General features: G+C 40.3%; 50 protein-coding genes and 2 pseudogenes (2 of these 52 cut by a window edge). 14 read left to right on the top strand and 38 right to left on the bottom strand.

Annotated features, from left to right (window positions below; genetic code table 11):
- From pglX (AC3AQ9_RS03520) to AC3AQ9_RS03450, 15 genes are all read right to left on the bottom strand, one after another.
- Window positions 1-3,176, bottom strand: partial view of a BREX-1 system adenine-specific DNA-methyltransferase PglX gene (gene pglX / locus AC3AQ9_RS03520; RefSeq protein ID WP_488306062.1) — the 5' portion only. 349 nt of this gene lie to the left of the window's left edge; 3,176 of the gene's 3,525 nt are visible here — the first part of the coding sequence; the start codon lies at window positions 3,174-3,176; the stop codon falls past the left edge of the window.
- A gap of 48 nt (window positions 3,177-3,224) precedes the next feature.
- Window positions 3,225-6,677: a BREX-1 system adenine-specific DNA-methyltransferase PglX gene (gene pglX, locus AC3AQ9_RS03515; protein WP_488306061.1), complete on the bottom strand. Its 3,453-nt coding sequence runs from the start codon at window positions 6,675-6,677 to the stop codon at window positions 3,225-3,227.
- A gap of 13 nt (window positions 6,678-6,690) precedes the next feature.
- Window positions 6,691-10,263: a BREX system P-loop protein BrxC gene (gene brxC / locus AC3AQ9_RS03510; RefSeq protein ID WP_488306060.1), complete on the bottom strand. Its 3,573-nt coding sequence runs from the start codon at window positions 10,261-10,263 to the stop codon at window positions 6,691-6,693.
- A gap of 19 nt (window positions 10,264-10,282) precedes the next feature.
- Window positions 10,283-10,849: a DUF1788 domain-containing protein gene (locus AC3AQ9_RS03505; protein ID WP_488306059.1), complete on the bottom strand. Its 567-nt coding sequence runs from the start codon at window positions 10,847-10,849 to the stop codon at window positions 10,283-10,285.
- A gap of 10 nt (window positions 10,850-10,859) precedes the next feature.
- Window positions 10,860-11,450, bottom strand: a complete 591-nt coding sequence (locus tag AC3AQ9_RS03500) for a DUF1819 family protein (protein WP_488306058.1) — start codon at window positions 11,448-11,450, stop codon at window positions 10,860-10,862.
- A gap of 32 nt (window positions 11,451-11,482) precedes the next feature.
- On the bottom strand, window positions 11,483-11,725 hold the full coding sequence (locus AC3AQ9_RS03495; RefSeq protein WP_488306057.1) for a TIGR04540 family protein: 243 nt from the start codon (window positions 11,723-11,725) through the stop codon (window positions 11,483-11,485).
- A gap of 198 nt (window positions 11,726-11,923) precedes the next feature.
- Window positions 11,924-13,189 (bottom strand): competence protein CoiA family protein, encoded by a 1,266-nt coding sequence (locus AC3AQ9_RS03490; protein ID WP_488306056.1) that lies wholly within the window; start codon window positions 13,187-13,189, stop codon window positions 11,924-11,926.
- Between the two features lie 218 nt (window positions 13,190-13,407).
- Window positions 13,408-17,751, bottom strand: coding sequence for a PDDEXK-like endonuclease domain-containing protein (locus tag AC3AQ9_RS03485; RefSeq protein ID WP_488306055.1), 4,344 nt, complete (start codon window positions 17,749-17,751; stop codon window positions 13,408-13,410).
- Window positions 17,752-18,378: 627 nt separating this feature from the next.
- The gene (locus AC3AQ9_RS03480) at window positions 18,379-19,551 is read right to left on the bottom strand and encodes an ABC transporter permease (protein WP_488306054.1); all 1,173 of its coding nucleotides are present in this window, start codon (window positions 19,549-19,551) and stop codon (window positions 18,379-18,381) included.
- Entirely contained in the window at window positions 19,545-20,234 is a 690-nt protein-coding gene (locus AC3AQ9_RS03475; RefSeq protein WP_488306053.1) for an ABC transporter ATP-binding protein, read from the bottom strand. Before AC3AQ9_RS03475 ends, AC3AQ9_RS03480 begins: the two co-directional genes overlap by 7 nt.
- 9 nt (window positions 20,235-20,243) lie before the next feature.
- A complete protein-coding gene (locus AC3AQ9_RS03470) occupies window positions 20,244-21,104 on the bottom strand; it encodes an efflux RND transporter periplasmic adaptor subunit (protein WP_488306052.1) in 861 nt (286 codons plus the stop codon).
- A 448-nt stretch (window positions 21,105-21,552) separates the two neighbouring features.
- Window positions 21,553-22,464: an ABC transporter substrate-binding protein gene (locus AC3AQ9_RS03465; RefSeq protein WP_488306051.1), complete on the bottom strand. Its 912-nt coding sequence runs from the start codon at window positions 22,462-22,464 to the stop codon at window positions 21,553-21,555.
- 31 nt (window positions 22,465-22,495) lie between these two features.
- Entirely contained in the window at window positions 22,496-23,227 is a 732-nt protein-coding gene (locus tag AC3AQ9_RS03460) for an ABC transporter permease (RefSeq protein WP_488306050.1), read from the bottom strand.
- Window positions 23,228-23,231: 4 nt separating this feature from the next.
- Window positions 23,232-24,224 (bottom strand): ABC transporter ATP-binding protein, encoded by a 993-nt coding sequence (locus AC3AQ9_RS03455; RefSeq protein ID WP_488306049.1) that lies wholly within the window; start codon window positions 24,222-24,224, stop codon window positions 23,232-23,234.
- 18 nt (window positions 24,225-24,242) lie between these two features.
- Window positions 24,243-24,896 carry an ABC transporter permease gene (locus AC3AQ9_RS03450; protein WP_437149292.1) on the bottom strand — a complete coding sequence of 218 codons (654 nt, stop codon included), beginning with the start codon at window positions 24,894-24,896 and terminating at the stop codon, window positions 24,243-24,245.
- A gap of 400 nt (window positions 24,897-25,296) precedes the next feature.
- On the opposite strand from AC3AQ9_RS03450, the pseudogene AC3AQ9_RS03445 reads away from it, so the two are divergent.
- Window positions 25,297-26,082 (top strand): annotated as a pseudogene (locus AC3AQ9_RS03445) (putative hydro-lyase).
- Between the two features lie 130 nt (window positions 26,083-26,212).
- On the opposite strand, the gene AC3AQ9_RS03440 reads toward AC3AQ9_RS03445, so the two are convergent.
- The 4 genes from AC3AQ9_RS03440 to AC3AQ9_RS03425 all read right to left on the bottom strand — a co-directional run bounded on the left by AC3AQ9_RS03440 (window position 26,213) and on the right by AC3AQ9_RS03425 (window position 29,753).
- Window positions 26,213-27,502: a TRAP transporter large permease gene (locus AC3AQ9_RS03440; protein ID WP_488306048.1), complete on the bottom strand. Its 1,290-nt coding sequence runs from the start codon at window positions 27,500-27,502 to the stop codon at window positions 26,213-26,215.
- Window positions 27,499-27,993, bottom strand: a complete 495-nt coding sequence (locus tag AC3AQ9_RS03435) for a TRAP transporter small permease (protein WP_488306047.1) — start codon at window positions 27,991-27,993, stop codon at window positions 27,499-27,501. Before AC3AQ9_RS03435 ends, AC3AQ9_RS03440 begins: the two co-directional genes overlap by 4 nt.
- A gap of 72 nt (window positions 27,994-28,065) precedes the next feature.
- Entirely contained in the window at window positions 28,066-29,091 is a 1,026-nt protein-coding gene (locus AC3AQ9_RS03430) for a TRAP transporter substrate-binding protein (protein WP_437149288.1), read from the bottom strand.
- Window positions 29,088-29,753, bottom strand: a complete 666-nt coding sequence (locus AC3AQ9_RS03425) for a GntR family transcriptional regulator (protein ID WP_488306046.1) — start codon at window positions 29,751-29,753, stop codon at window positions 29,088-29,090. Before AC3AQ9_RS03425 ends, AC3AQ9_RS03430 begins: the two co-directional genes overlap by 4 nt.
- 278 nt (window positions 29,754-30,031) lie before the next feature.
- Here AC3AQ9_RS03425 and AC3AQ9_RS03420 point away from each other — a divergent pair, with 278 nt between their 5' ends.
- Entirely contained in the window at window positions 30,032-30,817 is a 786-nt protein-coding gene (locus tag AC3AQ9_RS03420; RefSeq protein WP_488306045.1) for a DUF4240 domain-containing protein, read from the top strand.
- Window positions 30,818-30,943: 126 nt separating this feature from the next.
- On the opposite strand, the gene AC3AQ9_RS03415 is transcribed toward AC3AQ9_RS03420, so the two are convergent.
- The 8 genes from AC3AQ9_RS03415 to thrS form a co-directional block, all read right to left on the bottom strand.
- Window positions 30,944-31,912, bottom strand: a complete 969-nt coding sequence (locus AC3AQ9_RS03415; RefSeq protein WP_488306044.1) for an SMP-30/gluconolactonase/LRE family protein — start codon at window positions 31,910-31,912, stop codon at window positions 30,944-30,946.
- Window positions 31,913-32,311: 399 nt separating this feature from the next.
- Window positions 32,312-32,599, bottom strand: a complete 288-nt coding sequence (locus tag AC3AQ9_RS03410; RefSeq protein ID WP_488306043.1) for a DUF2798 domain-containing protein — start codon at window positions 32,597-32,599, stop codon at window positions 32,312-32,314.
- 297 nt (window positions 32,600-32,896) lie between these two features.
- Window positions 32,897-33,280, bottom strand: coding sequence for a methylglyoxalase (locus AC3AQ9_RS03405; RefSeq protein ID WP_488306042.1), 384 nt, complete (start codon window positions 33,278-33,280; stop codon window positions 32,897-32,899).
- 106 nt (window positions 33,281-33,386) lie between these two features.
- Window positions 33,387-33,662, bottom strand: coding sequence for an ArsR/SmtB family transcription factor (locus tag AC3AQ9_RS03400; RefSeq protein ID WP_488306815.1), 276 nt, complete (start codon window positions 33,660-33,662; stop codon window positions 33,387-33,389).
- Between the two features lie 165 nt (window positions 33,663-33,827).
- The gene (locus tag AC3AQ9_RS03395; RefSeq protein WP_488306041.1) at window positions 33,828-34,412 is read right to left on the bottom strand and encodes a class I SAM-dependent methyltransferase; all 585 of its coding nucleotides are present in this window, start codon (window positions 34,410-34,412) and stop codon (window positions 33,828-33,830) included.
- A gap of 30 nt (window positions 34,413-34,442) precedes the next feature.
- Window positions 34,443-35,345: an NAD(P)/FAD-dependent oxidoreductase gene (locus AC3AQ9_RS03390; RefSeq protein WP_488306814.1), complete on the bottom strand. Its 903-nt coding sequence runs from the start codon at window positions 35,343-35,345 to the stop codon at window positions 34,443-34,445.
- Between the two features lie 24 nt (window positions 35,346-35,369).
- Window positions 35,370-35,798, bottom strand: a complete 429-nt coding sequence (locus AC3AQ9_RS03385) for an RrF2 family transcriptional regulator (protein WP_488306040.1) — start codon at window positions 35,796-35,798, stop codon at window positions 35,370-35,372.
- A gap of 178 nt (window positions 35,799-35,976) precedes the next feature.
- Window positions 35,977-37,893 carry a threonine--tRNA ligase gene (gene thrS / locus AC3AQ9_RS03380; RefSeq protein ID WP_488306039.1) on the bottom strand — a complete coding sequence of 639 codons (1,917 nt, stop codon included), beginning with the start codon at window positions 37,891-37,893 and terminating at the stop codon, window positions 35,977-35,979.
- Window positions 37,894-38,683: 790 nt separating this feature from the next.
- Here thrS and AC3AQ9_RS03375 point away from each other — a divergent pair.
- Both AC3AQ9_RS03375 and AC3AQ9_RS03370 read left to right on the top strand, forming a co-directional pair.
- A complete protein-coding gene (locus tag AC3AQ9_RS03375) occupies window positions 38,684-39,526 on the top strand; it encodes a DUF4037 domain-containing protein (RefSeq protein WP_488306038.1) in 843 nt (280 codons plus the stop codon).
- Window positions 39,527-39,870: 344 nt separating this feature from the next.
- Window positions 39,871-40,026 (top strand): hypothetical protein, encoded by a 156-nt coding sequence (locus tag AC3AQ9_RS03370; RefSeq protein WP_488306037.1) that lies wholly within the window; start codon window positions 39,871-39,873, stop codon window positions 40,024-40,026.
- 109 nt (window positions 40,027-40,135) lie between these two features.
- Here AC3AQ9_RS03370 and AC3AQ9_RS03365 read toward each other — a convergent pair whose 3' ends face one another.
- Entirely contained in the window at window positions 40,136-41,104 is a 969-nt protein-coding gene (locus AC3AQ9_RS03365; protein WP_488306813.1) for an NAD(P)-dependent alcohol dehydrogenase, read from the bottom strand.
- A 175-nt stretch (window positions 41,105-41,279) separates the two neighbouring features.
- A complete protein-coding gene (locus AC3AQ9_RS03360) occupies window positions 41,280-41,897 on the bottom strand; it encodes a YczE/YyaS/YitT family protein (protein WP_488306036.1) in 618 nt (205 codons plus the stop codon).
- A 115-nt stretch (window positions 41,898-42,012) separates the two neighbouring features.
- Here AC3AQ9_RS03360 and AC3AQ9_RS03355 point away from each other — a divergent pair, with 115 nt between their 5' ends.
- From AC3AQ9_RS03355 to AC3AQ9_RS03345, 3 genes are read left to right on the top strand one after another with little or no spacing between them, the layout of a single operon-like run.
- The gene (locus tag AC3AQ9_RS03355; protein WP_488306035.1) at window positions 42,013-42,465 is read left to right on the top strand and encodes a MarR family winged helix-turn-helix transcriptional regulator; all 453 of its coding nucleotides are present in this window, start codon (window positions 42,013-42,015) and stop codon (window positions 42,463-42,465) included.
- 25 nt (window positions 42,466-42,490) lie between these two features.
- Window positions 42,491-43,009 (top strand): spermidine/spermine N(1)-acetyltransferase, encoded by a 519-nt coding sequence (paiA, locus tag AC3AQ9_RS03350; RefSeq protein WP_488306034.1) that lies wholly within the window; start codon window positions 42,491-42,493, stop codon window positions 43,007-43,009.
- A 24-nt stretch (window positions 43,010-43,033) separates the two neighbouring features.
- The gene (locus AC3AQ9_RS03345) at window positions 43,034-43,654 is read left to right on the top strand and encodes an FMN-binding negative transcriptional regulator (protein WP_488306033.1); all 621 of its coding nucleotides are present in this window, start codon (window positions 43,034-43,036) and stop codon (window positions 43,652-43,654) included.
- Between the two features lie 214 nt (window positions 43,655-43,868).
- Here the strand turns inward: AC3AQ9_RS03345 and AC3AQ9_RS03340 are convergent, their stop codons facing one another.
- Entirely contained in the window at window positions 43,869-44,438 is a 570-nt protein-coding gene (locus AC3AQ9_RS03340; protein ID WP_488306032.1) for a DNA-3-methyladenine glycosylase I, read from the bottom strand.
- A 226-nt stretch (window positions 44,439-44,664) separates the two neighbouring features.
- Between AC3AQ9_RS03340 and AC3AQ9_RS03335 the strand changes: the two genes are divergently transcribed.
- Window positions 44,665-45,147 carry a universal stress protein gene (locus AC3AQ9_RS03335; protein ID WP_488306031.1) on the top strand — a complete coding sequence of 161 codons (483 nt, stop codon included), beginning with the start codon at window positions 44,665-44,667 and terminating at the stop codon, window positions 45,145-45,147.
- Window positions 45,148-45,247: 100 nt separating this feature from the next.
- Window positions 45,248-45,724 (top strand): annotated as a pseudogene (locus AC3AQ9_RS03330) (DNA alkylation repair protein); the annotation flags it as partial.
- 178 nt (window positions 45,725-45,902) lie between these two features.
- Here AC3AQ9_RS03330 and AC3AQ9_RS03325 read toward each other — a convergent pair.
- The 6 genes from AC3AQ9_RS03325 to AC3AQ9_RS03300 all read right to left on the bottom strand — a co-directional run bounded on the left by AC3AQ9_RS03325 (window position 45,903) and on the right by AC3AQ9_RS03300 (window position 51,801).
- Entirely contained in the window at window positions 45,903-46,376 is a 474-nt protein-coding gene (locus AC3AQ9_RS03325) for a DinB family protein (RefSeq protein WP_488306030.1), read from the bottom strand.
- Window positions 46,377-46,657: 281 nt separating this feature from the next.
- A complete protein-coding gene (locus AC3AQ9_RS03320; RefSeq protein WP_488306029.1) occupies window positions 46,658-49,078 on the bottom strand; it encodes a heavy metal translocating P-type ATPase in 2,421 nt (806 codons plus the stop codon).
- Between the two features lie 72 nt (window positions 49,079-49,150).
- Window positions 49,151-49,354, bottom strand: a complete 204-nt coding sequence (gene copZ, locus AC3AQ9_RS03315) for a copper chaperone CopZ (protein WP_488306028.1) — start codon at window positions 49,352-49,354, stop codon at window positions 49,151-49,153.
- A 78-nt stretch (window positions 49,355-49,432) separates the two neighbouring features.
- Window positions 49,433-49,720, bottom strand: a complete 288-nt coding sequence (locus AC3AQ9_RS03310) for a metal-sensitive transcriptional regulator (RefSeq protein ID WP_488306027.1) — start codon at window positions 49,718-49,720, stop codon at window positions 49,433-49,435.
- Window positions 49,721-49,895: 175 nt separating this feature from the next.
- The gene (locus tag AC3AQ9_RS03305) at window positions 49,896-50,447 is read right to left on the bottom strand and encodes a YdhK family protein (RefSeq protein ID WP_488306026.1); all 552 of its coding nucleotides are present in this window, start codon (window positions 50,445-50,447) and stop codon (window positions 49,896-49,898) included.
- A gap of 607 nt (window positions 50,448-51,054) precedes the next feature.
- Window positions 51,055-51,801, bottom strand: coding sequence for a class I SAM-dependent methyltransferase (locus AC3AQ9_RS03300; RefSeq protein ID WP_488306025.1), 747 nt, complete (start codon window positions 51,799-51,801; stop codon window positions 51,055-51,057).
- A 571-nt stretch (window positions 51,802-52,372) separates the two neighbouring features.
- On the opposite strand from AC3AQ9_RS03300, the gene AC3AQ9_RS03295 reads away from it, so the two are divergent.
- The 5 genes from AC3AQ9_RS03295 to AC3AQ9_RS03275 all read left to right on the top strand — a co-directional run bounded on the left by AC3AQ9_RS03295 (window position 52,373) and on the right by AC3AQ9_RS03275 (window position 56,394).
- Window positions 52,373-52,849: a DUF948 domain-containing protein gene (locus AC3AQ9_RS03295; protein WP_488306024.1), complete on the top strand. Its 477-nt coding sequence runs from the start codon at window positions 52,373-52,375 to the stop codon at window positions 52,847-52,849.
- A gap of 517 nt (window positions 52,850-53,366) precedes the next feature.
- Window positions 53,367-53,732: a GNAT family N-acetyltransferase gene (locus AC3AQ9_RS03290; protein WP_488306023.1), complete on the top strand. Its 366-nt coding sequence runs from the start codon at window positions 53,367-53,369 to the stop codon at window positions 53,730-53,732.
- 462 nt (window positions 53,733-54,194) lie between these two features.
- Complete coding sequence (locus tag AC3AQ9_RS03285; protein ID WP_488306022.1) at window positions 54,195-54,893, top strand: Na-translocating system protein MpsC family protein; 699 nt, start codon at window positions 54,195-54,197, stop codon at window positions 54,891-54,893.
- 71 nt (window positions 54,894-54,964) lie between these two features.
- Entirely contained in the window at window positions 54,965-55,666 is a 702-nt protein-coding gene (locus tag AC3AQ9_RS03280; RefSeq protein WP_488306021.1) for a Na-translocating system protein MpsC family protein, read from the top strand.
- Between the two features lie 266 nt (window positions 55,667-55,932).
- The gene (locus AC3AQ9_RS03275) at window positions 55,933-56,394 is read left to right on the top strand and encodes a universal stress protein (protein WP_488306020.1); all 462 of its coding nucleotides are present in this window, start codon (window positions 55,933-55,935) and stop codon (window positions 56,392-56,394) included.
- A gap of 242 nt (window positions 56,395-56,636) precedes the next feature.
- Here the strand turns inward: AC3AQ9_RS03275 and AC3AQ9_RS03270 are convergent, their stop codons facing one another.
- Together AC3AQ9_RS03270 and AC3AQ9_RS03265 are read right to left on the bottom strand one after the other, a co-directional pair.
- Window positions 56,637-57,227, bottom strand: a complete 591-nt coding sequence (locus AC3AQ9_RS03270) for an NAD(P)H-dependent oxidoreductase (protein WP_488306019.1) — start codon at window positions 57,225-57,227, stop codon at window positions 56,637-56,639.
- 389 nt (window positions 57,228-57,616) lie between these two features.
- A protein-coding gene (locus AC3AQ9_RS03265; protein ID WP_488306018.1) for a putative glycolipid-binding domain-containing protein crosses the window boundary here: on the bottom strand, window positions 57,617-57,671 show its 3' portion. The gene runs 500 nt beyond the window's last position; only the last 55 of its 555 coding nucleotides appear in the window; its start codon lies beyond the right edge, outside the window — the gene reads right to left on this strand; the stop codon is at window positions 57,617-57,619.

The raw sequence follows: 57,671 nt of genomic DNA, 5'->3' as shown, positions 1-57,671 counted from the left end.
ATTGGACGTTTCTTATAAACTTGTACATGATCTTTATAGAAATCATTAAGAAAATAACGACGTATAGTTTCACTTACACTTTCGTTCTTTTTAGGTCTTAATGCATCTGCTACAAAACCAAGATTGACTTCAAGGTATTCATTACCGAACGTCAGCCGAATAAATTCGATAAATCGGCTTACAATATCGTCTTCAAAATATTTATCTTGTAAAATTGGAATGATGTTATCAGCATCAGCAGGAAACATTTTATAATTCGAAAGACTAAATTCTCCTCCTGCATAAACAATTCCTTCTTCATCCAATGAATATCTGCCAAACGAACAGCCAGTTGCATAAGAAATAAAACTCTTAATATCATATTCTAAATTTATATTTCGTAGCACTATATCTTTTTCACTTACTTTATCTGTGAGTTCATTTTGCAAATTATATATATTTATAAATAATTTATTCAGTTCTTCTTCATTATATTTGAGTTGATTAAATTGACTCTCCATAAAATCTTCCCATTTCTCATAAGAATTTTTTATAGTATCAGTCAAAAAGTTAAGTAAAGGATGTTTTTTAAAGTCCCATGACACTTCGTATGAATCCCAATCATTTTTAGATAATAAAATCGCTTCTTTAACATAGCCTTCAATAGAATTTTTATAATTTTTATTCTCAAAATAAGGAATTCTTCTGATTGCTTGGGGATTATAATCTAAGGTAGGAGCAAGAATTTTCATTATATTATTAATAACTACGGAATTAAGTAACCCTAGAAGATAATAAATCTCTTCAGGATCAATCGGAAAACATACCGATCCTTTAGTATCAAAAAGAAAACCTTCATCAAAATATCTAAATGAAATACTTCCAGAAGATAATGCTGACCAAGTAAGACCAGTTCTAAAGTAAAATTCTTCGTTTTTAATACGACCTCCTGGTTTTTCTTTATTCAATTTCTCCGTAAATTCTCTTATTTCAAAACCATTATTTTCCCAATTTACAACATAATCAAAATTTCCACTCCATTTTCTATATGGACCCCCTTTATGATATGGAAACCATTTCAACTTTGATTCTATCCCGTCTTGAGCATTCTTGGCTTGAAATTTAATATTATTTCGTCCTACTTCGAACCAAAATCTTAAAAATCTATTGTTATCGCAAGTTGCCATTCCTTGTTTAGGTAATGCTTTTTGGTCTAAAGAGATTCCTTCTTCAAATGCTTTATTAATTTCTTTGGAGACCCAATATGCTATTGGACTTCCCGGTACTTTTTTAAAGTTTTCTTGGTCAAATGAAAAGCGATATGAAACACCTGGGTTTTGAACTGCCTCCAAAGTTTTAATTGATTGATTCTCGATTCCTTTAAAATCCGATAACTTAATAAATTCTCCAGTTACATTTACTTGATAATTTCTAAGAGTAAATAAGCAAACTGGCACCATTGCGGATTCAAAGCCGTTATATTCTAATTGAACTAATGAACTAATATTTTTTTCTTCCACAATTTTTTTTCTAATATTTTCAAAAGACAAAATGAACATCCATACAAATGGAGTAATAAAGCCCATTTGACCATTAAGTTTAGTTTTATAGAAACTATATTCTATAAATGCTGAATATAGATCTGACTTCACATTTGGGTAATGTTTTGCAAGGTATGTCGAAACCTCAGTTGTTAAATACCGATTCCCTGCGTAGGGTGGGTTTGTGATGAAAATATCGTATTGACCATTCAAAATTTCAGCTTGTTTAATCAGACTGTTAAATAGTGGAGCCAAACGGTCTTTCATATCCATTTCAAACAAATTGCCCGACTGTTCTTCAATGACTTTCATTCGTTGATTTAGCCATGTTTCATTGAAAGAATTTAATTTTATCAGCGAACCAATTGCTTTGGCATGATGGAATTGTTCTACAAATTCTTCCATGTTTTCGTAGTTTTTTCCTGAGGATTCTCCTGCTAGAAATGCAATCTCTTCATCATTAATGGTGTTTGTCTCTTGCAGAGCTGCTAGGTTCATTTTTAAGCCTTCTCGCTCTATGCTTCGTAAGAAACGTTTGTTATGTTCCATTGCTTTCATAACAATCGAAAAGCTGGCCAATTGATAGGCACGGTCATCGATATCCAAACCATACAAATTATTTTCAATAATTAATCGTGGAATCTCTCTTTCTATATAACCAGCTTTACTATAAATTTCATATAAGACCTCGAACATATAAACAAGAATATGCCCACTTCCCATTGCTGGATCAAAGCACTTTATCTCTTCGACATTGAGTTCTTTGTTTATATAAGGAGCTAAATTTTCTTCAAAGGTAGAATCGACGTTCTGATTTTCTAAATAGAACTCCCATTTCTTCATCAGATCACGATCTTCAGGATGTGATTCTATCCAGTAACGCCCTAAAGAGTTTTGAACCATATACCGGACAATCCACTCCGGTGTAAACAATTGTGTAGCAAAGGGCAGCTCTTCTGCTTTATAACGCTTTTTAGCTTGTATCACTCGCTCATTTTCTTCGGAAATGTAATATTGATACAACCAACCAATAATTTCAACTTTTCCCCAGTCGTCTTCAGGTATAACTTCAGTTTGTGTTATCTGTCGGATAAAAGAATCCGTACTCAACAAACCTTCGGGAAATAGAATTTCTGTAAAGTCATCAATCGTCTCAAACATAAACGGCATATAACGATTCAAATCATTACAATGTTTAATAATTAAGTATTTGAAAAGTTCTTCATTGTTATTGGTCATTTTCAAATTATAAATGTATTCTTCATTCAAATCCAAATCTAGCGATAAAGCTTCTTTTATCATGTCAGGATCTGCACTTTCTGGATTAAGCGAGGACAATACTCTTACTTTAGTCGGAAGATAATCGTTAACTTCCATGAAACGTAGAGCAGTGAAACGATTAAACCACGCATAAGCAACTTCTTCCATCACCCGGTCGAATCCGATATCACGAATCCTGAAAATCAATTTATTGCGTTGCCCTCGCTCTTTTTCTGTTAGCTGCTTTCCATCTATAAAGACAGCATCCGAACTCTCAATTGATGCTTTTTGAACACCTTCAGAGGTAATCCCTATTTTTCTCGCTTGAAGTTCTACTCGTTCTAGCAGCTCTCTTCTGGATTCTGTGGCGAATCTCTTTAATGCTGGTTTATTCATTGTCTTCCCCCACTTATTCGATAATGCCTCTTTATCTCTTTAATTTAACTAAATCTTCGCAACTAGTTTGTCAAACTTCGCATAGTTGAAAGCTACACCATCATCCAAATCAATTTCAATTTGCTGATCTGCCATGTGATGTAACAACTCATCATATACTTTCAACTCATCGATTTTCTTGTCGAGAGATTTCAGTTCTTTCTTGGCATCGCCAATTTCTTTTGCTGTTGAATCTCCTTCAATTATATTAAGCAAATCTCTCTTCTCAGTATCCATGCGAATTTGGACCTCATGTAAATAGTCGGTTCTAATACGAGAGAGAGTTGTCTTGTCATAACGATGCATATATATGAGGCAATTAAAAGCTTTTTCTTTGCCAGAAGTAAATAACCAATAAATTGGTCGTTTCTTATAAAACTGTACATGATCTTTATAAAAATCATTTAAGAAATATCGACGTAAGGTTTCTCTTGCTGTTTCATTTCTATTTCGACCAATTGCATCCGCTACAAAATTAAGATTATCCTCGAGCGTTTCTTCACCATATGCCATTCGAACGAACTGGACGAACTTATTTATAATATCATCTTCTAAATGTGCTACTGAAAGTACTGGTAAAATATTATCATCATCAACAAAAAAATTCTTATAGCGAGAAAAATCAAAATTTCCTCCAGTATAAAGCAATCCATCCTCATCGAGTGAATATCTTCCAAATGAACAACCTATTGCATAGGAAATAAAACTTTTCACATCGCGTTTTACATCTGCCAACCTTAGTGTTACGTCATTTACTTCCGAAATTAAGTTTAATTCATTCTCTAAAGACGTCTGCTTAATAAATATTTCATTTAGTTTAATTTCGTTTTCTTCAACTTCTTTATAGATTTTATACAATTGTTCTTCCCATAATTCGAAAATCTTATTTATTTTTTTACATGAATATAATAAAAAGGGATGTCTTTTAAAATCCCAAGAATTTTCAAATGAATCCCATTCAAATTTTGACAGTTCAATATTTCTTTCTACTAATTTTTCTACTTCTTGAACTTTCTCTTCGATTAATATATATGGCATATCTGCAACATTACCTGCTTGAAGATGTAAAGTAGGATTCAATATTTGAGTTACTATGTCAGATATTTTAGTATTTAATAATCCCAACATATATAATCTGTTTTCCCGAGGAAAACATACACTTGCTGTGCTTTCAAAAAAATATCCTTTTTCCATAATTCGAAATGATGATTTTCCGGTCGTTATATTTGACCAAGTAATTCCTTCTTTAAATAAGTAACTCTCACTTCGAATAGTGGCTCTTCCACTCTTCTTGATTGACTCTCCATTTTCTTCCCAATTTATCACATAGTCATGGTTACCATACCACTTTCTAAAAGGGCCACCTTTTTGACAAATAAACCATTTATTTTTTTTCTTTAAATCTATCTCATGCCATAAACGTAAAAATTCTTGATTATTACCGAGTGTTGATCCATGTTTTGTTTCAGCAACATCTCCGATTTTATTATATGAAGGAAAAAGATTTATAAAATCATTACTAAGCCAATATGCGATTGGACTTCCAGGTATTAAACTGAAGTTTTTTTGGTCAAATAGATATTGATATGGAACCAGAGGGTTTTTAATAGCATCTAAGGTCTTTTCTTCTTTTTTTTGTGCTGTTCCGGCATTTATCAATCGAATAAATGTACTATTAAAATTAGGTATAGAAATATTTCTTAAAACAAAAGTTGTAGTTTGAACAACTTCTCCACCAATTTCTTCGAAAGCTCTCGGACCTAAATGCAACATACTATCAATATATTTTCTATCAATTACTTTTCTACGTAATTTTTCATAACTAGACAAAAACATCCATGAGTGTTGATTTATAAACGCAAAGAATCCACTTGGTTTCAAATAAAAGTCCACTTCCATAAATGCTGCAAACAAATCTGCTTTAGAATCCGAATAATTTTTTTTTAAATGATCAACAAGTTCATTATTCATACTTCCTAGCCCCATGTAAGGCGGGTTTGTCACTAAAATATCGAATTCTAATGACATAATTTTTGCTTGCTTGATTATTTTTGGCAACAAAGATAAAATTTTGTCGCGTTTTTCTAAATCGAAAAGATCAGTAATAGGGGCTGCATGTATAGATTCCACCCTTTCCTCTAAACGTTTTGTATCTCCGTCAATAACTTTAATGAGAGAACCTATAGTTTTAGCGTGGTGAAACTGTCCAATAAAAGTTTGAGTTTCTTCAAAAAAATCTACACTTCCCGCGAGAAATTCTATGTCCTCATTAGTGAAGGTATTCGTTTCTTGAATAGAAGCCAAATTAAGTATTAGTCCTTCTCTTTCGATACTTCTCAAGAAACGCTTATTGTATTCCATAGCTTTCATTACTACTGAAAAACTGGCGAGTTGATAAGCTCTGTCATCGATATCCAAGCCGTATAAATTGTTTTCAATAATAAGGCGTGGAATTTCTCTCTCCATATAACCACTCTTGCTATATATTTCGTAAAGCACATCAAACATATAAACAAGAATATGGCCGCTCCCCATAGCAGGATCAAAGCATTTAATGTCTTCCACTTTCATTTCTTTATTTATATACGGTGCTATCTTTTCTTCAAAACCTTCTTCAGTGTTTTGTAAGAAGAAGTTCCAATCATTCACTAAATCTTGATGTTCAGGATGGGCTTCGACCCAATAACGTCCCAATGAGTTTTGCACCATATATTGAACTATCCAGTCAGGTGTAAACAATTGTGTCGCAAATGGAATTTCTTCCGCTTTGTATTTCTTTTTGGCTTTAAATACCCGATCTTTTTCTTCTGCAATATAGTACTGATAAAGCCAACCGATTACTTCGATTTTTTGCCAATTACTTTCAGGTATCGCTTCAATATTTGTCATTTTGCGGATACATGAATCGGTGGCTAATAATCCTTCTGGGAATAGGATTTCCGTATAGTCGTCTATTGTTTCAAACATAAATGGCATATACCGGTTTAAATCATTGCAATGTTTGATAGTAAGGTACTTGAACAATTCTTCATCTTTATTATTCATTTTCAAATCGTATATATATTCTTTATTTAAATCTAAGTCAAGGGATATAGCCTCTTTCATCATATCCGGCTCTGTATTTTCTGCATTTATTGAAGATAATACACGTACTCTAGTAGGGAGGTAATCATTCACTTCCATGAAACGAAGGGCTGTAAAACGGTTAAACCATGTATAGGCCGTTTCTTCCATCACTCGATCAAATCCAATATCACGAATCCGGATGATTAGCTTATTGCGTTGCACTCTTTCTTTCTCCGAAAGCTGCTTGCCATCTATAAAGATGGCATCCGAGCTTTCAATATTAGCTTTTTGGATTCCTTCAGCTGTAATTCCGACTTTTCTTGCTTGAAGCTCAACTCTTTCTAATAATTCTCTTCTTGCTTCTGTAGCAAATCTCTTTAATGCTGGTTTATTCAATATTCTCCCCCACTTACTTTCTAAATTCTATGTGTTTATTATCTCTTATAATTTGCTTTAATTTTCGAGATAAATTTTCAATGTATTGATCTATTTCAGCCTCTGTAGTTAAAGGAGTTGGACTAAATAATTCAGCCGGTTGAACGAATCTTTTCTGAACAGGAGTAGGAGTTGAGTCTGCTCCATCTCTAACCGGTCTATCTTCTTGTTCTTTTCGTTTTCTACGAAGCCATTCTTCAATTTCTCCATTAATTTTATTCTCCGCTTTTTCTTTGAAGTTAGCACTTCTCGGAATAGTGGCTTCTACTTTAAAAATATCCGTATATGAAGCAAGATCTTCTATTAAGCTTTCATAGAATTTTTTGATTTGTTGTTTCGTTTCATCGCTAACACCGTATTGACTGGAGAAGGATAAGATACTTTCCTGATCATCAGTAAGTTTGTTTATGGCGTTCTTTTTCTTTTCAGACAACACCATATTTATGTGTTCTTCTATTTTATGAGCCAACTCAGGAATTTCTTTGATTCTTTTGTAAGGAATTGGATCGTCTAAAATTGCTGCTAAACTTTTTACGGCTTTTTCTATTTCTTCTCCACCTAAAAAGGCAATGTTTTCATCATATTTAGCATACTGAGCCAATCCTTGATTGAATATTTGTTTTTGATTACCACTGAAGAAGCTCTTTACGTACATGATGTCTTCTTCCCAATAAGCTAAGTCATCTTCTAATTCCTTTAGTTTTGTGAAGAACGTTGCGTTATCTAAGCCATTATGGAATTGGTTGAAGTATTCAAGGCCTTTATTCAGAAGGCTTTTCCCTGGATATTTTTGTCCTTCATATTGAGCTTTTAGTTCATTGATCTCGGCGATCTGCATTTCAATCAACAGCCGGAGATCTTTCACTAGTCCATCTTCATCGTCAGCCAGATCTGTTTTATTGAAAACTTCTTTTGCAACACGCTTGGCAGCACGAATCAACTTTTCATCTACTCTACCCCTTTTTAAAATAATCGCTTTGTCTGCATCAGCCGTCTTAGCGAAAATTGACACTAAGAGATTTGTATTCTGCTCAGGTTCCAAGTATTCAGCGTTATACCGAATGCGAATAAGTTGTTCTTTCAATAACTTCGCAATTAATGCCGCTATGTCCAATTGCTTCCAACCATACGGTTTATCCATAAATCGGTCATATAAAATCTTGACACGGGTTTGTTTTTGGATGTCGTCTTGTAAGCAAATAAAATCAAATATTTCTTTTTTAGCCAATTCGTTTGGATAGGTTTCCAAAGAATCATCGAATGAAATCTGTTGGTTATCCGAAGCTAGGATATGGATTAATCCTCTTTCATTTTCCAAATGCTCTTTTACATAGCCAAGCTTTGTATAAATATTATCCACTAAGATTTTGAATGCTGTGTTAAATTTTTCTTTTACGGATGAACCTTTTATATCGACTTTCTCGCCGTTGATAAAGAAAGCCCCGCTCTTAATGGCATCTTCCAGCAATTCGCGGCCACGGCGTTTGCGTTCCCGTACTTCCGCTTGTTTGTTATTCAAGATATTTTGGATATTTTCCGGAAGCTGCGTAATGTTTTTTTTCTTGCGGTATTCTTCTATACGCAGGGCTTCTTCGATTTCCTCTACATACAATTCACTGCCACCCAGTCTGATAATCATTTCTCCGCTGCCGCCAGTCATCATCATCAGTTCTTGCTCAGACTTTTGATAATGATCAGAAAGCGGGGAAATTATTTGGACACCGATACTCGATGATTGATTACCGTAATTTTTCTCGTCCATCTTTTGGTTGTATGAGAAAAGGTACTCAGAAGAATAACGGAACCGTTTTTCGTCGTAAAGGTCTTGGAAAATGTAAGTGGCTAACTCACGCTTCACAACTTCCTCATCTATATTCGAAGCTTTAATTTCACGGTTAATATCTTGCTCATCGTCTGTCAAGAAAAGATAGTAATCCCCATTTTTCTGGATTAAAGTTTGTGAAATAAGTTTTCTAAGTGAACTTTTGATTTTTTCTTTTAACTCTAATTTATCTTCATCAATGTTTGTAATCATTAACGTCGCAATATTATCAATATTCGCTGGCAGTTCTTTAATATACTTGACCATGAATAAGACTTTTAATACTTCCATATTAAAAGGATCATCTTTCAATGCCGGGTTTTCATATGCTCCGTCAATCACTCGAGAAACTGACGGATTCAAAAACTCTCTAATTGTTTCATAAAAAGCAGGGAACGGGATTAAGAAGCCTTCTTCTTCTAACTTGTATCTTAAAGCAGTTTCTTTGTATGCAGATAACATAGAACGCTCGCCTTCAGATAAGCTTTTACCAGAAGAACCGTGTTTTCTTATTTGTTCAAAGACGTTTTGAAGCAATTTAAATTGATAAGGGATGAATGGATATACTTCTGCAAATTCCTGCTCATTGTCATAGCCTCGCAGATCAGCCGTGCTTTCACGGAAGCTGATCAAGTTTTTTAAGATGGCACTTTTCTCGGGAAAAAGCAATTTCAATTTGTCATTCACGTAATCTTTTTTAAGAAGGATTCGTTTTTTCAGGACTTCATCTACTGAAATTGAAGATAGTGAAAGTCTTGTATCAAAACGGCCTTGAATTCGTGAGAAATCATCGCCTTTTACTTTGACGATGCTATCAATGCTTTCTTGTGAAGTCACCATGACCCAAGCTTTACCTTTCGCATGGGTACCCAGTTCTTCAGTAAGCGTTTGGAGGTTTAGCATCAAGCTTCTGCTGTCCCCTATGTATTGACCGATTTCATCCACCAAGAAAATCAGATGAAAGTTTTTGCCTTTTTCAACGATATATTCTTTCACGTCTTTTGCAAACTTTTCAATGCTGATTTCGTAATTATTAACCCCATTGTCAAACCAGTTTCCAGCTGATTCTTCTGTCATGTCTGTGGCTTTTGATAAAGCACCGACGATATAATCTCTGTCAAAATAAAAACTGTTGCGACGTTCTTCCCAAGGTTCACCGGAAAAGTTTTTAAACTCGTCTTTGAAAGTCTGATAGCTCCCTTGTTTGTCTAAGTACTTCTCCATCTCAGCAACGCCTGAAATGTCGCCGTAATAGCCTCTATGTTCATAAAAGACTTTCATAAATACGCGTAAAATCGCATCTTCTTTTGATTTATTATCCAGTTGCGCTTTTGCATCGATATTGAATAGAATAGTTTCTGTTTCGATATCGGCTGTTCGCTGCATGTTTGCTAATACTAACGGATCTTGAATTTTTTCATCAAAGAAGTCTATAGCATTTTTATCTTGCACGTTTTTGTTTTCTAACAAATAAGCAAGTATTTTAAGGAAATGCGATTTACCAGATCCAAAGAAACCTGAAATCCAAACGCCCATTTTATCAGTTGAGCCATTTACGCCTTTTTGATAGTTCTCGTAAAACTTCGATAAGTGCTTTTGTAATTCGCGCGTGACTACATACTCGTCCAATTCCTGATAAATGCTTTCATCATCAGTTTGCGCAACTTTAATTACACCACGAATATCACGTTCTATATCTTTCTGGAACATTTCTTTTAATAACATTTATAATCCCCCTATTTAATTAGTCAACTAAGCGGAATGCCCGATAATAATTATCGTCTTTGAACTTGCCGAATAAGTGTAAATCTTGTTCGCTGTATTCACCTGGATAAAACATGATTACCGGTGTTTTATCTATGACTTCTTGTAAATTGTTTAAAATATTATGGGATCTGACAAACGGATAAACCTTCCCTACCCCTGTTAAAATGACCACGTCATGTCCATTCATTTGTTCTTTAATTTTCTGTAGAAATATTTGTGGATTCGCAAATGTAGTAAGAGCTTTGAACAAGGCATCTTTCCCTTGTCTTTGTTCCATTTCAAAAATCCGATCGAAAATCCTTTTATCCTTAGTAATTTCCAATAGTAGCTTGTAAAGGTCGAATTCAATGATTTTTCTAGTCGAACCATCATAGTTAAATTCTTTTTTTATATGCTTTATATAATCACGGACAACCAATTCATCCTCAGGTTTGTAATCGAAAACATAAAAGCTAATTTCATTTCCAAGCCCTCGGCCATCAATGAATTTATCTTCTTTAATTTTCGGAATGATTCGGTCAAGTCTTGCATTTAAGTTTGCCATTCTCTCACCTCTATTCACCCATCGCTTGGACGTACTTGGCATCACCAATTTGTCTTAGATGTTCTTTAATTTGTTCATCGATGATTAAGCGATTTAATTCGTTGCTTTGGCGCTGTTTTAACATGCCGCTTTCGAAAAGCACTTGAAGATAAGCACTTTTTAATCTTTCGATATTAGAAGCACTCCAATTTCCAACCAGCTCGCTTTGTTCTGATTTTACAGTAAAAAAAATGTTAATGTCTTTTTTTTCAAATAGATAGTTATTCGTATGCATCTTTTCACTTATGACTTCATCCATAAATTCAAAGAATAAAAGATCAGTCTTCATTATTGCGTATAAGTTAATCACTTTTCCCGATTCCAGAGAACCTTCTAATATGATTTTTGCAAGAGTTTCATCAATAACATCCAATCTTCTCATTATTGAAGGCATTGAGCGTTTGATTCTCCCTTTGTTTCCAAACTGAAACAAATTTTCATCCACTATCTTTTTACGAATTTCAGCGTTTGAAAATCCTTGCACTTTCAATTTTGCAGCTTGTTTTAACTCAAATAATAAGTAAGAAGCACCGTTCAAACTTGATGAATACTCTAACTCCATTTTGCTCTCACTCCAAACTTTTTTAAACCTTTTTATGAATTCTTCATTTCTATGATACGTTCGATAATGACTAACCTTCTTTTTCCGCATTGTTGTTGAACGACTTTAGTAAATTCATTATTTTTGACCAACTTTTCCTGGTTATTTATATATATGCCTTTAACGCCTTCAATTAGCTTTTGTTCGATAATTTTATCTTCCCAATAGGCATCAACCAGTTGATTCAACGCTGCAGCTATATCCCGTTGTGTACGATAGAATATTTTGATTTCCATTTATTTCTCCTCATATTTAATTTATACTTAGTTCTTATTTTACTTTAGTTTATTATTATTGCAATAACAGTTCTTTTTTGCATAAAAAAACCTGTGTAAACCTTTAGACAGGTTATACACAGGTTAGAATACACTTGTTTAATCATTAAAGAAAATACTACTTCCATGGAGATATAAATGTTAAATAGCTTTCCTATTTCAAATGACTTCATATATCCTATCGTTTACATAGTCTTTCTTTATCAGCTTAATCTTTCCGGAAGTTTCTATTCTACTTAAGGCAATACAGACATCTCCATAAATTCGATATCTACCTGTAGCAAATGTATCTGATGGAGCACCGCATTCCTTAACTAAATAATTGCTTACTTCATATGCTGAAATCACTTTCACTTCTTCAATGTAATCATGTAAAATCACTGATAGTCCTACTTCATCATATCTTTTAGCATTAGTGAGTGGCTGACTAACTTGTAATTCATCAAAAATAATTGACCCTTCTGCAGCTGCTGGTATGTATTCTTTATCTCTTTTAAGTGCTTCTTGTAAAAAGTTCTCTCTTTGCTGATCTTCTATAAGAGGGTCACTTAATTGCATAGTGTCTTCTGTCAACAGAGCAGTAGCCATTTTTATTTCATAAGCTTCATTTAATGCGAACGCCCGGTAAGGATGACTTGTTTGATCCTTCAAAAAACGTTGTATAGTAAAAGTGATGTTTGTTTCTGTAGATTTCACGTAATAAAGGCTAAACACTTCATACTTCCTTGGAGCATTTTGATGATGGTAATTGAAGAGATCAAACAAATTATTTTCCGTTTTTAGATGGTCCAAAGCTGCTTCCCATTTATGGTCTTCTTCCATCTTAACTGCGATGTCTAATTCCGCTTCCCATAGATGAATAACGCGATGTTTCATATCAATAGATTGCTCAGTTTCTTCTACAAACCATATCGGTTTTAAATTCTTAGTTTTAAAATAATCATTTCTCTTTTTTATTTGTTGTACAAGTCTTGAATCTTTCGTTGCGGTTACGTCAGTCAAAATAGTAATAGCAAGTTCTGCTTTACTGTTTTCAACTATAATGTCCGGATAGTATTTCCATTTTTCATCCGCTTTTTCGATGTAACCATATTCTACATGTAGATTGTCATTAATTTTTTCTTGCGTCTTCAATTCATCGTAAATGATTTCCTTCATTACTGAATGTTTCTTTGATTCTCTTTTTATTTGTTTTTGGTAAGTTTCACTAGCTTCTGAAATAGAACAAGAATTACTTGGATGAAAGAAATGTTTTTCATATATGTCTCCAGCTTTCAGCTTTAAAATCCCATTACAATATGGGCAAGTAAATGCTCCTTTATCTGCTGCTTTCTTCAACCTACCTACTTCTAACTTAACCGAGTCTTGCATACTTAAATGGTTGTGCAGATTAAACCTTTCCCCTTCATAAATCGCTTCTAACATTTAGATTTCCCCTTTTACTTTCAGATATTTAAGTTAGCTGCTTAATAAATTAATAGTACCACTTAAGTTCCATAATTTTCAATTAAATTATTCTTTATAACTATAAACAGAACTCAAAGTAGTCCAAACAGTATTGCAATCAAGTATTAAATCCTCGTTCTAAAATGGAAAAGAAGCCTCTCATTTAGCTGAAAGGCTTCTTTTCAAACTCTAAATCATTATTTAATCAACTGTTTTTCCTTTATCGGCTCTATCCCAAGCGATTCCAACTGCCCCCAAAGACTCTCCAAAGCTTTCACCTTATCAAAGTAGAACTCTCTGCCCCGCACCCTCCAGAATTTCCAACCAGAGCGTTCCAAAGACTCTTGGCGCTTCATGTCTTCCTCGAACTTCTCAGGGCCGTGCCATCTTTCCCCGTCGCATTCAACGGCTAAGCGATCACGGATTCCTTCGACAACCATATCGATTCGGTATTGGCCGACTTTGACTTGCGGCGTCACTTTATAGCCTTTAGCCAAAATCATGCGGAGTACATCGACTTCAAACGGCGAATCGCATAGTTCTTCCAGGTTTTGAACTTCCATATTCAAACGAGTCGGGTTTTGGCAATAGCTTAATAAGCGGTAGCGCAAATCCACTGAACTTAACTCTTCTAAATCCACTGAGTGGTACAATCTCATTTGATTTTTCGCGCGGCTTGCCGCGACGTTGAATCGCTGCTTGTCAGCATTGCCCGTCAAGGCTCTGAAATTGCGGTTTGGTGCAGATACCATCGATAGGAAGATAATATCCCGCTCGTCTCCTTGCAGTGTATACGGATTGCCGCAAATAATTTTCCGCTCCACAAATTCGCGGTCGCCGATTTCCTGGCGTATCCGGGATTCCAATAATTTATGCTGGTCTTGGCCAAGCAGTGTAATAACGCCAAATGTCTGGCCTTTTAGTTTCGGATCGCGGACTATTTCTGCCATGTCTGCAACAATCGCATCGATTTCGCCTTCATTGACATCTTTACGGTCCTCGATATAGCCGTCTTTGACTTTGATTGCCAGTACCGGCGGATCAATCTTGTCTTCTTCTAGCGGCAAACGAAGCGGAATCATTTCACCGCCATAGCTCATGTCATTCGAGAACTGGATGATTTCCGGTACGCAGCGGAAATGTTCCCGCAGCATTAATTTTCCTTCTTTCGGGAAGGTCTGCTCCGCGATTTCATATAGGGACAAGTTGCCATCGAACAGATCCGCATTCGGTATGCCTTTCAAATGGCGGCGCACCAATTCCATTACATCGTCTTGCTTGGTACCGATCGATTGCGGACTGATTTGTTCGTCATCACCGACGACCACGATTTTCTTGCCACGCAGGAGCACATTGATGGCGAACAAATCGCATTGGCTGCTTTCGTCAAAAATGATGACATCGAATTTTTCATTGGTCACCGGGAAGTTCTCAAGCACTTGGCTGATCGGCATGATCCATACCGGAATGGCACTTTGTGCAGTTTTCATTTCTTCTCGGGCACCTTGTAGATTGCGCTGCGCCGATTTCCCGCTGCCTTTGCCGAATCGTTTGATATAGGTTTTCCAGGCAGACAATGCCCGTTTTTCTTCATCGGTTATCCGGTTTACTTGGTTTTTCCAAGTGGACGCACTGACAATCGCACGGATCAAACGCTTTTGTTCACTATGCTCTTCTTCAAGCTGTTTTTTCAAAAGCGTCGTATTCGTATCTTTCGTTTCATCAAGCCAAGTCTGCAATTTTTTCAGTTCAAATGATTGTGCATGGTCTTCAGGAAACTCACTATCTTCTCCCGCTGACATTTCAAGCAACTTTCCAGTCAGAGGCAATGTCTGATTGAACTGCTCAAGTAACGCATAAAAACGACCCACTTTCGCTTTGGTCAGCTGCAATTCTTCAAGTGTGCTCAAAAGATGGACCCATTTTGAAAGGTCTTTATCTTGATAAGCCACGGCAAAATCTCGGCTAACCGGATGCATTTGGTTTTGGGTACTTAAAGCCATTAACCCAGCCAGTTCTTCATTATATTGGGCTTCCCATTTCAAATACTCCATTCGCTTCAGCACCAATTCAAGGTCTAGGATCAATTGTTTAATTTCTGCAATAGAGTAAAGATTGATATCGCTCATGCCGTAAGAAGTAATCTTTTCTTTTATGGATTGGGCTGTATCAACGGTTTTGATGACCAATTCCAATTCTTTCAGCCGTTCTTCCAATAGGTGCGGGAACCGCTTTTCTTTTTCATCTATCACGGTATGGCGGATGTCTTCCATATTGCCATTCAGCAGGCGAGCCGCTTCTTTTTTAACCCATTCGTATTCCAAATGGGTCTCCAGAATTTCAATGTCTTGAACTGTTTTAACCGGTTCGCCGTTCAGCACGGAATCTTCGAATAAGTATTTAGCTTGTTTTCCTTTTACCATAAAGAATAAAAAGTTGGGTTTCTTACCATTTTGAAGAGGTTCTTTAGCGACAGTTAAATCGTTTGTTAAAGCTTCATTGCTTTTTTTCGGCAAGTTGATCGTGTGGATGACCAGGATATGATAGGAAGCAAATAAACGATCAACGGCTCCAGCTAATTTATCGGTCAATGTCCGCCAGCGTTCTTCACGGTGGCCGCCTGCTCTACAATCATCCATCATGGATTGGTAAACTGGATTCTCCAACACTGCCGACATTCCGAGAAGTTCATTAAGATCTTTTTGGAGCCTTTTGATTTCTTTTTCGTCCAATGGCAGCCCGTATTTCTGCAAGACGGCTTTGCCTTCTTCATTTGATATTTTCAAGTTATTTTCGATTTCTATGAACACGGCAAAAGATGAAGCATTCTTAAGTTCTGCTTCAACCAAAGGAAGCTGCTGATGCCGCAAGAGAAGCTGTTCTTTTGTTGTCTCGTTTTTAAGCTGCCATAATTCCTTGAAATCTACGAGGTTCAACGGAAACGCTGCATCTATTGCAACATTGTCTTGAATCCAGCTGTAATGGGTATCTGATTCTGATAGGCGTTTGGCGACGTCGTATTTGAACAGTTTTTCTCCTTTGTATTGGAGGACAGTGCCTTCTTTTTCGGCATATTCCTTAAGTAGGTTTTTCAAGCGCGCTTCTTCGCGCTTGCTGCGGTTCAGCGCTTCCTTATCGCGTTCGATTTCTCGTTCCAGCCTTGGCACATCCAGTTCGCCCAGTTTTTCCCCGATGACGCGGATCGACTGCTCAATTTCCTGCAGCGATTCACGACCGCCTCCAAGAACCGGCACACATAAATCACGGATTTCCTGGGGAATCTTATTTTTCAAGACTTTCAACGGACTTTCTTTTTGGCTGGTGATGAGAATCTTTTTCCCTTCTGATAAGAAGTGGGAAACCAAGTTGGCAATCGTATGCGTTTTCCCTGTACCAGGAGGTCCCTGCACCGTAACTCCTTGATGGCGGGATACCCGCTGAATAATCGCTTTTTGCTGTTCGTTCGATTCAAGCGGGAAATACAAATTATTGTCGTCAAATGCTCCGGCGTTATTTAAAGATTCATTTCCTTCGGCTGAATTGTCTTTTATGGGCTCTCCGATAATAGCAGCGACCGTATCGGATAATTCCAGTTCACCTGTGGAAATGCCGTCAATAATTTGAGCCAGATCATCTCTTAATACACGCGCATTTTTGATGCGGAGAGAAAGCATGTGATAGTTGTAGATCACTGGATCTTTGTCCGGAACTTTCGAAGCTGCATCCGAAATAAATTTTCCATTTGCATCAAATGTTTGGATAAATTGTGTAAAGAAGTCGGTAAAGTCTTCTGTAATTTCCCTCGTTTGAACTTCTTTCCATAACTGATTGATCGGATTGATATTCGGAATGGAAATCCCCGAGAAAATTTCACGCTCAACTGCTGTTTCCTGATCGACCAATTTCACGGAAATGATGCCTTTAAAAGCATCCAATTCAAGTTCCGCTTTGCTTGTCAAAAGCGGCGAACGAATGGTTCCAATCTTCGGATCCGGATGCTGCCAAACGAAAAGGCCGGTTCCGTAGACAAATTCCAGCGTTTCCCCTTCTTTTTCAAAACGCGAAAAGAGCTCGAAAAATTCTTCGTATTTCTCCAGCGTGCGTTTTTTGTTTTTCAGTTTTACGGACCACTCTTTCCACTCCGGCATCCATTGTTCATAAGCGGCCAGGCGGTTATCGTTGTCAATGAAAAATTCCTTTTGCTGTTCGCCAACTGCAAGCTCTGTTGTTTTCATCGTTATATAGGAAGGGATTGCGGTTTCTTTCTTCGGCTCAAAATTGAGCCAGTCTTTGAAAATCGGTTTGGGAGCGGGCGGCGTTTCGTCCGCTTTCGTGATAGCGGGTCTATGTATTTCCACGAGATTTTCACCATTGTGGCAATTCCCGAAAGTAAAACAGCCATCCAATTTATCTAAGTCTTCCAGCTGCCAGTTCTTCTCGAAATCCGTGTAGTTCCGTATAACTTTTCCGACTAAATTATTTAATGCCAGCATGTATTCAAAAAAGTTTTTGGCTTTCTCATTTGCTGTAACTGGTTCCATCGAATACACCTCTCTTATCTTTCCTTATTATGTAAGAAATTTTAACTAATAGTAATCTATCGATAATCATAATATGAACATTTTTCTTTTATTCCTAATACTACCAACAAGAAAGTCCCTAGACAAGATAACGGTTGAGATTGCGATAAGTTTCTTCTTTTTCCATATGCATTTAGTCATAATTGAATGGATATTGCCTTTTCCACTTATTAAAAAGAAAAGCAGCCTTCAGTCAAGTAACTAAAGGCTACACCTAATAAATATTCAGTTGTTCAACTTTAATCATATTGAATATTGTGGATGAAGATTTGAATAATGCGTCGAAGATAGTGAAGCGATGCAGTGACAAAAACAGGAGCCTAGCGGCAATAAAAAATATGCTACTCTAGCTGTTTTGTGAAGTATCTAAGTGAGCAATAATAAAAGAGCTTTATCAATGATTCTCCCTAGTGTAAAAAACTTATCCAGCGCCGGCGCGTCCAGAGCTAGACGGAGCTATAAGACGAGTGGTCTTCTCGGCTTATAGTGGAAGTCATGCCCAAAGCGGCCAAAGCGATATAAAAGGATTGTTTTTTAGTTCAGCTTATATAGTTTGTTCTATGTCATTCATTTTTTATTTATCTAAATCTATACACTCCTCAAAGCATCAATCGGATTCAATTTCGACGCTTTTCTGGCAGGGGCCATTCCGGAAACAAGGCCAATCGTCATTGAGAATCCGAGAGCCAAAAAGACGGTTAAAGGAGACAGCAAGAAGCTGGTGTCCATAAACGAACAAATAGCAAAGGCCGCCAGGATGCCGGCTGCCACGCCAATGATTCCACCAATCAGTGATAAAAAAACCGCTTCAAACAAAAATTGCTGCTGGATCCGCTTCGGTTCCGCTCCGAGTGCTTTCCGCAGCCCGATTTCCGCCGTCCTTTCTGTTACCGAAACGAGCATCATATTCATAATGCCGATTCCGCCCACTATCAAGGAAATAGAAGAAATACCAACAAGCAGCCAAGACATTGTCGTGATCATCTGGTTGATGGTCGACAGCATCTCCTGCGTATTCCTGACTGAAAATCCTTCTCCCTGATCTTTAAACGCTTCATTAAGCTCAGCTTCAATAGCGAGTGTGGTTTTTTCAGCTTCCTCGGAGTCTTCCATATAAACATCGGCCGCCATGATATAACTGGTGCCAAGCAACTGCATCGATGTCGTGTAAGGGACGATGACCGTCTCATTAATGGAACTTGGCGAGAAGGCATGCGATTGTTGGAGGGTACCTATGATGGTGAAGTTCATGCCGCCGATTATCACGCTTTTCCCGATGGGGTCTTCGCCATAAAACATTTCTTCGGCAATCGAAGACCCGATTAAACTTACTTTGTTTTCACTTTGGATGTCTAATGGGTTGATCCCTCTTCCTGTTTCGATCACATCTTCGTTTTTCGAAAAATAGACATCGTTTCTCCCCATCACGCTTACTTCTTTTTTAACGGCGCCAACCGCTGCAATTGAAGTGAAGCCCGTGACGGCCGGTGACACGCCGGCCACATTGTCAATTTCAGCAAGCCGCTCGATGTCCTGTTGGAGCAAGCCCATTTTCAGTGGGGTTTCTAAAGTCGTTACTATGATTTTATCCGCTTTAAATGTGGCGAAATCGCTGGTCATGTCGCTGGTAACCCCTTTGACGATGGTGATCAACGTTATGATGGAGGCTACTCCAATGACAATGCCAAGGATGGTTAACGCCGAACGCATCTTGTTGTGGACGACATTCATCCAGCTCATTTTCAAATTTTCTTTTAGCATCCGGCTCTCTCCTCCCGAAGCTGGCCATCCAGAATGCGGAAAACCCGTCCTGCGTTTTTCGCGATTTCGGCGTCATGCGTAATCATGATAATCGATTTTCCTTCTTTATTTATCTGATGGAAGAGTTCCATGATTTGCTGGCCCGTCTTTTGGTCGAGCGCACCCGTCGGTTCGTCGGCAAGCAGAATCGTCGGTTCGGTCACCATCGCTCTGGCAATGGCCACACGCTGTTGCTGGCCGCCGGAAAGCTGATTGGGCCGGTGCTCCATTTTTCCGTCAAGTCCGACTCTGGCCAGCATTTCCGTTGCCCGTAGTTCGCGTTCTTTTTCGTGGATGCCCGCATAAACAAGCGGCAGCTCCACATTACGTCTTGCACTTAAGCGGGGCAGCAAATGAAATTGTTGAAAAACAAAACCGATTTCCTTGTTGCGGATAGCGGCCAGTTCTTTTTCATCCAGTTCCTGCACATTTTGCCGTGACAAGCTATACTCACCGCCCGTTGGAGTATCCAGGCAACCGATCAAGTTCATCAATGTAGATTTTCCGGAACCCGATGGGCCAAGGATCGCCACAAAGTCCCCTTTGTTTACGGACAACTCAATATGGTTGAGAACCACTTGCTCTTCTCCACCCAAGAAATAGGATTTGCTGATGCCTGACATTTTCAAAATTTGCTCTGCCATGATTCCTCATCACCTCCAGAAAAGCTGTTCCAGCAGCCCTTCCTCGCCGGTCGTGTGCATGACGCTATCTCCAGCTGATACGCCGCTTTTCACTTCCACAATCATGCCGTCATTGATGCCGGTCGTGATGGCTTTTTTTACAGGCTCGCCTTCTTGGGATGGCAGCAGCACATATGGCTGGTTGTGGTTGTCAAAAAGAATCACTTCCATCGGCAGCGTAGTCACTGCTATCGCTTCTTCCTTAATGATTTTCGCTTCTGTGCTCATACCGATCCGTAATCCTTCATCTTTTTCAAGATCAATCGCCACAATGAAATACGAAACACCGTTTTCACTTATCGCTTCTTTAGAAATCTCGGAAATAGTCCCTGTTAGTTCTTTGCCGAGTGCATTGATGGTAACGTCTACTTTCTGATCGGTTTTCAAGAATTTAAAACTGAATTCATCCACCTTCACGTTTGTTTCAAAATTAACATAGTCCACCAGCTTCATCATTTCAGTGCCGGCCGTCACTTGCATATTTTTCTTGATTAGAACTTGCGAAACTTCGCCGTCTATCGGCGCCTTTATTTCTTCGCCTGTCATTGCTACCATTAGCACATCCCCGCTTTTGACTTGATCGCCTTGCTGCACCTTAATATCGCAGATTTGCATCGGTTTTTCGCTTATGACAGATTCTCTGTTTTTGGCGTCAATTGTCCCGGGGAAATTATAATATGTCCTGATGTCTCCTGTTTCCGCGACTTCAGCTTGAAAAGCTCCAGTTCCTTTCGGCATAAAAATACCAGCTGCAGTCATCGCTAAAACCAAAATGCCGATTAAGCTCCATAGCATCCACTTCCTTTTTTTCTGCTTTCTCTTAGCTGTCATGTTTTTACCTCCGTTCTTTGCACAAACGCTGACTCATCAAAAAGATGTAAATTTCGGGATTTCTCTTCATTTTATAAATTTCCTTATACCTGCTTCTGCTCTTGTATAGCGATTTCTCTATATGATAAATAAATGATATTTTTAATATTTTTAAGTTCTATTATAGTATCATAAATTAATTATTTATTCAGTATTTTTCGAATAGTTTATACTTGGAATGAAATATTTATACTTCCTCTGGATGGCCGATTTTTCTTTAAAATCCTGTAATACACGCGAAACATGATATGAAGTTGTGTATTGCCACACGAAGTTTTTAAATGGGGATCCGCATAAAAATGGAACAATAAAAGCCTTTCCCACTAAATAAGGGGAAAGGCTTTTATTGAACTGCTTTTCATTTTATAAACTCACAGTACATGAAGCTTTAATTTCGGCGAAAAGAAATCTACTTATCTGCCAGCAAATCATTTTCAACCAGCCAATCATGCGCTACAACTGAAACGCTTTGCCCTTCAACATCCACTTGATAATTCAATTCTCTCATTATGTCATCGTTCAGTTTACCAGCTAAACGGGCTGTGATTTCTTCGATTTCCGGATATTTCTCATGCACTTCCTGGTTGATCGATACAGCCGCATAATAAGGAGGAAAGAATTGCTTATCATCTTCTAACACAGTAAAATCATATCGTTTAATGGAAGCATCCGTTGCAGATGCCCCGGTAACGTCCACTAGTCCATCGTTTAATGAACGGTGTGTCAACCCCAAATCCATTTGTTTGATCTGCTCCGTACCAAATTCAAAGCCATACGTTTTTTCTACACCTGGCAAAGCGTCCGCACGGTTTGCGAACTCGACACCCGCCGCCATCGTTAACTCGCCAGGATGTTCATTGACATAGGCAGCAAGATCGCTGATGGTTTTAATCCCAAGCTCTTCGGCTCGTTCACTTTGCATCACCAATACAAAAGTATTGTTGACCGGTGACATATTCATCCAGTGGATGCCGTTCAAGCTGTCCAGCTCTTTGACTTTTTGGAATGCTTGCTGGGGATCAGGGACGGGTTCTTGTCCCATGTAAGTCATGAGCGCAGTTCCGGTATACTCCCACATCATATCGACTTGTCCGTTTTCCAATGCCGAACGGACAACACTGCTTCCCAAATTGTTCATCTGATTGACTTTAAAGCCTTCTTCCTGCAATAAAAATCCTGTCATTTCAGACAATAAGTATTGCTCGGTAAAGTCTTTTCCCCCGACAGTAACTTCTTTTCCTCCAAATCCAAAACCGGAACAGGCTGAAAGAAGAACTGCGCTGAAAATTAGCGGGAGAAGAAGTTTGAATGAATTAATCACTACACTTTTGCCTCCTGTCTTCTAATACCTTTTACTCAAGGCGTCTTGCTCCTTTTGGAACGATCACGTACTCCAGTTTCCGCAATAGATAATCAGTCAGGATGGCCAATAACGTCACTGGAATGGCACCAGAAATCAAAAAGCCATTATCAAATAAGCTGATCCCAGTGAAGATCCATACACCAAGACCTCCAGCTCCAATCACATAAGCCAGAGCCGCTGTGCCAATATTCAAGACGACAGCTGTCCGGATACCTGCAAGGATCGAGTATGCGGCATTTGGAAGTTCAATGCGAAATAAGATTTGAAGCGGCTTCATGCCCATCCCTTTTGCAGCATCAATCATGTTTTTATCAATAGAGTCAATTCCTGCCACGGTATTTCTAAAAATAGGCAGGATTGAATAGATGAACAATGCAAAAACAGCGGTTTGAAAACCGATGCCTAAAATGCTGATCATAAGAGCAAGCACTGCAAGACTTGGAATGGTCTGCCCTAAGTTAGCAAAATTGGAAACAAGCCATTCCGCTTTTCGGAATTTAGGACGCGTAATCAAAATCCCTGCCGGCACCGCAATCAAAATGGCAAGCAGTGAAGAAACGAGTACTAGTTGGATATGCTGTTTTAAGAGGATTAAAAATGTTTCTTTTTCACTGAATATATAATCGAAATAATGATTGGAGATCGCCCAGATGAAAAATACTGCGACCAAAGCATAAAGTGAAAACCTTACACTATTCCCTATTAACTTTTGTCTGTTCACCGGCTCACCCTTTCTGAGAAACGGACAACTTCCCTTTTATTTCAAAATGTAAATATTTTTGTATAAGATCAATGGTAATTGTGCCGATTTTTTCCCCTTGTCCATCTGTCACAATAACTTGTTCGGCTTCCTGGTTCATCAGCATAGACAAAGTATTCCGCAAATCCTGGCGGACATTAACTGTTTTGGTATCTTGAATGGAATTATTCACTAGTCCAAGTCCGATATTTTCTTGAACATCTTGAACCGTATGCAAACTTAAACTTTTGATTGCCCGATCTTGCCCGAAAAATTGAGAAACAAATTCATTTTCCGGATGAGCCAGCATTTCTGAAGGCGTAGCATATTGCATGATTTCCCCGTTGCGCAAAAGGATGATTTTATCAGCCATTTTGATTGCTTCATCAATATCGTGGCTAACAAAAAGAATCGTTTTTTTGACTTCCCGCTGAATTTGTAAAAATTCATCCTGAATTTTTTCCCGGATAATCGGATCAAGTGCACCGAATGGCTCATCCATCAGCATGACAGGTGGATCGGCTGCAAGTGCCCGGATTACGCCAATGCGCTGCTGCTGCCCCCCTGACAATTCATAAGGAAAGCGTTTACGGTATTCCTCTGCATCTAACCCGATCAGCTTCATTAAATAAGAAAAGCGTTCACGCTTATCTTTTTTGCTCCATCCGAGAAGATCCGGAACCAGCATAACGTTTTCTTCTATCGTCATATTTGGGAAAAGACCATTGCTTTGTATTACGTATCCAATATTCCGTCTTAGTTCAATAGCGTCTAACTCCATAGAATCCTGTCCATTGATGCTGATTTTGCCTGCTGAAATGGATTCCAACCGGTTGACCATTCTCAATAACGTTGTTTTCCCGCAGCCGGATGGCCCCAATAAGACCACGATTTCACCTTGTTCTACGCTGAAGTCTACGTCGTTGACCGCTATTTTTTCACCATTGTATGATTTTGTTACGTGATTGAACGTTATCATTTTTTCACCTCTCTGCAATTACTGGACTATACCTTTGTTGGTAAAACGTTTTTGGATCATCAGCAAAATGGCATCCGCAATGATTGCCAGGATTGCCACAGCAATCGAGCCGCTGATAATCAAATAGTTGTCGCCCCGGCTAATTCCCTGTGTAATGAGGACACCCAGTCCGCCAGCTCCAATATAGGCTGCGATAACAGCAATCCCGATGTTTAAGACCACTGCTGTCCGGATGCCCGCCATGATGATCGGCAACGCGTTTGGAATTTCAACCCGCCATAAGCGCTGATGTGTTTTCATTCCCATGCCAATCGCAGCGTCACGCATCTCCGGATTAACGTTTTTAATAGCTGTGTATGTATTTCGGATAATGGGAAGCTGTGCATACAGTACGAGCGCAACAAAAGCCGGAAGAAAACCGATTCCCTGGCCGATAAGAGAAAAAACAGGAATCATGACGCCAAACAGTGCAATACTCGGAATCGTTAAGGTGATTGAAGCAGCTTGAAGGACTATTCCTGCAAGGTATTCATTCGTTGTCAAGTAAATGCCAAGCGGCACGCCGATAGCTAAGGCCACAGCAATTGCTAACGTGACTAAAACAGCATGGTCTACGGTCAATTCCAAAATTCTTGGTGCGTTCACCTCGAGAAATTTTAACCATTTTTCCACTTTATCCCCCCTTTCATGTCATAAGGTAGAATACCAAATTCACCTTCTACTCTGTTTTTGAGCACTCAATAAAATAAGAGCTGCTCAGCTCTTCATTTTATTGAATGTTCTATTTTTTGCCGATTCAATTATACCATATGCTAAATATTTCCATAAGAAGAAGTAGAATGACAACTATATAATAATTCCCCACCTGGTATATAGGTAAACATGTTCTATGAAAATAGTATTCATAAGACGAATGACTGAATTATTTGATTTTACAATAAACTGCCTTAAAGGTATACTCGATGGTAATAGAACTAAAGTCAGTTTGGCTCCTCTGCTAGTGCTAAGCTCTTCTTTATCTTCCGGCACATGGTGAAATAGTATCCCCATAAGGGAGTGGATCTTAATGAATATGACTGAACTGCAATCTCCTGCCGATATCCGCCAGTTGATTAGAGAAGGCAGATGGCAGCAGCCGACTTCCGGCTTGGCAAACGGTTATCTGCAAGCCAATTTGGCGATTCTGCCAAAGGAAATGGCTTTTGAATTCCTGCTGTTTTGCCAGCGCAACCCGAAATTCTGCCCGCTGATCGATGTCACTGAACCTGGTTCGTTTGTGCCGGCCTTATCTGCGCCGTCGGCCGATCTGCGGACCGATCTCCCAAAATACCGCGTTTACCGGAACGGTGTACTGGCTGAAGAAAAGGACAATATCATGGATCTCTGGAATAAAGATATGGTCGGATTTTTAATCGGCTGCAGCTTCACGTTTGAAGAAGCATTAATCAGCAACGGTATTCCCATGCGGCATAACGAAGAAAACTGCAATGTGCCGATGTTCAGAACTGCCGTCCCAGCGGTGAAAGCTGGACGGTTTGAAGGACCGACAGTTGTCAGTATGCGGCCGGTAGCTGAAAAAGATGTAGTCCGAGCCGTTCAAGTAACAAGCCGTTTCCCTAGCGCCCATGGTGCCCCTGTCCATATCGGCAATCCGGCTGGCCTTGGCATTAACGATATAAACGCCCCAGACTTCGGAGACCGCGTCACCATCAAAGAAGGGGAAATACCTGTTTTTTGGGCATGTGGAGTGACGCCGTAAGCCATCGCGATGCATGTAAAACCTGAAATCATGATTACGCATGCACCTGGGCATATGTTCATCACCGATTTAAAATCAGCAGAAATCAGTGTCATTTGATGAAATGATGAGTTGATGCCATTTAAAAAACCTGTACAGCTATTTTTCGCTGTACAGGTTTTCTTTTATCTCAAAACAAAAACCGCAGCAAGAACCTTTTACGGTTTACTGCTGCGGCAGTCGATGGCAGTTATTCATATAGATTCGGCAGCCACATGGACAATGCCGGAATGAATGTGATGACCAGCAAACAAACGATCATCGTAAACAAAAACGGCAGAACGGCAACTGAAATCCGTTCAAAACGGACACCACCGACGCTTGATGCCACAAATAAATTGACGCCGAGCGGAGGCGTGATAAAGCCGATGGCCAAGTTGGCAACCAAAATGACGCCAAAATGAATCGGATCAACTCCTACTGCCACCACAATCGGCAAGAGAATCGGCGTCAAAACAACCAATGCTGAAATGGTATCGATAAACATCCCGACGACCAGCAACAATAAGTTGATGGCCATTAAGATGACGAGCGGATTCGTTGATAACTGAGTCAGGTAATCGGAAATTTCTCCTGGAATCTGTTCGATTGTCATGAAGTAAGCAAACGATACAGACAATCCGATGATGATCATCGTCGTGGCATTGATGACAACTGCCTCGCGGAAACTTTCATACAAGCCCTTCCACGACAATTCTTTGTAGACGAATTTACCGATAACGATGGCATAGACAACTGCCACTACTGCTGCTTCTGTGGGAGAGAATATCCCGCCGTAGATGCCTCCGAGAATGATGACCGGAATCAGCAATGCCCATTTCGCTTCCCAGAAAGTTTTTACGACATCTTTAAATTCAAAAGTCGACGCTTCTCCTGGTTCAGGCTTATACCCGCGTTTTCTCGAGATCAAATAGGCGGTGATTAACAATCCCACTCCGATCAATATCCCTGGAATAATACCGGCCAAGAACATGCTTCCGACCGAAACGCCACCAATGACGCCGTACAAAACAAAGGGAATACTTGGTGGAATGATAACACCGATTGATCCTGCTGACGCTGCAACCGCCGAAGCGAAGCCGCCGTCGTACTTGCGCACAATCATGGCCGGAATCATAAAACCTCCGATTGCGGCCACAGTAGCTGGACCCGAACCAGAAATGGCGGCGAAAAACATACAGGCCACAATCGTCACCATACTGAGCCCGCCTGTCATCCACCCGACCAAGGCGGAAGCTAAGGCCAATAGCCGTTTGGAGACTCCGCCTTTGCCCATTAGAATACCGGCCAGCATGAAGAACGGAATTGCCAGCAACGGAAACGAATCGAGCGATGTAAATGCTTTTTGTGTGATGATGCTTAGCGGCAAAGTGGTGCCGAAGTAAATCGCTGTCAACGCTGAGACGCCCAACGCGAATGCAATCGGAACTCCGATCAATAAACAAATAAATAAAGTGCCAAATAACAGGGCTATCGTCATGCCGGAAGGTCGCCTCCCTTATGCATTTCATAATCGCCTTGCCAAATTTTGATCAATTGCTGGATCAATCGGATACACATGCCGATTCCGCCTAACGGAATTGCTAAAAACGGTATCCACATCGGCAGCTGCATCGCTGGCGTAACTTGTCCGTTGGAAATACTGCTTAGTACCAGATCTGTTCCAAAATATGCAAGGAATAATGCCATTGCAAACCAGATCATTAAAGTGATGGTTTCCAATATTTTTCTAGGTAAGCCTGTGAAACGTGTGATAAAAGCCTCCACGCGGATGTGTTCACGCAATTTCACCGCATAACTCGCACCGATCCATACTTGGAAAATATGTATATAGCGGGCCATTTCCTCTGTCCAGCTTGGCGCATTGGAAAACACATACCGCCCGACCACTTGCCCGAATATCAGAGCCACCATAACTACAAGCGTCAACACAAGAATCGCTTCTTCCGCTTTCTCAAACTTTTTTATCATTTCCACACTTCCTTCCAAAAATGAAGAATCAAGGAATTGCTTCCTTGATTCTTCATTTGTTTAGCATCTTCCTTATTTATTCGCTGCAAGTGCCTGATCAATCAGATCCTTGCCGATCTGCTCTTCATATTTTGTATAAACCGGCTCTGCCGCTTCACGGAATGCGTTGCGCTGCTCATCCGTCAACTCGTTGATCTGCATGCCTTCCGTTTCCAATTTTTCAAGGAATTCAGTATCTTGCTGCTGTGCCAGTTCTCGCTGTTCGGTGCGGAACTCTTCAGACGCTTCCATAATCAAGCTTTGCAGATCTTCAGGCAGGCTGTTATAGAAATCATCGTTGACCAACAATGCAGTCGCTGCGTAAACATGGCCTGTCAGTGTCAAGTAATCCTGGACTTCGTAGAATTTGTTTGTGTAGTACAAGGAAATCGGGCAATCCATGGCATCATAAGTGCCTTGCTGAAGCGCCGTGTAAAGTTCACCAAAGGCAAACGGTGATGCATTCGCTCCAAATGCATTGAATGTATCCGTGTGCAGCGGGCTTTCCAATGTTCGCATTTTCAATCCTTCCATATCTTCCGGAGCTTCAACCGGACCTTCGTTGTTTGATACATGACGGAAGCCATTTTCGCCAAATACCAGACCTTTTATGCCGTTGTTTTCCAAATCGGCCATTAACTCTTGCCCTAATTCACCGTCGAGCGCTTTATAAGCGGCTTCGTTGTTATTGAATAAGAATGGCAGATCAAATACCTGAAATTTATCATTGAATGATGCCATTGCAGCCACGGCTGGAATCGTCATTTCAACATTCCCGAGCTGCACAGCTTCAATCGCTTCCCGGTCCGAGCCGTAAAGCTGGCCGTTCGGATAAAGCTCTATCTTTAAGCGGCCATCCGACTCGGCTTCCAATTTCTTTTTAAATGCTTCAGCCGCAATATGAGACGATTGCTCTTCCGGCACTAGATGTGCAATCCTGATTGTGAAAGTCTCACCGCTCGTTTCCCCGTTTTCTGAAGTTGTACCGCCGCTATCCGGGCGCCCACATGCTGATAAAATAAATAGTCCGATAAGTAATAATCCGAGTAATTTCTTCATAATTCCTCCTGTAAGATGTATTTCAGCAATCGGTTTTCAATATTGTCGAGATGAATCACCAATTGCTGTTTGGCTTCATCGATATTTCCTTTTTCAATCGCCTCAATAATCTCCTGGTGTTCGGCGTATGCTTTTTCCGCACTGTCAGCAATTGCGTCGGATAACAGCATAAACGCTCTGCTTCCACCGGTGTTGATTCCTTTTATGAGTTCTTTCAACCGCCTGTTTTTATGGCTCCGGCACAACAAGGAATGAAATTCCTGATCCAAATCCATAAAACTGACAAAGTCTTTTTTCTGGATCGTCTTCCATTGTTGTGCTGCATTTTCCTTCAACTCATCGACGACACGCTTTTGATCTGCTTTCGATAATTTTTCAAGCCCTTGAATTTCCAACAATTTCCGAAGTTCCATAATTTCTACGACATCTTGGCGAGTAAATTTGGCGACGATAGCGGGCCTTGTCTTCCTCAATTCGATAAGCGCATCAACAGCCAGTCTTTTTAACGCTTCTCTCAAAGGCGTTCTGCTGATTCCCAGTTCTACAGCCAGCTTTTCTTCCGGCAGTTCTTCGCCGGGTTTCAACTCTCCTGTGATAATCATTTTCTTGATATACTCGTATGCCTGTTCCGCCAACGTGGCTTTTTTTACTAATTTTTTCATGAATCCTCCTTTCTCATAATTAATCTTCACAGTGTATACTGTATACAGAAAAGTATAGGGGAAGATTTTTGAATTGTAAATGAAATTTTCCGAATTGACTGATATTTACGGTAATACAAAGGAGAAGAGTAATAGATTTGCCTAACTGATTACAACTTTCGAATACCTGCTTCCAAATTTTCATCGCTGTAAAAACTCCTGCTTTTATGTACAATAATAAGAAATGAATGAAAAAAATAGTCGAAAACCGAAATGGAATGGTTCGAGGAGATATGTCATTGGAAACCCTGCTAGTATTTAAAAGTTCATATTCAAATAAGTTTTGGAAAGTTTCTGTGGCAGAAAACTCGTTTGCGGTCACTTACGGAAGAATCGGCACTGCCGGAACAATCAGAGTGAAAGAATTCCCTTCGGCGGAAGCATGCGAAAAGGAAGCCCAGAGGCTCGTTCAATCAAAACTCAAAAAAGGTTATCTGCCGGCTGAAAGGGCTGAACAAGTTGTGCAAGAAAGTATGATGACAGAATCGTACTTCTGGCATTTGATAGATGAATGCGGTGATCATGGTGAAGATCCCCTTGAACATATGGAGTGGCTGGTTTCTCATTTAGCTAAAAAACCGGTACTGGATATCCTGATATTTGAGTCCATCCTGAAAGAGCATTATGCCAAGTCTTATACTTCGGAGTTATGGGCCGCTGCCTATATTGCTATGGGCGGCTGTTCTGATGATTGCTTCGATTATTTCCGTGCATGGATCCTGTACCTGGGGAAAGAAGTTTATTACGAGGCGATTGATGATCCGGAGTCTCTTCTTCCCTATTTACTGCTGCTACAAGAGCAAGAAGAAATTCCCCAATTGGAAGAGTTCCGATTCGTTGCTAGCAGCGCATACGAAGAGAAAACCGGCCAAGAATTTGAAGAATATTTGAACCTGTATGGCCAATTGACGGAACTAGATGACAGCGAACCGGAAATTGATTTAGATTGGGATGAAGACGATCAAGAAGCTTTGCGCAAAACGTTCCCCGAACTTTGGGAAGCTTTTAGCGAAAACCCTTTATAAAAATTGAAGAGGACAAAATAAGCTTCTGTCTCGTTTCAAAAACTAACAAACAGAAAAAAGGGAAGAAAAATTGCAAGTACTCCGCAATTTTTCTTCCCTTTCATTTTCTCTTACTTACAAACCATATTATTGCAATCCGTAAGGCACTAGCCCTTCTTTATTCACTTTAATGCGCCAAACCTCATTTTTGGAAGACTCGGTGACATACAGATAGCCTTCGTGGAATGCCAGATTGGTTGTAAATGTTCCCGTACCTTCAGGTAGACGGATTGTTCCGTATTTGAATCCATCTTTGTCTTGGACAACGACTTCCCCTGCCTGGAAATGGGCTACGTATAGATTTCCTGCTTTGTCGACAGCCAATCCATCCGGTCCGATTCCGCCTTCATATTGTCCAAAGACAAACGGCGTTTCAGGTGATGGAGGTGCATTTTTTGCCGGAGCAGCCAGAACTCTGTTCTTGCCGAACTCGGAAATATAAACACGGCTGCCGTCAGCGGAAATAGCGACTCCGTTCGGATACGCTATTTTATCTGCAAACAAAACTGGCTCTTTGCTGTTTGCCGGCAAGTAGAAGACGCGTCCGACCGGGTTGGTCGCGCTGGATCCCATCGGCTCAGTGAAATACAAGCCGCCGTCTTTATCAAATACTAAATCGTTCAAACCGTTTAACGGCTTGTCTTCATATGTGCTTACAACAGTTTCACTTTTTCCGGTTTTCGGGTCATAAGCATGGATGACTCCAGTAATGTCCGTGATGAAAAGGCGGCCATCTTTGTGGAATTTCGCCCCTACTGGCCCTGGGTATTTTCTGACCTGCTCGACTTTATTCCCTTTTACTTTAAGAAGTTCCCCCGACATCGGGCTGACCATCCAAATGTCGCCTTTACGGTCGAAGTTGATGCCTTCCATAAAGCCGCCATCGCCTTTTACGACTTTTTCCCATTTGGCTTTAGCAGGAATGATTTCCGAGATGCTGTGCCTTTCGCCTTTTGGCACGGGTTTTGTCTCATACAATGATTTTGCGCCGACAAATCCAGCCGCAACAAGCAAGAAAACAAGCAAGATGGCTACTGTAAATCCTTTTTTCTTCATTTACAAAACTCCTCCTTTTGGAATAAATACACTTCATGTTCATGCAGCGGTTTCTGACATTGAATGAAGAGATATCTGGATAAAATACAGATTGCGTCCTAAACAGAAAATCTTCACCAAAATGCTAAACTGCTAGCACAAACTATAACCTTAATATAGAAGTGAAACCACAAGCAATGGTATTTGAGTTTTTTAATTATTCAGTAATTATTTCTCTTTATTCAAAAGATTAACTTTGTTAAACTTATATGCTTTACAGAACCAGGAATTGATGGCAATGTTTTGGCCTTATATAAAAAATTGAAGAATCAACGTTAAAGAACCACTAATTCGAATATAAATTAGCGGCCCTTTTTTCTTTTTATGCTGCTCAAAATGCTCCACCGATTCAATAATTACCTAGCGCTTAGTTCTCTCATTGGCATAATCATCTTCAATGACCAATGGGTTTTCCACGAAATTAATCTTTTTCATCACTTGTTTAATAACAATGGGGAAAAAGTAAGCACCAAAGAATGCGCAAAAGAACGCTTGCGACCAGGTTTTCATCCATTCAAATAAGAAATCCTCAGTGTAGCCTGTACTCAAGGAGACTAATACAAAAGTGATGAAAACAGACATCGACAATGCCATGAGGAATGCAAAGATAATATTTCGGTATTTGATGTTGATTTTTATTGTAGGCACCTCCTTATGGACTAAACAGTAAGCTTGCTTGCCAAACAGCTAATTTAAATTATGTATTGTATATATTTTGCAACAGCATTTAGATTATCATAAGCAATATTTATATTGTTATTATAAGCATTACTACTACAGCGGATTGTCTCATTTTAAGAGTTTGAATAAAATCTTTTGAAAAATTTTGATATCACCTGATTTCTTTTAACATGAAAGAAACCCTAATACAAAAAAGCCTGATTTCTCGGATTTTTTTTGAGAAATTAAGCTTTTTATATTATATTTGGCTACCTGAAATGAAATCTACTGCTGTGCCAGTTGAATAAAGTTGCCACAAGTATCATCGAAGACAGCGATTGTAGTTTCGCCCATTTTCGTCGGCTCTATCGTAAATTTTACGCCCAGTTCCGTTAATCGATTATATTCTTTTTGAATATCTTCAACACCGAACATGGTGGTCGGAATCCCTTCCGCAAATATTTTCTTTTGATACTCTTTTGCAGCAGGATGGTTATTCGGTTCAAGCAAAAGCTCGGTACCGTTTGGATTATCGGGAGAAACAAGCGTGATCCATCTGAATTCACCCATGGGCACATCGTGTTTTTTTACAAACCCAAGCATTTCTGAATAGAACTTTAAGGCTTCGTCTTGATCTTCTACAAATAAACTCGTAACAATGATATTCATTTTGTTTTTGCCTCCTCATATTTTCGCAAAAAAGAACGGTTGCTGAATTCCTGCTCCTTGGTAAATAGCTTATACGCTCGTTGAAGTAAATTTCACTTCCAATAAATTACTCTATCCATCCTTTCAGCAAGTCTTTAAGAGGTTCCTTATTGAACATCAGTACACGATACTTTCCCTTTCGTTCTGATTTTACTAATCCTGCCTCATCCAATACTGCAAGATGTTTGGCAATCGCTTGGCGGGACATATTAAGGTTGTGTTTCGTTATTAACCGCACCGTGAGTTCATACAGCGTCAGTTCATTGCGTTCGGACAATTCATCTAATATCAGCCGCCGGGTCGAGTCACTGAGTGCCTTGAATATTGCATCTTTGTTCTTCATAACTAAAGTATACGCAACCTTTCGGTTGCTTGTCAAGAGACTGGCATATGGTATACCAATTTCCATCTCCTTCAAAATAACAAAGCCTTCAATAATTAAAACCTTTAAAGATACTTGTTATCTGTAATTAAAACAAAAAATTTTGAATGTTCAATATTACTGCCATTACTTTTGCGCAATCAGAATATACAAGGATTCCGTCTGAAAATATTTTTGTGTTACACGCAATCCGGCATCCGTTATTTCTTGTTCCATTCCTGTTGAAGAAATTCTCGGTGCTTTATGAGTGGGCTCTCCTTTTGGCTCCAATTCCACACAGGCTAAATAGCCGCCTTCTTTCAGCACAGCAGTGATTTGCTTTAATGTAGAGCTCAACGGGTTAATTTCGTGCAATACCAAAGAAGCGAGCACTATATCGATGGATGCATCCGGCAGTGAAAATTCAGCGTTGCTTGCCTGAATCGCTTCAATATTGGTGATGTTTTCCTGCAGCGCTTTTGAACGGATAATTTCCAGCATGCTTGGATCAATATCCAGTGCATAAACAATGCCTTTTATCATCTTCGCCGCAGGTATCGATAAATACCCTGTGCCTGCACCGAAATCCAGAATAGTAGCTGTTTCTTTCATTGGAATCATACTCAACAGCTTTTCTGGCGGTAATTCCTCTCTTCTTTTAAAGCTGTCCAAGTAAGATACTTTTCCTCCAGAATGATTTGTTTTTTGATGCTTGCTATGATGATGGTCCATCTATCTATTTCCTCCTCTTTACTGATAAATTTACTTAAATTTTTCTTCAATAAAAGCTGCGTTGACACTAAGTGCAGCCATACTGCCTTCTCCAGCTGCGATAATCAATTGAGACGGCCCACCGATCAGTGTATCTCCGCATGCATAAACCCCTTCAACAGCTGTCCGTTTTAACTCATCTGTTTCTATGCCGCCTAGGGCGTTCAACTTGCAGCCTAACGATAAACCAAAAGAAGCTGCCTGTTCCCATTGCGGTGCGATAAATCCACCTTCGCGAGGCACAACCGTTCCATCCACAAACGCGATATTTTTTAAATATCCTTTTTCGCCAATTAATGACTGAATCTCTTGCTCATAAATTTGGATGCCGTTGCTTTCCAACACTCTTTTTTCGTCCATTGAAAGTACTTGTTTACCGTTCGTACAGACAATTAGATCATCCGACCAGTTAGAAGCTACTTTTGCCAAATGAAAACCCCGGGAGGTTTCTGCAATGACTGCCAACGGCCGGTCTCTCATTTCCCAGCCATCGCAAAATGGGCAACTGAACAGACTGGATCCATAAAACTCTTTTACACGTTCAATGGCCGGAAGAATTTCCTTAAATCCGGTTGCCAGGATAATTTTCTTGGCTTTAAAGATATTCCCATTCACAGTTTCGATTTGAAACAGGCCATTGTCTTTAATCACACTTTGAACCCGCTGTTTTTCGATTTTGACGTCCGGATAATTGCCTAATTCTTCTTGGGCAATTCGCTTTAGCTCTTGCGGATCGATGCCATCTCGCGTCATAAATCCATGGGACTCGGAAGTCACAGCATTTCGTGGCTTGTTGTCATCAAAAAGGATTGTTTTCCTCCTCGATCTTCCAAGAACGAGCGAAGCATTTAACCCAGCCGGCCCCCCGCCGATTACCGCACAATCTATTATCATGGTCATCCTCTCCTCCCATATATTTTACTGTTTAGCTTCTTCGATGCTGTTTTGGCCGTGGCTTTCCATCTTCTTCACAATATCAATTAGTAAACGACTGCCAAGCTCTTCTTTCATGTTTCCTTCAGCTTGTCTCATGACATTTTCAATCAAACAACGTTCATTGTGGTGCAAAGAACAATTGAACAAATTGGTATCTCCTTCAATCGCGTTGATGACATCCAAAAATGAAATCTCATGCGGGGCGCTGGATATTTTATAGCCGCCTTTCACGCCAGGTGTGGATTCGATCAAACCGGCTTTGGTAAGTTTGGTCAGTATTTTGGACAAATAAGTAGGCGAAAGATGCTGCATCTCTGCCAATTCCTGAACACCTATTGTGCTTCCTATAGGCAATCGAATTAAATGCACCATTGTGTGCAAGGCATAGTTTGTTGCATTTGAATATTTCATAAGACCCTCCAGTAAATTTATTTTAAAGATATCACAGACTCTTGTTGTCTTTAATTAAACCCACTATATTCTTTCTTTATTGAGAAGTCAACTTGAAGCTTTTATATTCTACTTTAATGTAAAAAAAAGAAGAAACTTATAATAAGTTTCTTCTCACCTAATTTAATCGGACATAGTCCTATAAACTTTTCGCATCAATTTTCTGTTTTATTTGCTTGATGAAGTCGTTCAGCCCGACCGAATTCGAATCCTTTTGGCTGTATTGTCTAACGTTGACGGAAAGTTTCTCTTTTTCGCTATCTCCTACTACCACGATGTAAGGAATCTTTTTCATCTGAGCTTCCCTCATTTTATATCCAAGCTTTTCATTCCGCATATCCAGTTCTGCACGGATGCCGGCTTTCTTCAATTGCTGCCGGACTTCTATTGCATAGTCGCCGTGGACTTCGTTTGAAACTGCGATGATTTGGACTTGGACAGGAGCCAGCCAGACTGGGAACGCACCCCCAAAATGCTCAACCAAGATGCCGAGGAAACGGTCAATGGAACCAAATACAGCACGGTGGATGACTACCGGACGCACTTTTTGGTTTTGGGCATCGATATAAGCCAAGTCAAACTTCTCCGGCATTTGATAATCCAATTGGACTGTCGCGCATTGATGGCTTCTGTTCAAGGCATCTTTGATATGGATATCGATTTTCGGGCCGTAAAATGCACCGTCGCCTTCGTTGATCTGGTATTCAACATTCAATTTGTTTAGGACATTTTTTAACGCGCTTTCCGCTTCGTTCCACAGTTCTTCATTCCCCATAGAGTTTTCCGGTCTTGTCGAAAGTTCAATGGAGTAGTCAAACCCAAAAGTCGAATAGACTTCGTCTATTAGCTGCAAGGCAGCTGTTATTTCCTGTTCGATCTGATCGGGTCTGACAAATAGATGGGCATCGTCTTGGCAGAAGGACCGGACACGAAGCATGCCGTTCAAGGCGCCACTGAATTCGTGGCGGTGAACTTGTCCGAACTCAGCCATCCGGATGGGCAGTTCACGGTAGGAATGGAGCTTGTCTTTGAAAATTAGCATATGCCCGGGGCAGTTCATCGGCTTTAAGGCAAACGATTGCTCATCTACTTCTGAAAAATACATGTTTTCCTTATAATGATCCCAATGCCCTGAATTTTCCCATAGCCTTCGGTTCATCATGATCGGCGTCCGGACTTCCTGATAATCATTGGCCTGCTGTAAGCTTCTTAAAAATACCTCCAGTTCATTTCGGATGATTTGGCCATTTGGCAAATAGAAAGGCATGCCGGGAGCTTCTTCTGAAAACATGAACAGCTCCAATTCGCCGCCAAGTTTCCGGTGATTTCTTTTTTGCGCTTCTTCAAGAAAATGAAAATGCTCTTCCAATTCGTTCTTTGAAGAAAAAGCTACTCCATAGATGCGCTGGAGCATTTTATTGCGGCTGTCCCCGCGCCAATAAGCACCCGATACATGAGTCAATTGGAAGGCTTTCAAAAATCGGGAAGCCGGCAAATGCGGGCCGCGGCATAAATCGACAAACTCACCTTGGCGATAAACAGTGATCGGCTCTGTTTCCGGTATATCGGCTAAAAGTTCAAGCTTTAACGGATCGTCAGCAAAAAGTTCTGCTGCAGCTTCGTGCGATAGTTCTTCCCGCTGAATTTCAAGGTTTTCCGAAACGATTTTCTTCATTTCTTTCTCAATTTTCTTTAAGTCATCGTTTGCCAGCGAATGCGGCAATTCAAAATCGTAGTAAAACCCGTTGTCGATAACCGGACCAACGCCAAGATGCACATTCCCATAAAGCCGTTTGACGGCTTGTGCCATGATATGGGTTGCTGTATGCCTCATGATTTCTACTCCAACCGGTGATTGGACATCATAGAACTCGATTTCTGTATCTTTGTGGATCTTTCTTTCCAGATCCACTACTAAGCCGTTCACCTTTCCGGCAATTGCGCGCTTTTTCAAGCTCGGGCTGATGGATGCAGCGATTTCGCTTAAGGAAATGCCTTGTTCAAATTTCTGTTGTTTTCCGTCTGGAAACTTAACGCCCACTTCGTTGTTACTCATCTCCACCACTCCTCTTAAAATATAAAAGACACACGCATCCCTCTATAGGGACGAGTGTGTCTTTTACCCGTGGTTCCACCCAGCTTCCCACCCATTTCAACCAACAAAATATGGCGGCTCTGTTTCAGCTTTATCGCAGCTTCTGCGGCACCGGCTACTATTTTCACCGGCACGGCTCAAAGGCGGTAAATTTCTCTGCAGCATTAGAAAGCTCTCACCACTGCTTCCCTCTCTGTAAACCGTCCAGAAAAATTCATGTCCCCGTCAACGCATCATCTATTAAGTTAAAATAAAAAAACATACGCATCCCTCTAAAGGGACGAGTATGTTTTGATCTCGTGGTTCCACCCAGCTTCCCATCAATTGTAAACAAAATCGATGGCTCTGTGTCAGCTTTATCGCAGCTTCTGCGGTACCCGCTACTATTCTTTCACCGGTACTGCTCAAAGGCGGTAAATTTTTCTGCAGCGTCAGGAAGCTCTCAGCAATGCTTCCCTTTCTGTAAACCGTTAAGAAAAATTCATGTCCTTGTCATGGCATTCAATAATTATCTTTCAATTAATATAAACGGATGGTTCTTTTTTGTCAATTCGTTAAATTGAATATTCCAGAAAAATAAAAAAGTTCCACAAGGTTTTTCCAAAACATTTTAAGTTTCTTTCCAAAGCACTCATTGACAAGCACGTTTTAGCTTTTGCAGTATTCATATACTGTTTTTACGATATCATATTAGTTATAGAAGAAACCCATGAATAAAATCAAAACAGAAAAATTAAGGAGGCATCCATCTTTGAATGTCCATACATATTGGAGATTAGAAATCGCAAAACAACTTTCCAAGCAATTAACCCACTATCCCGGAGTCCGGTCTATTGTTGCGGCTGGTTCGGCCGCTCGGAATTATTCCGACGGCTATTCTGACCTGGAACTAATTTTATACTGGGACAAAGAGCCAGAAGATCAATTGAAAAATGATATTTCCATGATGTTAAAGGCTGACCACCGTTATCCTGAAACGCATTTCGCCTATCATAGTGCTTTGATTATCGACGGCTTCCCAGTCGATATTTGGCATAAATCTTCTTTTGATGAAGAAGCAAGTATTACAAGTGTAGTCGACGACTGCAGCACCGATTTGGATGCCAGCAATATTGTGGATACGATGCGCTTTTGCATCCCATTGCATGGCAGTGAATTTATACAGCCATGGAAAGACCGGGTTGAAAACTATCCGACAGAACTTGCCGAACGTTTTTTCAAAGATTACTTGCCGCACTTTCATCTCCGGCATATTTATTTGGAATCAAAACGCGATAACCCTACCGCTTTCTATAATATGCTTAGCAATATCCAATGCAGTTTGTTTGTGATTCTTCTCGCGTTGAATAAATCCTACTTCCCGACTTATAAATGGATATACAAACGATTGGCAGAATTGCCTTTCAAACCGGAAAACATTGAAGTCCGGCTTCGGAACATGTACAAAGAAAAACCGGAAGCTGCTGTCGGACTGCTTTGCAGCTTATTGTCAGACACCCTAACACTTATAGAAATGCATCATCCTGCCTTCGATACTTATACAGCACGCCAGGAATTATTACAGCCATTGCCTAAAACTTTCAGGCCCGTTTAATCATTGACTGACTAGAGTTTTCGAAGCTTATTAAAATCATGCTTTCTAAAAACAGAAGACAAAAAAGCTTCTTAGGAAGCTTGAGCTTGTAGACAAAAAATATACTTTCAATCAAGTGAATAACTATCAACAACAAGGTTCTCCCCTCGGTTCCTGCGCTTTAACCGGACGCTTTCCGCGGGCTCGCGCCGAACTAACTCGGGACTAGCGCCTGGGTGGATTTCGGCACTTCGCTATCCCGCAGGAGACGCCGGTTTCCGCTGCGGAACCTGGCGTGAAGTGAAAACCGAATGCCGCTTCTCCTCACTTATCGGAAAAGCTGCATCTTGGATGGAAGGGATTCCGTGAAGTCAAGCGACACCCCCAACTGGTCCGGACACGAGACTCCTGTGGGACCAGCGCGAGCCGAAGACCCTGGAGCGAACGCAGTGAGTGAAGCGGCTGAGGCCGTGCCCACGGAAAGCGAAGTGGGCGGACCGGTTGGGGGTTATACCATCTGATTCATTTCAAGCACACTTTGTCAACAGTCTGAAGCTTCTTAGGAAGCTTCTTTGCCTTTTACACTTGGAGCATTTTTGACTGTCTGTATGACAATTCTATTCACGAAAATTATTCAGCTGGAATCAAATTGATGACTACGCTGCCGCGTTTGTGCCCGGTTTCAACGTATCTATGCGCAGCAGCAGCTTGATCCAAAGAGTAACGCCGGTCTATTACCGACTGGATTTTCCCTGCCTCGATCAACTCTTTTAGGAAAAGCAGATCCTCTTTGTGCATCTTCGCTACTCCGCCTTTCATTTTCTTATTGCCTCTAATCGAAGTAGCGATCATTTGCACATATTGCGGCAATCCCGCTACCGCTGCCAGGTAAATCCCGTTTTTCCTCAAAGAGCTTTTGCATTTTGAAAAAGAAGTTTTGCCGACCGTATCAAAAATAAGATCAAAAGTCATACCGGATTTGGTGAAATCTTCTTGGGTATAATCGATGACATGGTCAGCACCCAATGACTTGACCAGCGCCACATTTCTGCCGCTGCAGACCGCTGTAACCTGCGTGCCGAAATGCTTGGCCAACTGTACTGCATATGTGCCCAATGCACCGGAAGCACCGTAAATGAGCACTTTTTGCCCTTCCCGTATATGCCCTTTATCTCTTAGGAAAAATAAAGAAGTTGTCGCTCCAAATGGAACGGAAGCAGCTTCTTCAAATGTCATGTTGGCCGGTTTGAGGGCGATAGCACCTTCTTCTTTCACGCATACATATTCCGCGTTTGCGCCAAGCTTCGTTCCGGTGCCGCAAAATACCAAATTCCCTTTTTTAAATGTTTTAACGTCTTTTCCAACAGCTTCTACTTCTCCAGACAGCTCCGTTCCCAATATCCCGACTTTCGGTTTTTTAATGCCATAGAAAAAGCGGACAGCAAACGGATCCGCTTTTCTCACTCTGCAGTCACCCGTGCTCGCCGTCGTGGCATGCACTTTAACCAGTACTTCGTTATCTTTGGGAATAGGCTTTTCAACTTCTCTTAGCTCCAGAACCTCCGGTGGACCGTACTTTTTATACACACTCGCTTTCATCATGAAAACCTCCCTTCTTAATTTTTTAAGGGTTTAACTTGAAAGCACAAGCTTTGCTGATTGCCTTTTTTGCAACAGCAGATAAGTCCCGACTTAAAAAGTTTGAATTTTCAGATTCAATTAAAGTGTATACATATAGAACTTCATTAGCAATCTAATTTTTATATTATAAGAGTCAAGGCAGCAGCGTATGTGAATTCATTAAAATTCGGTCTAATGCCTTTCCTATTGGCTGCATGAAGAAATTAAGAATCAGCCCTCCCAAGCAAACGGTCAATAAAGTTCCGATGCCTATCGGACCTTTCAGCATAAAGGCCATAATCAAGAATACAACGTAAATGAATGTTCTTGACATAAATATATTCGTTCCAGTCAGTTCCTTTAAAATCAATGTCAGCCGGTCCACAGGAATCGGCGCGAAATTCGTGTGCAGGTAAATAGCTGTCCCTAACCCCATCACAATCAGGCCAATCGCAAAGCAAACCGCTTGGCTTGGCCATAGTTCGGGCGTAATCACATCGCTCAAAAGGAATAGCCAAAAATCTATGCCGATTCCCGTTATAACTGCTGTCGCCAGCCCGAGAACTTCAGGGCGCTGTTTTATCAATAGTGAATTGCATCCGATGATCAGGATAGCCAGCACAACTTCCCAGCTTCCTACTGTCAGCCCCACCCTTTCAGACAGCCCTACCAACACAGCATCAAATGGAGAAGTTCCAAGGTCTGATTGTATGGTAAAAGCTATTCCTAAAGTTAAAAGAAGAATTCCTAAAACAAAAATAATATATTTCACTTTGTACACCTTCTTCCCACAGATTATTATTGCAATTGCAACAAATATCGAGTACATTCAATATATACTTTTCTTTATTGCATTTGCAACAAAAATATTTAAAAAGGAGCTTATCATGAAAGAAATTTTACGTGAAATCGGCATGATCGCTAGGGCATTGGATTCCATCAGCAATATCGAATTTAAAGAATTTGATCTCACCAAAGGGCAGTATTTGTACTTAGTCCGAATATGCGAGAACCCCGGAATCATCCAGGAACAATTAATTGATATGATCAAAGTGGACCGTTCCACTGCCACTCGCGCAATCCAAAAACTGGAAACGAATGGCTTTGTTGAAAAAAAAGAAGATCCGAATAATAAGAAGGTGAAAAAGCTATTTCCAACGGACAAAGGCAAAACGGTCTACCCTTTCATCAAGAGGGAAAATAATCATTCTGATCAAGTGGCGTTAGAAGGCTTTTCAAAAAAAGAAGCAGAAACTGCGTTTGACTTGCTGCTGCGAATCCGAAAAAATGTTGAAAAAGACTGGGAGTTTGTCAAAAAAGGCAACAAGCGAGACTATTAAAGTATGTTAGGAGCGACATATCAGAATGACAATGACGATAAAGAAATGCACACTTGAAGATATCTATGACCTTCAAGTAATCAGTGTTGAGACATTTACCGAGACTTTTGAAGAACATAATACACCTGAACATTTAAATGCCTATCTGGAAAAAGCCTATAACTTGAAGCAGTTGGAACAGGAATTAGCCGATCCGTCTTCAGAATTCTTCTTTGTTTATTTCAATGAGGAAGTTGCCGGCTACTTGAAGATCAACACAGAAGATGCCCAGTCCGAACCGATGGGCAGTGATTTTCTGGAAGTCGAGCGGATTTATGTAAGGAAAAAATTTCATAAACACGGTCTTGGAAAGCTCCTGCTGAACAAGGCGTTTGAACTTGCGCTGGAGCAGAAGAAAAAGAAAATTTGGCTGGGTGTCTGGGAAGATAATGCCAATGCCATTGCGTTTTATCAGAAAAAAGGTTTTGTCCAAACAGGTGCCCACTCATTCTTTATGGGCGATGATGAACAAATAGACTTAATCATGACCAAAACACTCCAATAAATTTTATGCGAAAGGCGGAACATCATGTATATTCCAAAGCATTTTAAAGTTACAGATGTTGAAGAAATCCGGGAATTCGTCCAACACAATTCCTTTGGAACGCTTGTCACCACCAAAAAAGGCAAACCCATTGCGACTCATCTGCCGCTGCAGCTGATAAAAGAAGAAGAGGATTATTACATAACCGGGCATATGGCTTACGGAAATCCCCAGTGGCGGACATTCGAAGCTTCAGAGGATATTCTGGTTATGTTCCAAGGCCCCCACGCTTACATCTCTTCTTCCTGGTACCAACAGGAAAATGTCCCGACATGGAACTATCAGGCGGTGCATGTATATGGAAAAGCCACCATTTTAGAAGAAGAAGAATTAAAGCAGGATTTGACCAGGCTGCTACAGAAATATGAAAGCCACCGGAAGGATCCTGTTCTCTGGGCCAAGCTCTCCCCTTCCTTATTGGAAAAAGAAGTGAAAGGCATTGTCGGATTTAAGATTCACGTAAAAGAAATCCAGGCGGCTTATAAAATGAGCCAGAACCGAAATGAAGAGGATTATCAAAACATCGTCGCGAAACTCCATGAGGAAAAAGATCCGAATTCGCTTCAAGTGGCTCAAGTGATGGGAAAAAAGATAAAAAAAGACTAAGAGATTGTTCTAATAAGAAACATTAGTAAATTGACATTTTGCAGACGCATAAATCCTCAATATAAAAACGGAACATTTATCGGTTCATTCTACATTCTATTGGAGCGAAGATAGAATGAACTTTTTGCAAAATGGGGAATTTCTTCTCTAAGTCTCTAAACTCGGAAAAGCGGCAGGTTCATCAACCTGCCGCTTTTTCATGCTCTTTCGTTACTCAATCTGCTGATTTATTTGAAGTATGAAAAGTACAAGTTTTAATATGGTCATCTACCATTCCGATTGCTTGCATAAACGAGTAAATGATAACTGGACCCACAAATTTAAATCCCCGCTTTTTTAACTCTTTGCTAATCTGGATTGATAAAGGAGATTGCGCTGGCATCTCTACTTCTGTCTCCCAATCGTTGATTATTGGCTGAAAGTCGACAAAGCTCCATAAATACTCGGAAAAACTTTTAAATTCCTTTTGTATTATTAAAACGGCTTCCGCATTGGTCCGAATGGATTGAAGCTTCGCTGAGTGTTTAATCACGTTATAATTTTCTTTGATAACTTCGATATCAGCGTCAGTCAGCTTTGAGCAAAAATCAATATCAAAATGATGAAAGGCTTCTTGATACGCTTTACGTTTGGATAAAACAATACTCCAGGATAATCCGGCTTGGGCTCCTTCCAACGACAGCATCTCAAATATATACCGATCATCCCGGTTGGGTCTGCACCATTCTTCATCATGATAAGCCTGCATCTGTTCACTGCTTTCTGGCCATTTACATTGGGACATCGCTTGTTCCCCCTCTTTCTATTGTCTAAATCTACTATAACATTCTTAAAAAGCTACCCGGGTTTAATCCTCTTTCCTCTTGCAGAAATCCTCTTTTAATCAAAGGTAATTTATTTGTTCAATCTCAGTTTAAAATAAACACAAGACCTGTCTTATTCCAAGCAGGATTTTAACCTCTTATTGGAGAAAATATGTCGTAGTACTTTTCATGACAGGAGGAATAGCGGTGACTTTAGCTTATAAACGCATACTTGTAGCAGTTGATGGATCAGATGAAGCCGAATGGGCATTTAGGAAGTCGGTTGGAATCGCCCAGCGAAACAATGCCATACTGAATATCATTTTTGTAATAGATACCCGCTCCTTCACTGCCGTCAAATTCAATGAATTGGATATTGAAGAACAAGCAAACGAGTTTGCACGAGAACTTCTTGATAGATATAAAAAAGAAGCCGAAGCCGCGGGTGTTCAAAATGTGAATGTCATCATCACTCCAGGCTCCCCCAAAAAAACCATCAGCCGTGAGTTCGCCAAACGGGTTGAGGCGGACCTTATTATATGCGGTGCATCCGGGATGAATGCATTTGAACGTTATATGATGGGAAGTGTCTCACAGCATATTGTCCGTAACAGTTCTTGTGATGTTCTGGTAGTCCGTATAGATGATTCAGATAAAGCTGAAAATCAGAGACAAACAGATTTTGAATAAATGAGCCATATAGCCAAAACCATTTCCCTTTGGGGGAATGGTTTTAGTTTATTTTCTAACCCATGACATATATGGCGAAATAACGATTTCCGACATGAAGACGGAGGAGGAATTTGAACGCTGGATGGACGAGGCATATTTTTATATGCTGTCCGATTACGTGGTGGCGGTTTCGCTGGCAGAAGCCGATTTTGCACAAGCGCTTTCCGATAAATGGATTGCCAGCGGCGAGGAACTTAAAATGTCGGCAGGCTGGAGCTGTTATTGCTGGCTTTTAGGCAATCGTTCGGATAATGAATTTGATCCTGACAAGCTTTCTGCAATGCTCGGCCAAGTGGCAAACACGATTCACGAATCCCCTGACCGTACCAAAATTTCGATGAATAATTTTATTTACACAGCAGCAATTTCATATATACCACTCCATGAACAGGCAATAGTGACGGCATAAACAGTAGGACCCGTCGAAATCCGGAAAAATCAGAAAAAAAGCAGCACACTTCTTGTTGCCGAAACGTTTCAAAAAGAAATGGATCGAGGAAACCTGGGCTTTAAACGCATATATGTAAGGTGTTAAGTGAGCATTTAAGATGCGAATACCAAAAAAAGCTGAATCCTGGCCTTATGGATTCAACTTTTTAATTAGCTTTTCCCTTAAAATGCTCTTTCTTCAAAGAAGTAATTATTGAAGAATTTTAATAAAACCGTCCTCTCATATTTTTTATTCTCTTTTTAGTCCTATAAAGAAAGTCCCCTTATTCGAACAGTCGGACTTTTGGATTTCGTTTTAGAACATGGACAAGCATGGCGTGCAGCTGCCCACTGTGATGATAGAAATGAGACTGCGTGTCAAGAAGCCACTCATACCGGGAATGAACAGCACCAAAGAAGGATGTTGTTTCCCTTAATAACTCATTATCCTCTAGTTCACTTATGCCTTTTCTTAAAAATGAGTAATTATCAATTAAAGTGGCGGTAATGGCTTGAAGATTCACTTCTGGCTTTGTCTCCTCGTAATAGTGGTCTAACTCCTCCTCTGAAGCTCCTAAGCCAATTAAAAAATCTGCTTTGCATATAAGGGCCATATGAGCAAGCAATTCACCGATCGACCATTTCTCTGCAGTCGGTTTAATATTCAAGTCTTCATCACTCAACAAATCCATCAGCTGGATTACAGAATCCACCGCTAAGTCCATCTGGTAAACAATTCCTTTACAGTATACATTCATCTTAGACCTCCTTTTTATAAAGCTTCGCTATTAAACTATAATTCTCTATTGCTCTTTAATTCGCCTTTGTTTATTAATAAATATTAATTTACTGAGCATACTTACTTTCCTTTTCAAAACTATTCATGAAAGTCCACTTTTATATTCAGCTGTTTCCTTTAATTTGTTCTTCAACGCTTAAATTACGCCATTCCTCATAAAAGAAAAAGAAGCTAAAAAGAGGCAGACCTAATGGTGAACAAATTCCACCATCGGCCTGCCTCTTTTACTATTCGACAATATTACTGTTTTTCTAATTTTACGCGTTGCAGACGCAGCGCATTCAAAACGACTGAGACCGAACTGAAAGCCATTGCCGCTCCTGCAAGCCAAGGTGCCAACAGACCGATTGCGGCGATCGGAATCCCAAGCGTATTATAGGCAAATGCCCAAAACAGATTTTGCTTAATGTTACGCATCGTCTTGCGGCTCATGATGATCGCTTCAGCGATGCTGTTCAAATCGCCACGAATCAACGTGATATCGGCAGCTTCCATTGCCACGTCGGTACCTGTACCGATGGCCATTCCAATATCGGCTACAGCCAATGCAGGTGCATCATTGATGCCATCTCCGACCATGGCCACTTTCTTGCCTTGCAGCTGCAGTTTCTTCACTTCATCCGCTTTGCCTTCTGGAAGCACTTCTGCAATCACTGCATCGACGCCAACTTCTTTTCCAATAGCTTCTGCTGTCCGCTGGTTGTCCCCTGTCATCATAATCACTTGGATACCCATTTTTTGCAGGCGATGGATGGCTTCCCGGGAAGTGTCTTTAATGGTATCTGCTACCGCAACCATTCCTGCGTATTGGCCATTAATGCCCGCTAACATGGCTGTTTTGCCTTTGCTTTCAAGCTCTTCCATTTCCGGCAAAACAGATGCAATATCAATGCCGTATTGCTGCATCAATTTACGTGTGCCGATTACAACGGCTTGTCCGGAAACTGTCGCTTGCACACCGTATCCAGGAACGGCTTCGAAATATTGCACTTTGCCAAGTTCGATGCCTTTTTCCTGAATCCCTTGGACAATGGCTTGCGCCAATGGATGTTCGGATTGTTTTTCTGCTGCACCGACAAGCGACAAGAACTTCGCTTCGTCCTGCCCTTCGGCAATTACAACATTCGTCATTTCGGGTTTCCCATGTGTGACTGTACCCGTTTTATCGACGACTACTGTGTCAATGCTTTGGGTCTGCTCTAAATGCTCGCCGCCTTTGAACAAAATACCCATTTCCGCTGAACGGCCAGAACCCGCCATAATGGAAGTCGGAGTTGCAAGGCCCAGCGCACAAGGACATGCAATGACGAGCACCGCGATCAATACTTCCAGTGCCGGGGTGAAGTTACCAGGTTGAACCCAGATAAACCAAACCAGAAATGTGAGGAAGGCAATCCCGACGACTATCGGAACGAAGATGCCTGAAATTTTGTCGGCCAAGCGCTGAATTGGCGCTTTCGTTCCTTGCGCGTCTTCCACTACTTTGATAATTTGTGCGAGCGCGGTGTCGCGTCCCACTTTTGTGGCTTTCATCTGGATAGAGCCGTTGCTGTTGATCGTTGATCCATATAAGACGTCGCCTGCCGCTTTGTCCACCGGCAAACTTTCGCCAGTCAGCATCGACTCATCCACCGCTGTGAGCCCTTCCAATACTTCCCCGTCAACTGGAATTTTTTCACCCGGTTTGACTAAAATAGTGTCCCCGATGACGACCTCTTCCAATGGCAGTTCTTTTTCCACACCATTGCGCACAACCGTTGCTGTTTTCGCTTGAAGACCCATTAATTTCTTAATCGCTTCAGAAGAACGGCCTTTTGCTTTGGCTTCAAACAATTTACCAAGAATGATCAATGTGATCAGCACCGCACTGGTTTCAAAATACAGCTCTGCTCCGTGATGAGTTCCAGCTGTTATAATTGCTTGGTAGACACTGTAGAAGTAGGCTGCCGATGTCCCCAAAACCACCAGCACATCCATATTGGCGCTGCCGTTTCGAAGCGCTTTATAAGCGCCCACGTAAAACTGTTTCCCGATATAGAATTGAACCGGTGTTGCCAACAGCATCTGGACCCACGGATTCATCAAAATTTCGGGAACATAAAGAAATGAAGTAAAGGAAAAATGCCCAACCATCGTCCATAACAACGGCAACGACAGTATAGCTGAAATAATAAACTTCCGTTTCTGGTCCTGAATCGCTTTTTCCCGGTAATCCACTTGTTCGTGTTCTTCCTGCTTTTGATGTGCGCCGTACCCCAGTTTCTCGACTTTTGCAATGATGTCGGAAATGGTCACTTCAGATGGATTAAATTCGATGGTTGCTTTCTCCAATGCCAAATTTACATTCGCAGAAGCAACTCCTCCCAATTTATTGATCCCTTTTTCAATACGTGTGGCGCATGCGGCACATGTCATGCCGGTAATATCAAATTCCGCTTTCTGTTTCACGACGCCATAACCCAGCGCTTCAATTTTCTTTTCAAAATCTTCTTCGCTCAATTTTTCCGGATTGTATTGAATGGAAGACTTTTCAAGTGCCAAGTTAACGTTTGCTTGCTCGACACCTTCCATTTTGCTTAGCCCTTTTTCAATCCGGGTCGCACATGCAGCACATGTCATGCCCGTGATTTGTAAATTCGCTTCTTTTGTTGCCATCGCCATAAAGTTTTCCTCCTCTCCTATACTATATGGGGGTATATATCTTATAAAAGTAAAGAGTGCTGTGCAGCACCCTTATACGACTTCATATCCTTGTTCTTCGATTGTTTCCTGGATTTCGTTCAATGATGTTTGGCTATTGTCATAAGCCACGGTCACTTCCCCTTTGCCCAGGTCCACTTTCACAGAAGAGACCCCTTGCAATTCACCGACGCTCGATTCGACCGCATTCACGCAATGCGCGCAAGACATGCCTTGTACTTTTAATGTTTCATTCATTGGTTTTGCCTCCTAGGATAAGATTTGCCTAAACATAACATACCCTCTTGCGGTATGTTAATTGTTTTGCTTCGTCATTTACTTTGTCATGGTTTTCATGACATCCATCAATTCCTGGATCGCTTCTTCGCCTTTGTTTTCCTTGATGGCTTTTGCCACGCAATGATGGGTGTGGTCTTCCAATAAGGCCAGCGACACTTTGTTCATCGCGGATTGAATGGCGCTGACTTGGTGCAGGATATCCACACAATACCGATCGTTTTCCACCATCTGATGGACCCCCCGGACCTGCCCTTCAATCCGTTTCAGCCGGTTCAACAGCTGCTGCTTATTGGGTTGTACTGTGGTTTTCATTGTTTGTTCCATTCGCCGAACCTCCCGAATCATTATACCCTATACCCGTATTATAGAATATAGTTTTGCAAAAGTCAAAGTATGTGATTTGGAAACTAATTGTTTTTGGTTTGCTCAACAAACAAGTTGAAAGCTTAACATGGCGGACAATGTATTCAATTAATATTGAACTTCTAATCAATGTGAACTACTTGGCCGACAATTCGTTTTCTGTTACCCATTTATGATTTTTTACCGTTTCTCCGTCTGTTGTCGAAGAATAATCGACCATGTAGACTGTCTCTTGTTCAACAGTATCGATGGTTGCCCGAGCCCCTTCCATACCTTCCATGTGATCAGCTTTTATAACAACTTGATCTCCGGTCTTATATGGTTCATTTCCAGCATCCTCGATTTCTTCGTGGATGATCCATTTATGATTTTTCACGGGTTCCCCGCCGGTGGTAGGTGTATATGAAACAGCATATACCGCCGTATCGAAAGCGCCGGCAATGGTTGCTTCGGCTCCGTTCATGCCTTCCATATGATCCGTATTCATGATGGCCTTGCTGCCTACTTCAAATTTAGGAGTTTCTTCTTCTTTCAGCCCTTTCGGCAATTCCCCTGAACTTGAATGATCCATATGCCCATTCTCTTCATGGTCCATTTCTGTGTGCTCTTCCTGTGTGTCAGTGCTGCAAGCCGCTACTAATACGACAAGAATTAAGGCTAGAAAGAAGATGAGTCGTTCAGTTCTCATGTTGATGCGCTCCTTTATTTGCTTTGATTATCCTTTATAAAACAATATGCAAATGAGTTGCTCATTCCCTTTATACATATAGAGGGTATATTGAAATTAGAAAATTTACCACCTTTATGTTCCAGAAAATATCCACGGACCATTCTCCATTGCTTTCTATACCAGTAAGAACTCAAAATACCAAGGCTCTGCTTCCTAAATTGCTAGGTCTATTCTATTTTCCCTCCTTCTTTTCATGATTAATAATTTCTGCAAAAGCATAAAAGCGATTCCTTGTGCTGCTTCTCTTTCTGCCTTAATCACTTCAGCATATGCGTTTGCATATTGTACATTCCAGATGTGCAATATTTGATTTCGAGAACTTGAATCTCTTTACAACATCACTATACAATACCCCCCTATAGTATGTAAAGCGGTTATTCTCAACTTTTTAAAAATTTCTCTACATGAATATGTAAAGACATCGATTGCAGGCTTCAAAAAATTTAATTCAATAAGCCTGCATTTTTGTTGTGGATAGTGGAAAAGCCTTTTTAGTCCATTCATTAAAGTACGATTAACTAATAAAAAGGAATTGATTCAGCAATCAATTCCTCAAGTACTTGCATTAACTTTTTTTCATGCCATAGAATACATAACTGTAGTCGCTGGAATTTTCATGATAAAGTGCAATTTCTTGTTTAATCATGCTCACTGCATCCAAAGCGGCAGGTGTACCCTGGTATTTGTCTTCCATTTTCTTAAGATTTTGTTCAAGGGGATTGTAATATTGATCAATCCAATCTTCCTTCGGCAACACAAATGAAAAGATATACATATAGCCCGATTCAATGATTTGATTGACCTTGTTGGAAATGGCATTGATTTCTGGATATCCTTGCTCCCAAAAATCTTTACTTTCCTTGGCGGGATTCGTATGCAGCCATGAGATCTCGCTGCATACAAGATACCCTCCAGGCTTTAAAAAGGTTTTCCACTTGATAAGGCCATTTTGAAAACCTGCAATATAAATGGACCCTTCTGTCCAAATCAGATCAAACGTTTCTGGAGGAAAATCCATTTCCAGCATGGAGACATTCAGGACGGTTACTTTGTCTTCCAATCCTTTTTCAGCAAGTTGATTTTTCAGTATATCCAAATATGGCTCGTTAGTATCAATAGCCGTTATATGCGCGTTTGGGAAGCTTTCCGCCAAAATCAGTGTATGGATTCCAGTTCCGCATCCTATATCTAAGATGTTCATTTCTTTGTCTTTAGCTATATCCACCAACGATATGGCTTTTTTCGTTGATCGTTCGCTTCCCGGCGAAAGACGTCCCAGCCCTGCAAAAGCTTCATAAAAATATTTCTCCATGAATAGGCACTCTCCCTAAATTTTTATTGAATAAGGTCAAGCATTTAAAAACTGTCAAAAAGCCGTGATAATTGAAAATAGCAGAAGGGTTTTTGTTCATTATCAACCATAGTTATCCTTGAGCTTGTAGACAAAAGAAGATACATTCAATCAAGTGAATAACTATCAAAAACAAGATTCTCCTCGGTTCCTACGCTTCAACCGGACGCTTTCCGCGGGCTCGCGCCGAACTAACTCGGGACTGGCGCCCGAGTGGATTTCGGCACTTCGCTATCCCGCAGGAGACGCCGGTTTCCGCTGCGGAACCTGGCGTGAAGTGAAAAGCGGCATCCTGGATGTAAGGGATTCCGTAAAGCGAAGTGGCCGGACCGGTTGGGGGTTAGACCGTCTTATTCATTTCAAGCACACTTTTTCTACAGTCTGATCCTCCTCTGCCTTACTGCTTCCGAGCTTTTTTAAAAGATATATACTGCTGTTGCACCCAGCTTAGGACAATACATAATATGTTATTCCTCTATAAATAACGGGTATAGCATATTCGAGATGTCAATAAAACAGAGGAGGAAACAGCATGGACTCGACAATGTGGCTGTACATAGCGCTCGCCATCTTGGTAGTAGGGCTAATTGTAGCAGGAATCGGAGTTGGTTTGTTTTTAAAAGGAATGAAGGAACCGATGAAAGAAATAAAAGGCTCCGTGAACAATTTAAAAGGCCGGATGGATAAGCTCAAACTGGAGACAACAAGTCTGCAGCATCATACAAATGAACTGAAAGAAGACATGCAAGTGAAATCCGAAAAAGTCAGCCTTTTTGTTGATGCAGCAAAAGGTACGAAAAACTCAGTCTCCGACTTGAATTCGGCTGTCCGGGCAATCACAGTCGACGTTGCTTCGAGAGTGGACCGGGACAAAAGAAATGTTGCACAAGTCAACCAATGGAGCAATACAGTGGTCGGACTTCTCGACCTATATGAAAACCGGAAAAATGCCAAACAAAGCTCCTCTACTTATTATCCGGAACGCTTAGCTGAAAATAAACAACAATAATAAAAACAGATAAAGACAGCCGCCCGGATCTGCACTTCCAATTGTTGGTTACATCAAACAATTGAAAGTGCAGTTTTTGTGCAGCTGACTTTTATACCATTGCCTGAAGTGAACAAAATCAAGTTACCACTATTCTTTGTTTTTGGAAAAGCACCGTTTCGCTTTACTTTGCATAAGATTCTAGGTATCTTATTATTGTAAACAAATTTACAGTATATCCTTTCTGCAAGAAGCAGACTAGCCGATATTTAATCCCAATACAGCCCTTAGCTGTAATAAATAGTGAACAGGTCGAGTATTCCAGACAATAGCGCTGGTAATAACGCCAAAAAGAATGGTCCATTCTTTTTGGCGTTTTTTTATTGACCCAATTAGAGGGATTGGCCGATATATGAGCAATTACCGATGCTTGAATAGAAACCTGTTTCTTGGTTTCGATTGGAGCTCAATGGAACAGATTTTGTTTTGTATTGAAGGATATAAAAAATATAAATGATTAGATTGGGAGGTTTTGATTGTGTTGATCAAGTACAAGAAAATGAATGAAAAAATCGCTATGGGCTTGCTGTCTTTTATGCCCAGCGAACAGGACCTAAGTGTTCTGCAGCAGACCATGCAGCGATACGACGAGAATCCGGATTGGCAGTTGTACTTGTGGAAGGAGGAAGACGATTTTGTGGGCGTGATCGGGATTGAGCTGGACGAGCATACCTTTACCGTTCATCATGCTACCGTCAATCCTTCTTTCAGGAACGAAGGCATTGGGCAAAGCATGGTCGAAAAAGTTCAGCAGCTTCTTGAGCCGCTGGCTTTGTGCTCAACTCCTGATACAAAAGATTTTCTGGCGAAATGTTGGGATTTGCAGCATTCTGATTCGATTTAGCGGCTGGCAAAGGAGAAATCGCTTCTTGCGTTATCTCCTTTGCCAGGTTTCAGTTTCAAAACCTTTTTGAATACCTAGTTCAGAGAAGAACCTTTATTTCATTACATAATTAGCCATTCATTTTCAGCAAGGTTATAGGAATTATGTACTTATTAGGATTCTATGATATTCTTTATAGAATATCTTTTTATAAAACAGCAACTTAAAAAACAGTTCCGACTGTCACAATATCGATGGAGCAGGGTCTTCCGGACAATAGTGCCGGTAAGAACGCCAAGGAGGATGAAGTATTCTTTTTGGCGTTCTTTTTTTTATATAACAGAAATTTTTAAATGAACAAGGCAAGAGTGAGGTGTTCAACTAGGCGCATTACGTTTTTCTCCTCTTGCTTGAATTTCTCCTAAAAGAATTGAAGCTGTCTATAACTATAATTTATAGCAAGAAAGCAAAGGAGTGTAACCGATGATTGAGAAGCAGAAAAGTGAAGCCGAAATAACCCAGTTCACGGAGGCATTTTTAACAGAAAATTTTGGAGAAAAACCGGACCAATTGACGGTCACTTTTCGTCCTCCCTTCCTCCTTATCCACTTAAGCGGCTTTGTGTTGCCAACTGAAGAAATCTTCCTCGAAAAAGGAAGATGGGACAATGTGCTTGAAACCCGGGATATCCTAATCCATTCGGTAAAAGATGATCTGTTGAAAGGACTTCAAAAGCACACCAACCGAAAATTGACCGATTTGTATGCGGACTGGAATCTTTCAAACCAAAGTGGTTTATTTATTGTCACAATGGAAAAAGAAAAGACTCCAGATGACTTTCCTTGGCCGGCGGATGTTGATCAAAAGACGCTGAAGGAAATTATTCTCATGAATAGCATGCGTACGCAAAAAAAGCCAGACCAGACGAATTTCTTCTGGCTGAGTGACCAAATTCTTCTGATTGAACGAATAGGCATTCTTGTGGATATTGAAAAAAATTTGATTCAAAACGGAATTACCGAAGAATTGCGTTTGGCCAAGCGACCTTTGGAATACCGGATTATCGAGTTGTTCAATCTGGAATCTTTGCTGAAAAGCCATGTTCAAGATTTATTTGTAGATTGGAATTTTCAGCGCGATATAAGTTATATGGTTCTTTTATTGAAAAAGCAGGAAAGCTAAAAGCCACCATAATACTAAAGCAGGATTCTTGAAAATAGCCGGCTGCCCCCGCCGGAAAGGAGCTTTTAGACATGTCTGAAGAAAGAACCATCCCCTCCGAAATATCAGGGTATATGTCCACTTTATTGCGTAATCATTTCGGAAAAGGCCCTGCCTCCGTTTATGTCACCATTAAAAGACCTTATATCACAATTCATTTCCGTGGATTACTTACTCCGATGGAAAAAATTTTGCTCAAGCAAAATGAATGGAAAAGAGTCTTGGAAACTAGGGATTTGCTGATGAATAATTTGAAACCTCGAATTCTAAATGAGCTTTTGCATATAACGGAGCTAAAATTTACTGAACTATATGCTGATTGGGATCTCACTTTGCAGTCCGGCATAATTTTAGGAATCATGGAAGAAAAAGCGGCTGCAGAAAGCCTGAAATGGCCAAAAGAACTAAACAAAAAAACATTTCATGAAAAAATCGAACAAGTCAACGAAGCAGTTGAACGCAAGCCCGGCTTGATTGAAAGCATATGGCTCAGTAACCGGATACTTTTGGTGAAGCGGGCAGGTATAATGGTTGGCATTGAAAAGGCTTTGATTGCCGAAGGGTACGGAGAGGTTTTAAAATTGGTTAAACGGCCCCTTGAACGGAGTTTGCTGGAACAAGCCCGATTGGGAGAAACCTTAAAGAGACAGATCGCGGAAACCTTTATTGACTGGAATTATGACCAGGATGTAGGTTATATCGTTTTAGTTTTAAAACCTACCCCATCTAGGTAGGCATATTTTCCAGAGACCATCTTTTTGAGCCAGAAATGCAAAATAAAGCAGAAAGAGCTTATAGCCCATTCTGCTTTATTTTGCATTTTTTCTTGTTTTGAATTTTTTGCGCTTCAAAAATATACAGTTTTATGGTTGAATACTGTGTTTAATTGACTTGCCCTTAACAGAGAATTACGGATATTCAATTCGATAGAGCAGGATTTTGTATGGATTTTAAAGAATTAAAATTAATAAGATGAACAAAAATTTAAGGAGGAACCACCATGACATTGGAATACAAACAACTTCTGGTAGCGGTTGACGGTTCGCCTGAAGCAGAATGGGCATTTAAAAAGTCTATCGGAATTGCGCTCCGCAACAATGCTGCTTTAAATCTTGTATATGTAGTCGACAGCCGGACATTCACTAGTGCAGAAGTCTACAATCCATCTCTTGAAGAACATACCTTCAAGTCAGGCAATGAGCTTCTTGAAAGATATCAGCAAGAAGCGGGAAATGCTGGCGTTCTGAACGTTAATAATATCGTCATTGCCGGTTCTCCTAAAAACACAATATCACGGGAAGTTGCAGCGAGAGTTGGAGCCGACCTCATCATTTGCGGAGCCACTGGACTGAATCCAATTGAACGATTTGTACTGGGCAGTGTGTCTGAACATATTGTCCGCCACAGCCCTTGCGATGTTCTTGTTGTCCGTACGGCAGAACATGCAGAGGCGAATGCCTAATGTACTTTACTTTTTTACTTCTGCCACAATATTAAGATTCTTTGATACTGCCGGCCGCCTCATCCACCTTCTGGCATTCCCATATTTAAAGGAGATGAAATTGCTCAACCATTAATTGAATTATGTAATAGGAAGGTTAAGGGTATATGTCCAACTCTAGCCTTCCTTTCAAATCTTGTTGATAATTAGAATTCTTCCATATCCTTCAATTGATGCTTCAGCGACACAACTTGGCGCAGTGATTAAGAAGATTCCTGATTGATGAAACGCACAAACTCTCGAGCAGCTAGTCTGGTGTCTTCAATGATTTCAAGCAGAACGTTTTCATGTTCTACTGATTCTTGATGATGATGTGGCAATTTAAGTGTCTTCATCATCTTTACTGAGCTTTCATTTAAAAAATTGCTAAAGCTGTCTTGTTCCCCCGTATGATAAATAGGACTGAGTGTATCATCTTCAATCTGCAGATGAACTCCTTTTTTGTTGCTAAGTTTTTCAATCTGTTTTGTTGCTATCAATAACTCAACCAATGATTTTAACTGGGCAGGAAGGCCAAATGCGATTGTTTGAGAAATGAAAACAAACGAATCTGAATTGGTAATTTGATCAAGCAATAGATTGAAGTCCTCTGCTTCCCTGCCTAATCCCTCTAACTCTTTAATCGAATTGAAACTCAATATAGGCATATCAATTTCGTATAAATTCACCTCAACGATTTCACTATCCCTCTGGCTGGCACGCAACTCATCCAAAAATGTTCTTGTAATCGAAGAGCTAAAAGAGTCGGCCCTGGTATCGGGGTTAGCCACGATGCATAAAATTCTTTCCGTCATTCCTGCACTCCCTTTCCATTTTTCCTTAAATGAGTAGCACTTCATCTTTCAGACCATAAAATAACGGAAAACAACTTAATTCCTTGAAAATTAATTTCATTTGAAGATAGCCACTTTTATGAAAGCCTCTTTATGGTCTTAATTTCCCCTTTTCTTTATTTCAAACTTTATCCGGATTTATTTCTCTGAAAAACAAGAAACTTATTTGCATTTAAATAGATGCATCAGCTATCTAGAACTTAAACAGTTTTCAGTAAAGCAGAGTCTTTTCTTTCTGCGTTCTCTACCCATGCTCTATATTGCCCCGTATGATGAGTATCAATACAACAGGCAAAAAATGTAAGGTTATAAAAAATTAAAGAAGCTGTCATTAATTTATGGGCTTAACGCTAATACTTTCTTTCGAACAAATTGGGATACTCCGCAACAAAGCCTATTTCATCA

This window comes from Planococcus sp. VCh962 (assembly GCF_057748275.1).
Note: the sequence above shows the minus strand (reverse complement) of the source record. Positions and strands in the feature narration are given on the sequence as shown.

Bases quoted from the DNA above. Each gene is read 5' to 3' on its own strand.
- brxC (WP_488306060.1), bottom strand. From the start codon at position 10,263: ATGTTATTAAAAGAAATGTTCCAGAAAGATATAGAACGTGATATTCGT.
- AC3AQ9_RS03505 (WP_488306059.1), bottom strand. From the start codon at position 10,849: ATGGCAAACTTAAATGCAAGACTTGACCGAATCATTCCGAAAATTAAA.
- AC3AQ9_RS03500 (WP_488306058.1), bottom strand. From the start codon at position 11,450: ATGGAGTTAGAGTATTCATCAAGTTTGAACGGTGCTTCTTACTTATTA.
- AC3AQ9_RS03495 (WP_488306057.1), bottom strand. From the start codon at position 11,725: ATGGAAATCAAAATATTCTATCGTACACAACGGGATATAGCTGCAGCG.
- AC3AQ9_RS03490 (WP_488306056.1), bottom strand. From the start codon at position 13,189: ATGTTAGAAGCGATTTATGAAGGGGAAAGGTTTAATCTGCACAACCAT.
- AC3AQ9_RS03485 (WP_488306055.1), bottom strand. From the start codon at position 17,751: ATGGAACCAGTTACAGCAAATGAGAAAGCCAAAAACTTTTTTGAATAC.
- AC3AQ9_RS03480 (WP_488306054.1), bottom strand. From the start codon at position 19,551: ATGCTAAAAGAAAATTTGAAAATGAGCTGGATGAATGTCGTCCACAAC.
- AC3AQ9_RS03475 (WP_488306053.1), bottom strand. From the start codon at position 20,234: ATGGCAGAGCAAATTTTGAAAATGTCAGGCATCAGCAAATCCTATTTC.
- AC3AQ9_RS03470 (WP_488306052.1), bottom strand. From the start codon at position 21,104: ATGACAGCTAAGAGAAAGCAGAAAAAAAGGAAGTGGATGCTATGGAGC.
- AC3AQ9_RS03455 (WP_488306049.1), bottom strand. From the start codon at position 24,224: ATGATAACGTTCAATCACGTAACAAAATCATACAATGGTGAAAAAATA.
- AC3AQ9_RS03440 (WP_488306048.1), bottom strand. From the start codon at position 27,502: ATGACGATAGCCCTGTTATTTGGCACTTTATTTATTTGTTTATTGATC.
- AC3AQ9_RS03435 (WP_488306047.1), bottom strand. From the start codon at position 27,993: ATGATAAAAAAGTTTGAGAAAGCGGAAGAAGCGATTCTTGTGTTGACG.
- AC3AQ9_RS03430 (WP_437149288.1), bottom strand. From the start codon at position 29,091: ATGAAGAAATTACTCGGATTATTACTTATCGGACTATTTATTTTATCA.
- AC3AQ9_RS03425 (WP_488306046.1), bottom strand. From the start codon at position 29,753: ATGAAAAAATTAGTAAAAAAAGCCACGTTGGCGGAACAGGCATACGAG.
- AC3AQ9_RS03415 (WP_488306044.1), bottom strand. From the start codon at position 31,912: ATGAAGAAAAAAGGATTTACAGTAGCCATCTTGCTTGTTTTCTTGCTT.
- AC3AQ9_RS03405 (WP_488306042.1), bottom strand. From the start codon at position 33,280: ATGAATATCATTGTTACGAGTTTATTTGTAGAAGATCAAGACGAAGCC.
- AC3AQ9_RS03400 (WP_488306815.1), bottom strand. From the start codon at position 33,662: ATGAAGAACAAAGATGCAATATTCAAGGCACTCAGTGACTCGACCCGG.
- AC3AQ9_RS03395 (WP_488306041.1), bottom strand. From the start codon at position 34,412: ATGGACCATCATCATAGCAAGCATCAAAAAACAAATCATTCTGGAGGA.
- AC3AQ9_RS03390 (WP_488306814.1), bottom strand. From the start codon at position 35,345: ATGATAATAGATTGTGCGGTAATCGGCGGGGGGCCGGCTGGGTTAAAT.
- AC3AQ9_RS03385 (WP_488306040.1), bottom strand. From the start codon at position 35,798: ATGAAATATTCAAATGCAACAAACTATGCCTTGCACACAATGGTGCAT.
- thrS (WP_488306039.1), bottom strand. From the start codon at position 37,893: ATGAGTAACAACGAAGTGGGCGTTAAGTTTCCAGACGGAAAACAACAG.
- AC3AQ9_RS03365 (WP_488306813.1), bottom strand. From the start codon at position 41,104: ATGAAAGCGAGTGTGTATAAAAAGTACGGTCCACCGGAGGTTCTGGAG.
- AC3AQ9_RS03355 (WP_488306035.1), top strand. From the start codon at position 42,013: ATGAAAGAAATTTTACGTGAAATCGGCATGATCGCTAGGGCATTGGAT.
- paiA (WP_488306034.1), top strand. From the start codon at position 42,491: ATGACAATGACGATAAAGAAATGCACACTTGAAGATATCTATGACCTT.
- AC3AQ9_RS03345 (WP_488306033.1), top strand. From the start codon at position 43,034: ATGTATATTCCAAAGCATTTTAAAGTTACAGATGTTGAAGAAATCCGG.
- AC3AQ9_RS03340 (WP_488306032.1), bottom strand. From the start codon at position 44,438: ATGTCCCAATGTAAATGGCCAGAAAGCAGTGAACAGATGCAGGCTTAT.
- AC3AQ9_RS03325 (WP_488306030.1), bottom strand. From the start codon at position 46,376: ATGAATGTATACTGTAAAGGAATTGTTTACCAGATGGACTTAGCGGTG.
- AC3AQ9_RS03320 (WP_488306029.1), bottom strand. From the start codon at position 49,078: ATGGCGATGGCAACAAAAGAAGCGAATTTACAAATCACGGGCATGACA.
- copZ (WP_488306028.1), bottom strand. From the start codon at position 49,354: ATGAATGAAACATTAAAAGTACAAGGCATGTCTTGCGCGCATTGCGTG.
- AC3AQ9_RS03310 (WP_488306027.1), bottom strand. From the start codon at position 49,720: ATGGAACAAACAATGAAAACCACAGTACAACCCAATAAGCAGCAGCTG.
- AC3AQ9_RS03305 (WP_488306026.1), bottom strand. From the start codon at position 50,447: ATGAGAACTGAACGACTCATCTTCTTTCTAGCCTTAATTCTTGTCGTA.
- AC3AQ9_RS03300 (WP_488306025.1), bottom strand. From the start codon at position 51,801: ATGGAGAAATATTTTTATGAAGCTTTTGCAGGGCTGGGACGTCTTTCG.
- AC3AQ9_RS03295 (WP_488306024.1), top strand. From the start codon at position 52,373: ATGGACTCGACAATGTGGCTGTACATAGCGCTCGCCATCTTGGTAGTA.
- AC3AQ9_RS03285 (WP_488306022.1), top strand. From the start codon at position 54,195: ATGATTGAGAAGCAGAAAAGTGAAGCCGAAATAACCCAGTTCACGGAG.
- AC3AQ9_RS03280 (WP_488306021.1), top strand. From the start codon at position 54,965: ATGTCTGAAGAAAGAACCATCCCCTCCGAAATATCAGGGTATATGTCC.
- AC3AQ9_RS03275 (WP_488306020.1), top strand. From the start codon at position 55,933: ATGACATTGGAATACAAACAACTTCTGGTAGCGGTTGACGGTTCGCCT.
- AC3AQ9_RS03270 (WP_488306019.1), bottom strand. From the start codon at position 57,227: ATGACGGAAAGAATTTTATGCATCGTGGCTAACCCCGATACCAGGGCC.